We start from the raw sequence: 55823 nt of genomic DNA on the forward strand, positions 1-55823 counted from the left end.
GTCGCCATAGTAGCCTTCGAGCGTGAACGTCTGCCCCTTGGAGACGATGACCTTATCGCCCATGAGTCCACGATTCGCGGCGACACGGCTGACGCGATTCGTTGGAAAGCGCCCGCCAAACTCATAACCCTCATCGCGCATCTTGCGGGCGATCGCCATTGCGCCGTATCCCTCGCAGTAAAGATCGACCATGCGGCGCGTTGCCTCTGCCTTGTCGGGCACGAGTTCGAAGCGCATCAAGTCATAGTTGAACGTCACCCATTCCGGATCGGTATGCGGAGCGCCGACCAGTCCTTTTAGTTCCTTGTCGCCGTGACGAGCGCCCCGTTTCCACGCCTGGCATTTCTTCACATACGCGTCCTGAATCAGACCGCTCTTGCGCTTGCTTTCGCCATACGCGCGAGCCATATCGATGAGGACTTCCAGCAACGAAAACTCGTTCTCCGCGATGATTTCAGGCGTCCAGATTTTGCCGTTGACTGAGGTAACGACGCGAATGCCACGGTCGATAATATCGCCGAGCAAAGCCAGAGCCTGAAGCGGAGTCTGACGCGAAAAGCGATCCCACGCCTCGACGATTAACGTTGAACCGGGCCGGACGCTGCCGCCGTCCTTTATCTGTTCCATGAACAGCCCGAGCGCGCCCTTCAGATGGTCGCCCTTGAACGCGCTTCTGGCCGCGTCGAACAGGTGCAGCGAGGCATCGAGCACGAGATTGTTGTCCGCTGCCCACTTGGCGGCGTAGTCTTCCTGCCGCTGCTTGCTGGTACCGGCCGCCTGCGGTTTCGAGCTGAACCGGACGTACGAGTAGACTGGTCCATCGTAGACGATGGGGGCTGGATTCCGGGATCGGGTGACGCGCCTAAGCATCTGGTTTTCCTCAGTTGTTTCGACTGAAAACCAGTATAGACAATGGGACCGCATCCAAGCATGCCGTCGAAGGCCTCACGAAGTCCGCTGCATTGGAAGCCGCTGCCTCCGGCGTGCGCGTGAATGCCGTCGCGCCCGGCCCCATCGATACGGAGATGCTCACCCGGCTGACCGGCTCCAGCGAACGCAAGGCCGCCATGCTGTCGAGCGTTCCGCTCAAACGCGCCGGAACGCCCGAGGAAATCGCCGAGGCCATCGCTTTCGTCGGTTCGGGCAAGGCCAGCTATATGACCGGCGAAGTCCTGCGCGTCAACGGCGGCAGGACCGCATGAACCCGTCAGATGAGATGACAACACCATGTCCGCAAACCATACGCCCCAATTTGACGATCTACCCCCGGTCATGAAGGAAGTCCGGACGCGGCCGCTGTTCGTGGTCCGTCTTGGCGTCAAGCCAATCGTGACGGTCGGTCAGACACCGGGCGCCTTGCGCCGCGTCGGCATCGTTGAGTCCGGCACATTCGGGGGCGACCGGCTCACCGGTACCGTGCTCGACGGCAGTAACGACTGGCAGACCGTGCGCGGCGATACCGGCTCGATGCACGATGTGCGCCTCACGCTGCGCACCGACGACGGCGTCAACCTGCTGATGTCATACCACGGCGTCCGGCATGGTCCGGCCGACGTGATCCAACGCCTGGAACATGGAGAAGTCGTCGACCCCGCAAGTTACTACTTCCGCATCAACCCCATGTTCGAGGCGCCAGCCGGGCGCTACGAATGGCTTAACGGCATTCAGGCCATCGGCCTCGGCCACCGTTTCGCCTACGGCCCCGTGTACAGCGTATTTGAAGTGCTCTGATTCTCACTGGAGAACAACATGACCACAACCACCCCCGCACAGAACAAGGCACTGCTCCTCGAAGCCTTCGATACGCTCTTCAACCAGCGCGACTACGCTGTCGCCGAGCGTTTCTGGTCGGATTCCTATATCCAGCACAGCGCGCACATCGCGCCTGGACGTGAAGGACTGTTCGACCTGATCCGTACCCTGCCTGCCACCTTGCGTTACGAGAACCAGCTCGTGGTGGCGGAAGGGGATTACGTGATTGCGCATGGCCGGTTTTCCGGGAATGGCAGGCCAACCGCGTGGATTGCCGCCGATATCGTGCGTTTCGAGAATGGCAGGCTGGCCGAACACTGGGACGTGCTCCAGGACGAGGCTAGTGCGACGCAATCGGTCAGCGGCCTGCCCATGTTCGGGGAACGTTTTCCGTCCTGATTTGCGCAGGCAACCGGCAGCCATGCGCGCCCCATACCCGTCAGGCATGGCCGCGTGCCTACAAAGTCTTTTTCCTCTTGCCAGCCACTGCATAAATTACCCATCAGCAGGCACCGCCCGACGAGATTTCCAGGCGCGTGACCGGATTTCAAAAGCGGCACCCCATGCATTTCAAACATACCGGAAAACAACTGCTGAACTTACCTCTGAAAGGATCGCAATCATGAGCCGCCAGACGCACCAGACCGCACCGACGCAGTACGTCGACGCAAACGGTATCCGCTTCGCCTATCGCCGCTTCGGCAATCGCGCGGGGGTTCCGCTCGTCATGAACATCCACTTCACCGGCACCATGGATCACTGGGACCCCGCCGTAACTGACGGCCTGGCCGTCGGACGTGAGGTCATCCTGTTCAACAACGCCGGCATTTCGAGTAGTTCGGGCAGCGTTCCCGAATCGATCGAGGAAATGGCGGCCGACGCTGCCGCATTCATCCGTGCGCTCGGTCTCGAACAGGTCGATGTACTGGGATTCTCGATGGGTGGCCTGATTGCGCAGACGCTCGCCATTGCGGAGCCCACGCTGGTTCGCCGCCTGATCCTCGTCGGCACGGGCCCGCGCAGCGGAGAAGGTATGGCCTCGCTGACGCCCGAAGCGCAGGAAATCTTCGGCGCGAGCTATGCCGAACCGGACCATCTCTGGCTGCGTGTCCATTTCTCGCCGACCGGAACCAGCCAGACGGCCGGACGTGCGTTCCTCGAACGCTTCCGCCTTCGCACGGCGAACCGTGATCCAGCGGCCAACGAAGCCGTGGCACCGGCTCAGCTCGCGGCACTCGCGAAATGGGGCGCGCCGCAAGACAAACCATATGCCTACCTGTCTGCACTCAGCCAGCCAACTCTGGTCGTCAATGGTGACAACGACGTGATCATCTACACGGTCAATTCGCTGATTCTGCGCCAGCACATCCCGAATGCCCAACTGATCATCTACCCGGACGCCAATCACGGCTCGCTCTATCAATACCCCGAGCGTTTCGTGGAAGACGTTTCCAGGTTCCTTTCCTGAGTCGCCAGTTACACCGACATTTCATCCCGAATTCAACAGGAGTTAATCGTGGCTACTAATCTTCGCGGCAAAACTGCACTCGTCACGGGCGCTTCGCGCGGCATCGGCCGCGCAACCGCTCAGGCTCTGGCAGCAGCAGGCGCGCGCGTGATCGTGCACTTCGGCAGCGACGAGAAGGCGGCGAATTCCGTCGTCGAGGCGATCCGTGCGTCGGGTGGTTCTGCCGACAAGGTCGCGGCAGACCTGAGCGCGGCGAACGGCCCTCACGAACTGGCCCGTCAGGTACGCGGGCTGATTGGCGAGCGTCTCAACATTCTCGTTGCGAATGCCGGCATCTCGAAAGCCTCGTCAATCGCGGAAACGACTGTAGAGGACTTCGACCGGTTGTTCGCCGTCAATGTGCGCGCCCCATACTTCCTCGTCCAGCAACTGCTGCCCGTGCTGGGCGAGGGCAGTAGCGTAGTCCTGCTGTCCTCACTTGCAGCCCGCGCTTCGGTTGGCAATCTGTCAGCCTACGCCGCGAGTAAGGGAGCAATCGACACCCTGGTCAAGCATTTCGCCGCAGCGCTCGGCGAGCGCGGCATTCGCGTGAACGCCATCGCGCCGGGCGTTGTTGAAACTGACATGTCGAACTTCGCCAAAACCGATGCCGGGCGGGACTTCACCCTCGGCATGCAGGCCCTCAAGCGCGTGGCGCAACCCGACGACATCGCAGGCGCAGCCCTGTTCCTCGCATCCGATGCGGCACGCTGGGTGACGGGTGACACGCTGCGTGTCGATGGCGGCTCCAAGCTCTGATACCGGGGGAGACGGCCATGACCCATACAGCCTGCCCGACTGCCCCCGCGATAGACAGCGGGAGCACCCGTCGATGCACGCATGCCGCACTTGGCCACCGGGCCAGTTTCCGGGTCTCGGCTGGCGTGGTCGCTCATACCCTCTGGACCAGCGCGGCACCCGCCATGACGTACCGGCTCTACGCAAGCGAATGGCATCTCACCCCGACGACCACAGCCGAAATCTTCCTGTCTACCCGATCGCGGTTGTCAGCGTGCTCATCCTGTTCGGCGGCCTGTCGGACCAGATCGGCCGACGGGCGACGATGCTGCTCGGTCTGAATGCCTCTTTCCTCGGCGCACTGATCCTCGCGCTCGCGCACGATATCTCATGGCTTTTCCTGGCCCGGGCATTCATGGGTGTCGGCGTCGGCCTGACCGCCGGACCGTCGACGGCGGCGATGGTCGAATTCAACGAGGGTGGTGCGCCCCGGCGAGCCTCTGTGGTTGCCACAGCTGCCCAGGCCGCCGGCTTCGCAGCCGCGCTCATCGTCGGAGGCGCACTCACTTAATACGCGCCCTGGCCCTTGCACCTGGCTTTCTGGCTGTTGGCTCTCCTCATCGCGGCCTTGTTCACTGTCACGTGGTTCCTGCCCCTGCCGGCAGAGCGCGGTGCCGCAGGCGGCTGGACGCCCAGTTTGCCGTCCGCCTCTCGCGCGGGACACTGCGTCCGACAATGGTGACGGTGAACACGATCTGTTGTCCGGCACGGACGCGTTTGCTCGCGATGTTCTCGAAGGTCTGTCGCGTCCGGTCAAATCGCTGCCTTTCAAGTATTTCTACGATGCGCAAGGGTCGGCGCTGTTCGAAGCGATCTGCGCGACCCCCGAGTATTACCCGACGCGCACGGAAACGGCATGCTCAAGGACATTGCAGCGCAGCTCGCCTCAGAGATTCCTGACCACGCCACCCTGGTCGAATTCGGCAGCGGTGCGAGCACAAAAACCCGGATCATCCTCGATGCCGCCCGGCAGATCGGCACCTACGTGCCGATCGATATCAGTACAGCGGCACTGAAACAGGCTCGGCAACGCATCGCCGACGCCTACCCGGCGCTGGACGTCCGCCCAGTCGCAGGCGACCTCACTCGGGACATGGCACTGCCCGACATGCACGGGGACGAAACCATGATCGGCTTCTTCCCTGGATCGACAATAGGCAATTTCGAGCCCGACGACGCAATCGCCTTTCTGCGCTCGGTGAAGAAACTCCTGGGCAGTCAGGCAAAGCTCATTGTCGGCGTCGACATGGTCAAGGACACGCCGGCGCTCCTGTCTGCCTACAACGATGAAGGCGAGGTCACGGCACGTTTCAATCGGAACCTCCTGCTCCGCATCAATCGCGAGCTGGAAGGAAATTTCGAACTGGGCGCGTTTGCTCATTCAGCCATCTGGAACGATGATCTGAAGCGGATCGAGATGCATCTAGTCAGCCAGGCAAAACAGACGGTTCGCGTGTTGAATCATGATATTCATTTCGAGGCTGGCGAAAGCATGCACACCGAGACCTCGCACAAGTACACCACCGATTCGTTCGAAGACCTCGCGAGATCTGCTGGATGGGAAGTGACGCAATCCTGGGTGAGTACCGCGCCTCAGTTTGGCGTTTTTCTGCTCGAAGCCGTCGCCCGCTGGTGAGCGCAGCAATTTCAGTTCAGCCGGTTCGACGGCAAGCGCAATTGCGATGGTGTTAGCCGATCGAACGGCCGCTTTCACGCGGCGACCGGCCGGTCGAATGTGGGAGCAAGAGCGACGACGAACGACGGCTCTTGGCCGACTGGACTCATTCACAGATGCCGGCCGAAAGCGGCCGTCGACGATTTCGACGACCGCTTTACGGGACCTTCAGCGAACTGGTGGTCTCGGCCAAATCCGGCCGATCGTCGATTCCGCAGACTGGCGAGTTGAAAGACTGCTTTGCAGCTCAGACCTGACACCGGACACAGATCATACTTTCACCCAAAAGGAGAAAACGAAAAGTCGCGAATAATTCAACGACATTTAAGTCGCTACATCCCGACGGCGCGCCGGCGCACGCCCAACAATCCGTCATTCGTCGCCACTGGATTGTTGGGCGCTAATGGCTCATCGCGGCTGTAACGATCCGGGCTTCAAAGTCCCAACTCGCTCAGTCCCGGATGATCGTCCGGCCGACGGCCCAAGGGCCAGTGATACTTGCGCTCCGATTCCTTGATCGGCATGTCGTTGATGCACGCGTAGCGACGTTGCATGAGACCATCCTCGCCGAACTCCCAGTTCTCGTTGCCGTAGGAGCGGAACCAGTTGCCCGAGTCGTCGTGCCACTCGTAGGCGTAGCGCACGGCAATGCGATTGCCGCCGAACGTCCACAGTTCCTTGATCAGACGATACTCGTGTTCCTTCTTCCATTTGCGCTCGAGGAACGCCTGCGCTTCCGCGCGATTGTTCGCGAACTCTGCGCGATTGCGCCATTTCGTGTCGAGCGAATAGGCGAGCGCGACCTTGGCGGCGTCGCGCGAATTCCAACCGTCTTCCGCGAGACGGACTTTCTCGATAGCCGTCTCCAGCGTGAACGGGGGAAGCGGCGGGCGAATTGCTGCGGGTGAAGTCATTTCGGATCTCCTTGTGGGGTACAGCGCGTTGCTGGTGCTCGACGTGGAGCGCGGCCTCGTCATCGTGCAACCCGAGAGGGCAAGGCCGCCCGAAGCAAGCGCGGCACCGGTGCTCAGTAAGAATTTTCGTCTTTGCATCATTGGGTTCAGAACGGCTTGGTCGGCAGATACTTGCCGTTGAGCGTGATGACGGCACGCTCGCCGCCTTCCGGGTCCGGCACCTTCTGGATATCGAGTTTGAAGTTGATCGCGCTGATGATGCCGTCGCCGAATTTCTCGTGAACCAGCGCCTTCAACGTCGAGCCGTACACCTGCACCATTTCGTAGAAGCGGTAGACGGTGGGATCGGTCGGCACGCCACCCGGAATGCTGCCGCGCACGGGAATGGTTTGCAGCAGGCGAACGGCGGCGTCGTCGAGCCCGAGGCGTTCGGCGACGAGCTTCGCCGCATTCTCCGGCAGCGCATGCTGACCGAGTAGCGCGGCTGTCGTGTATGCGAGGCTCAAGCCCGTGCCTTCGTTGATGGCTTCGAAGGTGAGGTTCTTGCGCACCTTCGCGTCGATGATCGTTTCCGTCAATGCTTCGCGTGCGTTCGGTGTGACTTGCGATTGGGTCATGATGTTGCTCCTTGGGTAAAAATCAACCTGGTGAGATCGACAGTCGGTGCGACAAGCCGGGAATCAGAGCGCAGCCACGCACTCGGCGGGCGTCGCGGTGACATCGGGATGCGCAGCGAGCGGCACGAACTGGCGGGTCGCGGCGTCGAGCGCGTCGATCGAGCCGGATTCGATGTCGTAGACCCATCCGTGCAAATTCAGGCGGCCTTGCGCGAGTCCCAGTGCAACTGAGGGGTGGGTCTTGAGGTTGTCGAGCTGGGCGATGACGTTCTCGCGCACCATCGAGTCGACGCGCTCGCGCTCGCCCGCATGTTCACGCGCCTCGTTGACGAGCCTCGCCGAGTCGGCGTAGCGCAACCAGTTCGCGACAGCGGGCATATGGTCGAGGCACTTGCACGTCGCGACGGCCGTCATCGCGCCGCAGTCCGAGTGGCCGCATATCACCACATCCGTCACGCCGAGCGCAGCCACCGCATATTCGACCGTTGCCGACACACCGCCGGGCTCAGGACCGAACGAAGGCACGATGTTGCCGGCATTGCGGATCACGAACAGATCGCCCGGTTCGCGCTGCGTGACCAGTTCGGGAACCATGCGACTATCGGAACAGGAAATGAACAGTGTGCGCGGCGTCTGACTGGTGGCCAGCTTGCGGAACAACTCCCTGCGCGCGGGCATGATGTCCCGCTGAAACTTCAGAAAACCGTCGATGATCTCTTGCATGGTCTGCTCCATTCAATCTGGCGTTCGTTGCCGTGTCGCTCAGTGCGATGCGTTGAACAGAGAATGAACCTGTTCCGTCATAGTGTCCAAGACGGGTTTATGATGCTCACCATAGGCAACACCAATAGTTATTCGAGGACGAGGAATTCGCCATGCTGTTGCGTCATATCCGTTATTTCCTGGCTGTCGCGGAACACCGCAATTTCACGCGCGCCGCCGAGGCGCTGCACGTTTCGCAGCCCACGCTGTCGCAGCAGATACGGCAACTGGAAGAGACGCTGCGCACGCAGCTGCTAGACCGTTCGGGGCGGAACGTGCAACTTACGGATGCGGGCGCGGCGTGGTTGCGCTATGCGAAGCTCGCGCTACAGGATCTGGATGCGGGCGTGCGGGCGATACATGACGTCGGCGAACTGAGCCGCGGCAATCTGCGCCTTGCCGTGACGCCGACCTTCACGGCGTATCTCGTGGGGCCCGTGATCGATCGTTTTTATGGCCTGCATCCCGGCATCGCGATCGACATTCAGGAAATCACGCAGGATCAGATCGAAGCGCAGCTCGCCGATGACAGGCTCGACGCCGGCATCGCGTTCGAGCCCGTCCACACTGCGGAAATCGAAAGCGAGCCGTTGTTTCGCGAGACGCTGAGCCTCGTCGTCGGCGGCGGCCATGCGCGCGCGACGCGCCGCAAGCCGCTGTCCGCGCAGGACTTCGCCAACGAACGGCTGGTGCTGCTTAACAAGGCGTTCGCGACGCGGCGTTACATCGACGAATACTGCACGCAGAACCGGATTCTCCCGGAGGTTGCCATCGAGGTCAGTTCGATCAGTGCGATCGTCGAGATCGTGCGGCGTGGGCAGCTCGCAACCGTACTGCCCGACGGCATCGCGCGCGAGCATACCGAGCTGCACCCCGTGCTGCTCGACCCGCCGCTGCCGACGCGCACGGCCGTGCTGCTGCAACGCAAGGACGCGTATCGGACGGCAGCGAGCAAGGCCTTCGTCCAGGTGTTGATGGAATTGACGGAGAACTTCCGTCGCTAATGGAGATCGCGGCGCGCGACGCGCGAAGCGAAGAGATCGACACGTAACGCGCTCTCCGTTAGCTCCGACACCTACGCCGCTTCGCACAACTCGCGCCGGTGGTGTCGGCATCGCAAAGCTTCAGCTGAAGAGCATGACCGTACGGTGAGACGGTGAGGAGTGGGCGCTCGACTTCGGCCAGGAACTGGATTGTGATTTACGCGGCGTTGAAGACAGCCGGGGTTGGCACTAAGCAGCTCGAGCACCGGGCCTAGATTCGGCAATCGCGGGACGGAAGCTAGCAACGGCGCATTCCGAGAAGTCTGCAGTCTGGTCAGAAAACGGGCTTCTCAATCCATCACCAGAACTATTAGCTTCTCCTATAGAGAACATAGGATATCGGTCTTAGACCCTATAGCCGGATTGATGCATTCTTGCTCCGTCGTCACTGTTTCTTTGGAGAGAATCATGAAATCTCGCTTCCTTGCGGTACTCGTTATCGCTGCATCTGTCACCAGCCCCGTTTTCGCAGGCACTGACACATCCGGATTGACTCGCGCCCAGGTTCGCGCGGAACTCGCGCAACTGCGTGCTGTGGGCTACGACCAGTCTCGTGGAGAAGACCCCAACTACCCCGCCGAGATTCAGGCGGCCGAAGCACGCCTGGCCGCGCAACGCGGGGATGCGAGCTATGGCGGTGTCGCCGAGGCAGGCTCGTCGTCAGCGGGTGTTCCCAAGACTGCTCGTCACGTCGACAACGACGGCATGCAGCCAATCTATTTCGGCCAATAGCCGTCCAACGGCAGCGCGAATACTAGACGCCACGCGATCTGAAGTATCGCGCAAGTCCTGGCACGTCCGCGTGCTTCATTCTCGCCACATTCAGTCGTCACGATTCGCTCGCTAGTTTGCCTGGCGAACGAACCGAATCCGGGCAATCGCGTCGCCCATCGGATACAGACCGGTCTACATCATATGAAGGTCGGTACTTCACGGAGACTGTCATGAGCCACTCACATTACGAAGTCGCTGTCCTTCATCAAGCTCTGCAGTCGGACGAGTCAAACTTAGCCACATGGCGCTGGTACAGCGATCTGGTCGACCACCAACGACTCGCGCTACGCCTCAAAGAAGACCAGTGGGTCGTCGCGATTGACGGCAGCGACTTTGCGTGCGCCGAGGGCCTGTACGCGGCCGTGCGTTGGGCGCACATCATGACGCACTCTGGCGGTTACATCACCTTTGCGGCGTAAGCGAGCGAAGTCCGCCATGTACACGGGCTAATCGCCAGACCGAGCGATCAAGGACTCGCAGCACTGCTCTTATCCAACCTTCGGCCCGGTCTCGGGTCTTCATCCACCAACCACTGAGGTAATACCATGTCGACCAATACTGAAATCCGTCCGCCGCTCCCTCCTTTCACACGCGAATCCGCCGTCGAGAAAGTGCGCCTGGCCGAGGATGGCTGGAACACCCGCGACGCTGCCAAAGTGTCCCTCGCATATAGCCTGGACACTCGCTGGCGCAACCGTGCTGAATTCGCAAACGGCCGCAATGAAGCCCGAGGGTTCCTTGAGCGCAAATGGTCGAAGGAGCACGAGTATCGTCTCATCAAGGAGCTGTGGGCGTTCACTGGTAACAGGATCGCCGTGCGTTACGCCTACGAATGGCGTGACGACTCTGGTAACTGGTTCCGGTCCTATGGCAACGAGAACTGGGAGTTCCGCGAGGACGGTCTGATGGTGAATCGCTACGCTTGCATCAACGATTTGCCAATCAAGGAAGAAGAGCGGAAGTTCCATTGGCCGCTGGGCCGCCGTCCGGATGATCATCCCGGCTTGTCAGATCTCGGCCTCTAATAGCCAGGCTGATCGTATCGCTTCGATTGGATGCACTCGGGGAAGCAAAGGCAAAGGTGAGACAGCTTCTGCGACGGCCTCCCGAAGCTCGCAATGAGGGAGCAACCCTGCCCCCGCTTGGGGGTTCCTGGTCGTCTCGCTGTCCTTCTCACCTAGTCCGCCCTCAAACGATTGCTGCCCTTGCTTCTGGAATCCTCTGGGCGTCCTCTGGATACCGGCACGGGCCGAACGGCGTCCTGTTTGCATTGGAAACAGAGATTCCTGATGCGATGAGCTTCCGCAAGAACTAGTCTTCGGCAGCGGCATGCCTTGTTGGCGCAGGCCGTGCGAGTGGTTATCAGGCCGGATGACCGCTCATAGACCCAATTCGCTCTCTCAACTCGAATCCAGGGGATGACCGAGAAGGGGTCGAACAGCGACATCCGCATTCGACAGTGATCGGCCCAACAAGGGACCTTCGATCACGCTTGCACGGGGACGTTCGAGCGTCGGCTATACCCCGGGTAACGAGCGTTAACGTTGGATGATGAGCATCAACGGAAGGCAGCAATAGGGCCGACTTTTGGGCCGCCCTATTGGCTACCTTCAGAGCGCACGATACGGTTTGAACGCCTCTCGCAACTCAGGAAACATCCCGTCAGGTCGAGTTCAACGGTCGTCGCTATCGCGACCCGTAGACGCCGGCCGAGGTGGGTTGACGGTGTTGGCGGCACCCGTCAACACCCAGGCTCGCTGACTAGGCGCGAACCGAGGTGCCAGCAAACCGTCGTTGATTTCGCGCGTCACGGCAAAGCGACGGAACGAAGTCGCTGGTAAGAACAGGCGGGAATTGTCCGAGAACCCATCGCTGGCAGTATCGACGTCTCCCTCGCTTGCGGATATGACGCCGTCGCCATTGGTATCGACCCGTCTGACTTCGGCCACATAGGCGTCATACAGGCGCTGCGGGAACGGCGTGCCATGCTCGAACGATGCCAATCGCACATAGGTGTCCAGGTAGATTTCGTGAGCCAGCCCGCTCGGGATGAAGCGTTGGCGGTATTCCCGCTGGTTATCGACATCCGCATCGAAGCGGTCGGGGTCGCGCGGACCCGCACCACCGAGCGGAGCCGCATTGTTCGGATCGTCACCGTAGTCGATCGGACTGTTCTTCACGCCTGCGGGTCCCGAGCCCGGAATCAATGAGGACAGCGCGCCAAGTTTGCCCGCCTCAAAGGTACCGGGGATACCGCCGGTAAAAGGCAACTCGTAGGGTGGATGGGTCCAGTTGGTGGTGTAGTTGAATTCCCAGTAGCCGTGACAATCAGACTGCTGCATGCAGTTGACCGCCCCCATGCTTAGCTGGATCGGCACGATATTGGTCTGGCGGTCAGGGAAGTGGTCGTAAGCGTCGGGCAAGTGCGGTGCCTTGCCATCCATTGTGAACAGCCGGCCTGGGAGGTTGTTGTGGGTACCCATCGCCTGCAAGGCGGCCGCGTCCGCGCTTGTCATCGTGCCGAACTGGGCGTGTCCGTCGGGTCGGGGCGGTGCGATATCCGGCACGCGCAAATCGTGGATCATCCAGCCCTCGTACCAACCGCTTTCGTTGTTGATCACAAACAGATACGAGAGGTCGGTAAAGACATCGATGAAGGCGCGAACGTTGTTCGGATCAGTGGGCAGCCCAGGTTTCGGTTCAACCACGAGACGCACCGCACCGATGGTTGGCAAACCGCAGTCAGCGCCAGTTGCCGTCAGCATCGCCTTGTCGTTGATGCCCGGGAATCGTGCGGTGAACGGATTTGGTTCGAATCCTGTCGTGGACAGCAGGTAATACTGGAATAGCTGGCTCGGTTTGTCGGCCTCGGCGAAGGCCTGAATGGGCAAGTAGGAATGGGGCCGCTCGGCCATCCTTTCGAGAATGTCCTGCAGCGGATCCGGCAGGTTCGCGATGTCGCCGCGCTGGCGCACCAGCGCACCGTCGGCGGCGGCGTTCGGATTCGGGTGGCAAGGTGCCGGCGGCTGTTCCGCGCACGCCTCGCCTGCGGCCAACGCGGCGATGAACGCGGCAACGGACAGGCTGGCAGCACGAGAACCCAGTGGCCTGAAGCTGCGGGGCTTGAATAACGATTTCATGATTCCTCCTCGGGTTGACCCGCTTAGACGGACAGATCTGCAGTTAGCTAATGATGTGTGGCTTGACCTCCATTGAAAGTGACTGGCAGTGTGGCGATCGTCGGGGCAGCGGGTCGCCCGTCACGGAGCGTGACGCTGCCTCGCGGTAGGCAAGCCGCGATGCGATGTGGCTGGGTGAAATCGGCAAATCGGATGCCGAGAGATACGTGTGGAATAAACGGGTTGGAGGAAGAGATATTCCGGGCGCTGCTAAGAATGCGGCAACTGCGTCGTCATCGCATCCGGACTATTTGGCTATGTATGGGCGCGCTCCATGACCGAGCAAACTTATGAAGCAAGCGCATATGAAGCGCTTGGCCTATTAGCCGCAACATCCGGCAATGGCCGTTCGTGTCGCTGAACGCGGGATGTCGGATCATCGCTGTTCGAGAGGAAGCTGTCGTTGAGGCGACGGAGCTTCGACCGACGGTAGTGGCTCAATCTGAGCCGATCGAATCGGGCAGAATTCGACCAGCATGCGACGCTCACCACATGGATCGATGGGCATTCAAGTGGCGCAGGCTTCTCTATAACGGCCATCCAGTCGATTTGCCCAATTTTCATACTGGACTTCCGTAAAGCCGAAATGGCGTTGGCGCGTGCTGCGAGTACCCCATCACCATGACATCCAGCGCCCAACAGCGATCGCCTAGGGAGCCGGCCGTTGCAGATGCCAAACCGGGCAATGGCAGCGGCCCTGATTTAGCGAATCGAAAAGGCGCCGCAAAAGCGGAGGATGACTTTTCATATGCATTTTTATTGGTTTCCCTACTCTAAACCTACCTATAGATTGGGCGCTCATACGCTTTTAAAAAACTAACACACGCTCAATATGTTCAATAGACGTCTAATAGCGCTTACCGTACTCCCATTCATCCTGGATGCGTGCGGAGGAGGAGTCAGTACGAATAGTGCGGACAGCCAAAACCCGTTGGCGACACCGGACCAACTGGCAGCAGAGACCCTCGCGATCACTGCGGTTGCGGACCCTTCCGTCATTGCGGCAAAAGCCACCTTGAAAGCCAATTGGCTGGCAGCAGCTCGTGCAACCGGCGGGGTATCGAGTGAGGCGTTGACGAATATTGATCAGGCCGTGGATGAGGATGTTTTCTCTTTGGCGCTAGCGATTGCCGCGGGCGATGCCAGCGCCCCGAAGGTGATATCAATTCTGGCGGCCCCGCACAATTGGTACGGAATGAACGTGCCAGGATCGCGGACCACATTTGATAACCCGGACACCATATATCGCCGCATTCCGATTGACCCTGCGTCGAGCTACGTCTTGACGGGAAAGGTCCACGAGCAAAAGCCAGTCGATTTCAATTTCAGCGTCTACAGCGGCGCAAACGCAACGCTGTCCAATTTGCCGGGCGACCAGCTCGCCACCAACGCGGACGGCAGCTACGTCATTAACGCCAGCACGACCTCAACGGGGAATGGGAATGCCATCCCGCTCGTTTCGGGAGCCGCGTCGATCTTCATTCGAGATACGATCACCGAATGGGGCGTGCAACAGTTCAACAGCCTGGCGATACAACGGGTCCCGTCCGTCTCGGCGCAACCGCTATCCGCTCAAGCGATCGCTCAGACCCTTGCCGCGACGCTGCGGACTCCGGCTGCCGCCGTGTCCTTCGCTTCCTTCAATGCGCTGGGATATGCCCAGCCTGTCAACACGCTTCCAGCGCCATCACTTGGCGGCACGGGCGGACGCCTCGCAAACCAGGCGGCGACCTACTCCACTTTTCAGCTTGCCGATGATGAAGCACTGGTCGTGAACGTCAACCTCGGCGGGGCCAAATACTTCATCACCCCGGCTTATGGACGGTGGCAGATCACGACCGACTATATCAATCACACCCAGACGTTGAACAACGCGCAAGCGGTGGCGAACCCGGATGGCACCTACACGTTCGTGGTATCCCCGACAGACCCGGGCGTTAACAACTGGGTCGATACGGTAGGTCTGCATCAGGGCTTTCTCAACCTGCGCTGGCAAGGATTGCCGGCGACACCCACGCCACAGGGGCCTTCGGCGACAGCCCAGCTCGTGAAGATCAGCGACCTCCGGACCGTTCTCCCCGCGACAACGAAGTACGTCACGGCGGCAGAACGACAAGCTCAGTTGGCCGCGCGCGCCGCGAGTTATGCATCGCGATACGCACCTTGATGGCTTCGCGTTGGCGCCAGTGAGCCCTTGGCCGCAACGCGAAACGATGTACGGTGCCCCTTCTGTGGTAATGGCTGTTGCCATTATGTGCAGCAGCGAACAAAGATCCCTTTTTCCATCTCAGTTCCCTTCCAATTCTGTTCGTCGTTACGTTCTGGCCTCACCATACATGCCCTCGGGGCGAAGCTGTCTTACGCGACATGTCTTCGCGGAACCAGACCTGGTGCAACAGACCGCTCTCGGTATAGCTGCCGATCCGAGCACGCATGAGGACCTCCAAGGCAGGACTGTGATTAGGGAGCTTCTGGCTCGAGTCAGAAAACTCTGTGTCGCGCAGTAAGGGTTTTCCGCTTCTTGTGCTATGGCTTGTCGAGTCGATAGCACCCTGAAGATTGCTGCAGCGCACACTGAATTTCTCAAATGCAGCAGACCTTGTTGTCTCCGAACAGCGTTTTCGCCGATGCCGCAGACTTTGTTGCGCGCACCGATAGTGGGACCCACGAGGCTTCCCCACTCTCCTTGACATGCAAGCAATCTCTTGCCTATAGTAAATGCAACAGATCACTTGCCTATAGCCGTTCATGGCCGAGCTTCCCGACGACACAGACCTGCTGTTCAAAGCCCTCGCCGATCCGAGCCGGCGCAAGCTGCTGGACGTGCTGCACGCGCACGACGGCCAGACCCTGAACGACCTGTGCGAGCACCTCGACATGACGCGGCAAGGCGTCACGCAGCATCTGGGCCTGCTGGAAGCGGCGAACCTCGTCGTGACGGTACGCAGCGGGCGCGAAAAATTGCACTTCCTCAATCCGGTGCCGCTGCAGCAAATCTACGAGCGCTGGATTGCCAAGTTCGAAAAGCCGCGCCTGAAGGCGCTCTCTACCCTGAAACGACGCCTGGAGAAAGGCAATGACTAGATCCACATTCGTCTACGTGACCTATATCCGCACCACGCCGGAACAGTTGTGGTCGGCACTCACCGACGCGGAGTTCATCAAGCAGTACTGGTTCGGCATGCACTGCGATAGCGAATGGACGGCGGGCTCGTCGTGGAAACTCGTGTCGAGCGCGGGGGAGACTTTCGACGCGGGCGAGATCATCGAGGCTGTGCCGCCGCGGCGCCTCGTGATTCGCTGGCGGCATCAGAAGCGGCCCGAGTTGCAAGCCGAAGGCGATTCACGCTGCACTATGGAACTCGAACCGAGCGGAACGGCGGTCAAGCTGACGCTCACGCATACGATCGAGCGCGATCAGTCGAAGTTCATCGAAGCGGTGTCGGGCGGCTGGCCGAAGATCATGTCCAACCTCAAATCGCTGCTGGAAACCGGCTCCATCGCGTTGCAGGAGGCATATCCGGCCAATGGCGGCAGTCATGCCGGGAAGGCATGAAGCGGAGGGTACACTGAAGAGCAGCAGGTGTCGCGTGCTCACAGGTTCGATAGCCGACCGTCCGCGAAATCACGCTGATAGAATCGTCTGCCTACCCTCGCCCGTCTCAGGGAATCAGCATGGAAATCCAACCCTATCTGTTCTTCAATGGCCGTTGTGAGGAAGCCATTGCGTTCTATCGTTCGGCGCTCGGCGCGCAGGAGTTGCTGAAGCTGCGCGCGAAAGACGCGCCGCCCGATCCCGCTCGCCCGGTCGCGCCCGAACACGCCGACAAGATCATGCACGCGACGCTCGTCATCGGTAACACGCACGTGCTGATGTCGGATGGCGATTGCCGCGGCGGCGATACCGTGCACGCGGGCTTCAGCCTGTCGCTCACCGCCGACGACCAGGCATCCGGCGAGAAATATTTCAACGCGCTGGCGGACGGCGGACAGATCACGATGCCGTTCCAGCAGACCTTCTGGACCAGTGGCTTCGGCACGTTGATCGACCGCTTCGGCGTGCCGTGGATGGTCAACGTGCGGCACGAGGAGCCCGCGGCATAGCCTTTGGAGCGGGCCTCCACTGAGCCGCCTGCTGCGCGCGGTTCCGCGTCCCGTTCTATTGAGCGCACGAGCCCCGAGCGCATGGAACGGCGCATGCTGCTCCGAAAGCGAACCAGCCAGGAGAACCGTCGATGCAGGAAGTTCATCTCCACCGCGGCTTCACCATCACCGTGCTCGTCGAGGACGACCTGGCCGGCGGTTCGTCGATCACCACGCGAATCGATCGCACCGATACCGACGCTCGCGACCTCGAAGCCTGGACCGCTCCGCGTCATGCGCGCTCCGCGCTGCGCGGCAAACCCGCGATCGGCGAGGCCGTCGACAATGCCCAGCGCGCGATCGACTCAGCATTGGGCGACCCCGATCCGTTGGACGAATAGTTAGGCCATGCGCCCCGTCCGAGCGACGCTTACTGCGTCGCGGACGCCCCGCTCGCCGGCGTGCTGTGGACCGCCGCGGCGGCGCTCGCGGCGGGCGACGCGCTCGCTGCCGCGCCCGCCTCGCCGTTCGCGCGATTCGCCGCGTCGCTATCGCCCGGTGTGCCACGCGGGCTCGCCGAATTGCTCATGACACCGCTGCTCATCTGGCCCGTCGAGATGCGGCCGTTCTCGGCCGAGCGCTTGCAGCCGGATGCGCCCGCCATCAACGCAATGGCCGACAGCGCGATCAGCATGTTTGTCGCAACTTGTCGCATGATTCGCTCTCCCTGGGGATGACTCCAGTAGCGAAGCATTCGACATGCCCATCACAGCCCTGTGCGGCTGCATGCCCGCGCGCGTACGCGGACCAGGTCGAGAAAACGAGGTTCGGGACCTGCCATCGGGGCCGGCCGTTCAAGCCCCGTCGTCCTCTCCGACGACGCCGAACTCGGCCGTCGTTTTGACGTAGAACAGATGCAAACGCTCAGCGCGCAGACGATCGAACAGCCGATCGGCTTCGTCGCTCGTCACCGCCATCACGACGGACAACGGTTGATCGGCAAGCTCGAAGAAGTGCGCGGAGTGAATGCGATGATGATGGCCGATGCCTTCGCAAGCCGGAATCACGGTCGCGCCGCGCAGGCCGAGTTCGCTCGCGAGACGCACGAGCCAGTCGGCAAGCGGCTTGCCATGGTGGCTGCGCCCCTGCTGGGTGAAGAACGTGATCTGAAAGCCCTGCATGTCAGTGCCTCCCCAATGCGGGTCGGGCCGGATGAAGCGGCGCTTGCAGCTGATTCGGGCATACCGGCTCGCCACATCACGGCTCAGGAAGGTCATGACACCAGTTTAGATGTCGGGCCGCGCGAGTGCCAGGTCCAGGCTGGCCACTTGCAGCGCGGTCCCGGCTCACTGACCGTACACGTCGAAGTCGAAATACTTTTTCGCAATGCGGTTGTAAGTGCCATCCGCGCGGATATCGGCAATGGCTTTGTCGATCTTTTCCTGCAGATCGGTATCTTCTTTACGCAAACCAATCGCCGCGCCGCTGCCGAGCGTTTTCGCGTCGTAAAGCGGATTGCCGGCAAATCCGAAGTCCTTACCGCGCGGGGTGCGCAGAAAGCCGATATCGGCTTGCACCGCGTTCTGCAATGACGCGTCGATACGGCCGGCAAGCAAATCCGAATACACCAGATCCTGATCCTGATACGGCACGATCACCGCGCCGGCCGGCTCCCAATACGTCTTCGCGTAGGTTTCCTGAATCGAGCCCTGCTCGACGCCGATGCGCTTGCCCTTCAGCGCTTCCGGCGTCGGCACGATCGGCGAGCCCTTCTTCGCGACGAGACGCGTCGGAATGCGGAACACCTTCGACGAGAACCCGATCTGCGCCTGACGCGCGGGCGTCATCGACATCGTCGACAACACGCCGTCGAATTTGCGGCCTTTCAGCGCGGGAATCATGCCGTCGAACGAATTCTCGACCCACACGCATTTCGCGTTGAGCCGGCGGCAAATCTCATTGCCAAGATCGATATCGAAGCCGACGAGCTTGCCGTCGGCGGCTTTCGATTCGAACGGCGGATAGCTCGCGTCGACCCCGAACCGCACGGTCGACCATTCCTTGGCGATTGCGCTTCCGGACGATACGGCCAGCAGTGCAATCGTCAGGGTGGCCAGCATGGCTTTCATTGTTGCTCCTTATCGGTTTTTTGATGAATTCAAACAGGCGGCACACCGTTATACGCGGGCCGCGAGAAACCCGACATTCGACCGTGTTCCGGCGATCCGCACAAATTCATTAAAAAATCAATTCATGCGGGCGGCGCATAGCTTTGGATCGGGCTTCGGCGGGCAAACAGCCCTATCGTGGTCCTTTTTCAATAAACGAGCGTCGATCGGCATCGGGTTTGATTTGCCATAAATTGTCACTTAGAATTTTCCGCACGGCCTCCTTAGGAACCGATGACATGGCTTCGAACAACGGAAAACCGGTGTCGTCGTTCGTTCCTCGGGAAATGGCCGGCCTCTGGGTCGTCCTGTTCGTCATCTGGATGGTCGCGAATGCATCGCTCGCGATCGAACCCGCTCTCGTCGGTCTCGTCATTACCTTCGTCATCGCGCGTGTCTTCGTTTCGTCGAGCGAAGCATGGCAGCGCCTACGTCTAACGCCAGCGGCGCCGTATCACTTCGCCGCGTATAGCGTGACCTTCATCGTCGAGCTCGTACGCGCCAATCTGAATGTGATGGCGCTGGTGTACTCGCCGCGTATCGACATCAAGCCCGGCATCGTCAAGGTTCGCACTCGCCTCCAAACACCGCTCGGCCGTCTCGCGCTCGCCAATTCGATTGCGCTCACGCCGGGCTCGCTCGTGATGGACATTCGCGACGACATACTTTTCATTCACTGGCTCGACGTGAAGACGACTGATATCGACGAAGCGACCAGGACACTCGTCGCACCGTTCGAAAAGCATCTGGAGAAAGTCTTTGGCTGAGATCATGCTCCGGATCGCCGGCGTGCTGATCTTGTTCGCGATCCTGTTCGGCGTGATCCGTCTCGTGATCGGCAAGACACTCGTCGACCGCATCGTCGCGATCGACGTGCTGACGGTCATCTCGCTGTCGCTGATCGCGCTGTATGCGCAGTTCTCCGGTCGTTTCGTCTATATCGACGTGGCACTCGTGTATGCACTGCTGAGCTTTCTGGCGGTGCTGGCGATTGCGCGCTTTCTCGAAAGGGGGCTGTGAACGATGCTCGAACTGCTCCTGCTGCTGATGTGCGCGAGCATCCTCGTGAGCGGAGTGCTGGCCGTCTGCCTGAAGAATCTGCTCGCCGCGATGGTGAGCTCGGGACTCGCGAGCCTGTTCGCGGCGGTCGCCTTCCTGCTGCTCGCCGCGCCGGACGTCGCGATGGCCGAAGCCGCGATCGGCTCGGGACTCACGACCTTCGTCTTTCTGTACGCGATCCGCAAGACCGGCTATCAGAAGGGCTAGCGCATGTTCGAATTGACCGGCAGCGTGTTCATCTTGTTGGGCGCCGTCTTTCTGTTCTCTGCCGGCCTCGGGCTGCTGCGCATGCCGGATGCGTATACGCGCATTCAGGCCGGCACCAAGGCGTCGACGCTCGGCAACATGCTCGTGCTCATCGGCCTCGCGTTCTACCACCCGAGTTGGACCTTCCGCCTGATTCTGCTGATCTACTTCGTGCTCGTGACCAACCCGGTGTCCTCGCATGCGCTATCGCGCGCCGCCTGGCTGATCCGCACGCCGATGACCCCATCCACGATCACCGACGCGCTCGCCGACGAAGACGCACGCACCGCCGGGAAGGCCGAATCATGATGCGTCGCGTGTTCGCGCTGCTGACGGTGCTGCTGTTCGCGGTCGTGTTCTGGCGGATCGTCGGCGGCTATGCGGAGTTGCAGGGGCTGCGCCCGCTCGCGTGGTACCACGTCGTCAGAGGGCCGCTCGAACTCGGCGCGCCGAACATCGTGACCGGCATCCTGATCACGTTTCGCGGCTTCGACACGCTCGGCGAAGTCGCGGTGCTGTTCATGGTCGCGGCGAGCGTCGGCATGCTGCTGAAAGAGGAAAGCGCAACACCCACCGCTGCGCCGGACGAAGCTGCGCTTGCGCGCCGGCCCGCCGGCGAGATCGTACATACCGGCAAACAGGTGCTGCTGCCGATGATCTTCACCTTCGGCGGCTACGTGATCGTCAACGGCCATCTGTCGGCGGGCGGCGGCTTCCAGGGCGGCGCGATCGTCGCATCCGCGGTGATGCTGATGCTGCTCGCGCGGCCCCGCTCGACGCTGAACGTGGCGCTGCTGAGCGTCGTCGAGTCGCTCGCGGGCGTGCTCTACGTTTGCATCGGCATTCTGGGCCTCGTGCTCGCGGGCGGTTTTCTCGACGCGCGCTTTCTGCCGCGTGGCCAGTTCGGCGCGTTCTTCAGCGCCGGCGCGATCCCGCTGATTTCCACGCTGCTCGGTGTCAAGGTCGGCGCGGAGCTTAGCGTCATCATCGACCGGTTCAGAAGCTGAACGAAAAGGAGAGCGCATGAGCACCGGCATCCCGGTTTCGAAGATCCTGCTGATCACGGGTTTCTGCCTTTCCTTGATCGGCCTGTGGGGCATGCTGACCCACCGCAATATCCTGCGCATCATCATCGGCTTCGCGGTGATCGACACGGGCCTGCACATCGTGATGGTCGCGACCGGCTACATCACGGGCGGCACTGCGCCGATCATCGATGCGGCGCTCAGCAAATCCGCGGCCGCGCACCGCGCGATCGATCCCGTTCCATCGGCGCTCGTCGTCACAGCAATCGTGATCGGGCTATCGGTCACCGCCATCATGCTGTCGTTCGCAATCCGTCTCTACGCGGCCAAGAAGACGCTCGCCATCGACGCCTTCACCGAGTCGAAATGGTAGCCGCGCTGTTCCATCCGTTGCAGATCTTCATTCTCGGGCTCGGCGGCGGCTTCGTCATTCCGCTGCTGTATCGGCTCGGCAAGCCGTGGCTCACGCTCGGCTTCTTCATCGCGCTGTGCGGAATCGTGCTGGTCTCCGGGGTGTCGTTCTACGGCCTGCTCGACGGCGGCGATACGATCGAAGTGCTGACCGCGGGTGCGCTGCCGCCGGTGTCGATCAATCTGCGCTTCGGCTTGTGGGAAGGCTTCTTCACGTTCAGCGTCAACGTGGTCGCGCTGCTCGGCGCCTTGCATCTGTGGGACCGACTGCGCGGCAACTACGCGGCGTTGCTGCTGTACCTGATTCTGGTGATGGGCATCGACGGCATGGTGATGACCCGCGACCTGTTCAACCTGTTCGTGTTTCTCGAGATCGTGTCGATCGCGACATACGGCCTGTTCGGGCTCGAGCGCACGCCCGCCGCGCTCGCCGCCGCGTTCAAGTACATCCTCGCGACCGTGATCGCGTCGACCCTGTTCCTGCTCGGCGCGGTGCTGCTCTACCATGTAAGCGGCACGCTGAACATCGACGAATTGCTGTCGCTGCGCGAGCAGATCGGCGGCCCGATCGGCACGGCCGCGATTCTGCTCGTGTTCGCGAGTCTCGTGATCGAGCTGAAGCCGTTTCCCGCCAACGGCTGGGGGCTCGACGTCTACGAGACCGCGCCGAGCGGCGTCGCCGCGATGGTATCGGTCGGCGTGTCGGCGGGCGTGTTCTTCGCGCTGCTGAAACTGCTGCCGCTTTTCGACGGCCAGCTGACGCTTCTCGCCGTGTCGGGCGGCGTCACGTTTCTGTTCTCGAACCTGCTCGCGATCAAGCAGACGAAGCCGCAACGCGTGCTCGGCTATTCGTCGATCGGGCAAATGGCGCTATTGATGCTTTCGCTCGCGTTGCTGCGCCAGGTCGGCGCGGACGCATCGATCCCGCTCGTCGTCGGCGGCCTCTTCATCAACCATCTGTTCGCGAAGGCGGGGCTGTTCTGGCTGAACGGCGTGCTGCGGCGGCATGGCGACGACGCACGCGCGATCCTGTCGCGCAGCCCGTTGCTGATCGGCCTGCTCGGCCTCTTCCTGGTGGCGATCGCGGGACTGCCGCCGTTCCCCGGCTTCTGGGCGAAGTGGGAACTCGTAATGCGCCTGACCGCCGCCGGCAAGCCGTACTGGATCGTGCTGATCCTGAGCGGCTCGCTGCTCGAAGCGGGTTACATGTTCCACTGGTTCGTGCGCGCGCTGGCGCCGTCCGGTGTCGAGGCCAAAGCGCGCCCGAACCTCGCCGCGCTGCTGCCGCTGTTCGGCGTCGCCGTGCTGCTGATCGCGGCGGCCTATATGGCGGCCGTGTTCTCGGGCGTCGCGTCGGCGTGGATCTTCTCGCCGCTCGCGGCGGGCGCGCTGTTCTATGCGGCCGATCGTCTGCCAGGGCGCGTGAAAGGCGTGCTCGCGGTGATCGCGATTGGATTGATCGGCAGTCTGCTTTGCGAGGGCGCGGGCCGTATCGCCGGGCTGTTCGCCTGGCTGCTGCTCGCGGGCAGCCTCGTGATCGCCGCGGCGAGTCTCTATCGCGACGATGCGCGCCCCGGCTTCTATCCGATGCTCGTCGTGCTGTCGCTGTCGATTCCAGCGCTGCTGCGCTCGTCGACGTCGCTCGAATTCTTCTATAGCTGGGAAATCATCACGCTGTCGTCGTGTTTCCTGATCGCGAAGTGCCGGCGCGCGGGCCCGCACGTGCTGACCTTCCTGCTGTTTTCGCTGCTGGCGGCGTTCTTCCTGCTGGCGGGCTTCGCCAACGTCGCGGTGATCGACGACACCATCGCGCTATCGGCGCTGATCCATTCGGGACCGGAAGCGAACCACGCGTTCGTGCTGCTCGCGGCCGGCTTCCTGATCAAGGCGGGCGCGATCGGCGTGCACGTATGGCTGCCGGGCGCCTACACCGAAGCGGAAGACGACATGACCGCGATGCTCTCGGCGGTGGTCAGCAAGGTCGCGATGTTCGGCCTGCTGATCGGCACCTATCTGACGATACGCTCGGAGGTCGGCCTCGAACTCGCGCACGTGATGACTTGGATCGGCATGCTGACGACGCTATTCGGCGCGCTGATGGCATTGCGGCAGAACGACTTCAAACGCATGCTCGCGCTGTCGAGCATGAGCCAGACCGGCTATATCGTCACCGCGATCGGCCTGATGAGCCATCTCGGCTGGGTCACCGCGCTGTACCTGGTCGCCAATCACATGTTCGTGAAGGGCATCCTGTTCCTCGCGCTGGCGGGTGTGATCTTGCGCACCGGCACGCGCAACTTCGCCGATGTGGGCGGTCTCGCGCGCGAGATGCCGCTGACGTTCGCGATGGTCGTGATCGCGCTCGTGTCGATGTCGGGCCTGCCGCCGCTGATGGGCTTCGGCGGCAAATGGCTGTTGTTGAGCGCGATGATCGACAAGGGCTGGTTCGGGCTCGCCGTGTGCGGGCTGCTCGCGACCTGCGCCGGCTTTCTGTACATGCTGCGACTGTTGAACGGCGTTTTCCTGAAGCCGCGCCCGCCGCAGCGGCCACAGGTGCGCGAAGCGCCGGTGATGCTGCTGGTGCCGCAGTTCCTGTTCGTGGTCGGAATCGCGATCCTGTCGTTCTTTCCAAAGGTGTTGCTCGAACCGGTATCCGCCGCGATCGATCCGCAGTTCGCCGCGACACTGGTATGGGGCGGCATGTCGCTCGAAAGCATCTACGGGTTCTGGAATCCGACGCCGGTCGTGATCGTCGTGCTGATCGTCACCGCGATCGTGTTCGGACTCGGTGCGCTGTACTACCGCAGCCGCCGCGGCAACGCGCGCAACGCTCCGGACTTTTACCACTTCTATCGGCCCATGCTGAGCCGCACGGTGCCGCCGGTCGCGCAGATTTTCTGGCGCGGCCTATCGCATTTCGCGCTCGCGGCGGCGGCACGGATACGGCGCGTCTATACCGGCAACGGGCAGACCTACGCGCTCTACGTGCTGCTGTATTTTCTCGTGATCTATTTTGCTAGCACGGGATTGAGTTCAGCGGGGACGCCATAGCGGTGCGGGTGGTCCCGGCGCGGCGGCATGGGAGCCGCCGCGCATGAGGTTCCGCGCGATCCGGTCGTGCGCACCCCGTTGGCAACTCAACGATCAGCGAACGAAATATTCTTCCGCTACCCAGCCGTCCTTGGTCAGGCGCACGCCCTCGCGCAGCTGCATGGTGCCGGCGCCTTCGATCACACGCGCCACCATCGGGAACACTCGCTGGAACTCGGATGTCCTGGCAAAAGGCGCCGGGTCGATCTTATAGGTGTAGAGCACCGAGGTCCTGGTCTCGCCGTCGCGGGTCACGGGCGGCTCCCAGCCCACCACCTTGTCCAAAGACAGCGTAGCCACGCATAGATCGGCGTCGTGCGTGAGGGTCTTCCCGGGTGTCGCCACCACCACCGGATTGTGCAGGTAGAACTTCCTGCCTTCGTCGGTCAGCACATACTCGCGTCCCGGAGCCTCGATCCTGGCTCCGTCCTCGCCAGTGCGCTCGACCATCATCGCGGTGCTCTTGACGAGGCCCAGCTTTTCCATCACCGGCAATTGCACCGCATCGCGGGAATGCGTGACCACGGCGTCCTGATCGGCCACGTGGATGGGCCAATCGTATTTCGCCACGCACAGGTGGCCGCGGTCGGCGAGGTAGTGCGTGATGGTGTTGGTGAAGTTCTCCGCGGAAGGTTCGGTCTTGTTCTGGCAACCACCCAACAAGAACGCCGCCGTCAGGGAACACGCAATGGCAGTGCCGCGCACCGCATTCGAAAAATGCATCATCGTGGATAGTTCAAGTATTCAGAAGGATCAATTCACGCAGCTACCGCTCGTGGGCTGCGTTGCGGGAGCGTGGTAGCCATCGCTCAAGGTATTCAGGAAACAGATCACGTCCTGCACGTCCTGATCCGACAGTTGCGGCGCCGAATGGACAGCACGCGGCTGCGCACCGTTCAACGCGGTGGTGCCGCCCGCGTCGGTCTGGCCCTGCCCCAGCGGCAGTTCCTCGTCGATATTGCCCTGGTAGGCGGCCGGCAGATCGTTGAACATATTCACCGTCGCGCCCGCTGCATAGGTGGGTTGCAGCGCATAGCTGGGGTTGCTGGTCAGTTTGGTCGAATCGCCACCCGTGGACGGATACCAGTACTCAGGGTTGGTGTCGCGTGTGTTGTAGAAGCGAACCACCTGCTCGAGCGAGTGGAACACGCCGTTGTGGAAGAACGCGTTGCGCGCGGCGACGTTGCGCAGCGTCGGCACCTTGAAGCGGCCGCAATACGGATCCGGGTTGTTCACGCCCGTAAAGGGGTCCGGGCCGGCGCCGCTGGTGGCCGAAAGCGGTGTGTGGCTGTCATAGCTGCCGTTATTGATCGGGCCGCACAGTCCCATGTCGTAGTAGCTCGCGTTCAGGTTGGCCGCGATGGGGTTCGGATTGTCCGGGATCGACGCGTCGTTGCGCGGCGCGCCGATCGCCTGATAGGTGAAGTCGGTCCCCAGCGCGTTCGAGCCGTTGAAGTTCGCGCCCATGAAATGACAGGCCACGCAGCCGGCTCCGTGATCGGTATCGTTGAACAGGTTCATTCCGCGAATTTCGGCTGGCGTCAATGTTCCGCCGATCTTGTTGTTCGCATACAGGTCGAATTTGCTGGAATACGGCGCAAAGCTCGGGTCCTCATTTTGGAAGGCCTGCAGCGCGAGTCCGATGTCCTGGAACGCCGTGTCCGTATCGCCGAACACGGCCGGGCCATACACCGCCGTGAACTTTGCGGCATATGCGGAGTTCTTCACCGCCTGCACCACCGCGTCCTTGGAGGCGTTGTTCATCTCGATGGGATTGAGGAGGGGCAGCGCTACCTGATCGGCCAGCGTCTTGCCGCGGCCGTCCCACATGAACCCGCCGCCCGGCGCGTTCGCCGTGATGCCGTCCGGGTTCGAAGCATTGTCGTCGTAGGCCGGCGTCATAGCCTTGTAGCGTAGCGAAGGAACCGCGCGCTGGCCTTCCGATACGCCATCGGAACCGAGCTGCACAGCCAGGCTGTTGGGCGGGCCGTAGGCGAACGCCGGATCGTGGCAGGACGCGCATGCCTGGTTCTTGCCGCCAGACAGGTTCTTGTCGAAGAACATTTGCTCACCGATCTGGGCCGCCGCGCTCAGTGTGCTCGTAGGCGCCGACCCCGGGGACCCCGTCGAGCCCGTGCCGGCGTCAGTCGAGGACGACTGCGACGAGCCCCCGCCCCCGCAAGCGGCCAATGTTGACAAGATGACATACAGCGCCCCCGCATAAACCTTGCGCATCGCTACTCCCCGGCTTTGTTCGATAAAACGGCCGGCGGGGGAGCGGCCGAACCATTCCCCCGCGCAGGCTACTGCTTGATGAATGGCACGCTTGCGCGTGCTTGCCCTTTAGTACTTTTTATTACTTCGCTGCCCACAGGTTCTTCTGGGTCGCGTCGGGACCGACTTGCGCCGGATCGTTGACGTCACCCGTCTGGAACCTCTGCGTGTAACCGGCCGGAATCACATAGGCGTGGTTCATCGGACGAACCGCGTCGTAGTGCGTATCGGCGCTGCCAGCGTATTCAGGCAGGTTGGCGATGTTCTGCGCAATGTACGATTCCGTGTACTTCGAACGGTTGGCATACGAAGTCGGAACACCTGGGTCGGCCAGCTGGAACATGTCCTGCAGCGTGCGCACGAACGAGAAGTGGCTATACGTATCGCTGTCGGCGACGCCCTTCGGCGCGGTGCCGACGTCTTGCTGGTTGGTCATCAGCACAAAGATCGAGTTGCCGTGACCCTTGTTGCCGTTGCCGTACTTCGCCTGGACCGGAGTCCAGGTGCCGTCCGCGTTCTGCATCTGCGTAGCCTTGCCACCCACGTCCCAGCCGCAGCACGAGCTGCCGGCGCCGTTGGACGCGCCATTGCCTTCGTCGAACATGACCACGATGGCAACGTTGCGCTGCTTGTTCTGCCACAGCGGCGAAGCCTTGATCTTCTGCACCACCGCGTTGGTGTAGAAGTCGGCGCGGGTCAACAGCGAGTGAGCCGGAACGGTACCCGAGGCGGTCGTGCTGTCCTTACAGGTGCCGTCGCTGCCGGTGCCGTGCAAGTCATCACACTGGTCGGGCATGATGAAGTTCAGCGTACCGACGTCGCCCTTGGCCAGGTCGGTGCTGAACTGGTCGACGTTGTAGCCGGTCGGAACCTTGTAGAGCGTCGTGCTGGTCAGGTCGGCCGCGTTGGTGTAGTACTGGGTACCGAAGATCGTGCGGTTGTTCGCGTAGAACTCCGGCTGGTTACGCACGTTCTGATAGGCCATGCCCGGATGGTGCTTGGTCTTGTAGAGCGAGCCGGGCATGGCGAACGGCGTGCCCGTCACGGTGATGCCGCCGTCGGTCTGGTTATAGGCCTGCGATATACCCGTGTCACCGAGGCTGTCGGCGCGCGGATCCTGACCCGGGTTCATGGATTCGCTGTAGGTACGCCACGTCAGGCCCGCGTTCGAAATCTGCGTGAACAGGTTCGGCGCGTTCATGATGTTGTGGTTGGCAACGGAGCCGGTGCCATCCGTCGAGCACGCCTGGTTGGCGGCTGCCGTGTAATTGGACAGCAGCGATCCAACGGCCACGGTGGCGCCGCCGGCGGTAGTACCGATGATCGGGTCGTTCGGCGTCAGCGCAACGTGGGCCGGCAGCGGTTGGCCGTCGGAAGCGGTGCCGCCGGCGAAAGGCTTGTCCGTCGGGGCGGTGGTGCCGGTGGCGGCGCAACCCCACCAGTTGTCGTCGCCGATACCGAAGTCGTCGGCGCCGCCCAAGGCGGTGTAGTTCGGCTCGGACGGGCTGCCGGTCGCGAAGTAGGTCGAGAAGTAGTTGCCGTTGGTGATCATCGAGTTGACCGCCGGCATGTACGCCGAACCCTTGACGCGGTTCGTGCTGCTGTTCTCCAGCATGATCACGAAGATGTTGTCGTAACGCGGAATCGCTTCGACGTTGAACGCAGCCTGCTGGGCTTGTGCGAAGGTGATCGCCTTACGCGCATCCGTCGGGATGGTCTCGCCAGCGGTGATGCCCGAAACGCTTGCCAAGGTGGGATCGCCTCCGGCAACGGCCAGCGCGTCAGGGTACTTGTCGCCACGATCGAGCTTCGTGGTCGCGTACGTGTAGCGGTTGATCAGTGCATTTTGTTCGAACAGCACGGCATACTGCTCGGCGCCGGACAGAGTGTTGACGTCGGCCAGGACGTCGGCGGCAGGAACCGTCACCGACGCGTTGTTGAACGCCGGGCCCGACAGACGAGTCGACAGATTGGCCTTCTCCGCCGCGTACTTGGTGCCGTTGGCTTCGACGAGCCGCTGCACTTCGCTCGACAACGGGCTGATCACCACCTTGCCGGCGCCCTGGTCGGCGATCTGGTCGGCCGAAGCGCGCAGGATCAGGTGGCTCGCGACCTTCGCGCCCGATGCCGTGTTGGTGGCCGAGGTCGTGATGTCAGCGACGAGCGGACCCGAGGCGGTCGTGGTCAACGAGAAATGGCCGTTGGCGTCGGTTTTCGCCGAGGCTTCGCCGTTGTCGAGCACACCGTTGCCATTGGCATCGACGAACACGGTGGCACCGGAGTAGTAGCCGGCCTTCAGGTTCGGGTTACCGGTCGCGCTGCCCGGTACGAAGGCAGCTGCGGCGACCACGCCCGAGTAGGTCGTGCTGGCGTTGTTGTTGGGAGCGGGGCTGTCCGAATTTCCGCCGCAAGCTGCGAGCACGCAGGCAGCGGCAACGGACGTTAGACAAAGCGCTGGACGCATTTTGTGATGCGATGACATTTGGAGGACCCTGTGTGAGTTGTTTCGGCAACCGCTTCTTTTATGGGGGGCAACACTTAGTAAAACGAGCGAATAATATGAAGGGATTGTGTAAAAAGTATGTCTGCCCACGATAAGGATTAGCGTGACAACCCGACTTGGTTCAGTTCGCGACGTCTTGCGAAAAGCCGCAATGCACGGGCAAGCGGTAAAAATGTTCCCGACTCCGCGCTACTGTTGATAAACACTCGAATGCTTCGCGTGCGTGGTGCAGCATCGTGTGTGTGGCAGGCTGGGCTTAGGGTTCGGCCGCGGCGCGGATGGCATCATCCGCCTCGCGTGAGCCGAACCAATGCACAAAGGTTTGAAAAAAACGATGCCTTTTCAGGCAAAGACGCCCTCGCAGGAAGACGGACGACCAGCGCGATAAGAGTAACGAAAAGAAATATTTCGCTTTTCTTACTATCGATGAATTACGTTATCGACGAGTACAAATAAGCCAAATACCAGCGCCAATAACGACGCCGGGCGATTCAAGTAATGACTCACTCGCTCGTAGAATCGACCGTCAATTGCGAACCGCTATCTCGCGCCGGACGCTGCACGACACGAACGAGCCCGCTGCCACCGCCGCCGCAGAAGAACAGATCCGCGCCGTTCGATTCGAGTCCGGAGATTCCAGCGCCGGCCGGCATCTCGACGCTCTCGAGCACCTCGCCGCTGCGTGGATCGATATGCCGCAGTTCGCTCTCGTCACCTTCCCACGTGCCATGCCATAGCTCGCCGTCGACCCACGTAATGCCGGTCACGAAGCGATTCGATTCGATCGTGCGCAACACCGCGCCAGTATCCGGATCGACCTGATAGATTTTCCGCTCGGGATACTGACCGACCCACAGCGAACCCTCGGCCCAAGTCAGGCCGGAGTGGCCGCCGTCGCCGGGCGCCGCGATCGTCGACAGCACACGGCCGCTCTGCGGATCGATCTTCTGGATGCGGCCATTCGCGATCTGGAACAGGTGCTTGCCGTCGAAGGCCGTGCCCGCGTCGGCGGCAACCATGATCGAGCGCAGCGTCTCGCCGCTCGCCGGATCGATCGCGTCGAGCCGTTCGCCGGTCGCGATCCACACCAGCCGGCCATCGTAAGTGACCCCGTGCACTTTATCGACGCCCGTAAAGGGCCCATATTCGCGGACGATTCTGGCGGCAGAGTGGTTCATGATGACCATCCTAATCACGAAGGGAACGGGGAAGGGAGTAACAAAGCCGTCGCGAATCCGGCGAGCGGCGGCGTCATCCATCGGCGCGCGCGCCCCTCGCCCACCGGCTGCACTTTGCCGGCCGCGGCTAACGTGTCGAGCGAGCGCTGCACGGTGCGCTGACTCGCGCCGAGCACGAGCGCAAGCGCGGAACTCGACCAGGATTCGCCATCCGAGAGAAACGCGAGCAGCGCCGCATGCTCGCCTTCGACTGGCGGCGCCAGCACGACGACCTCGCGCGCTTGCCGCGGCGCGAGCGCGAAGCCGCGCGTCGTCGCGCTGACGCTCGCGAGCGTGCCGAGCGCCGCACGCAGCCGGCCGATCTCGACGCGCAACCGCGCGCGATGTGATTCGTCGGCGCGTTTGGCGCGAAACGCGCGTGCGACGAGCGCGTCGCGCGGCACGTCGTCGGGCCATGCCTCGCCTAGCATGCGAGCAAGCGCGAACAACACAGGTCGGCTCGCGAGCGCAACCGCCGCGTTGGCGTCGCGGATCGCGTAGCGGCAAGCGTCGACGATGAGCGGACCACCATCCTGGTTCGAGGTCAGCAGCTTTTCGATCTCATCGAGGAGGATCGGTTCTTCTTCGCCCCTCGCGATCATGCGCGCCGCCGGCTTGCTCAGTGCAGCCGAAGCGTTTTCGACTTCCGCGATCAACGCCGGAATGCCGGCCTCGTGTGCCGCGCGTGCTGCCCGCGCCAGCGCGGCACGAGCGGCGCCGCTGCGCAAACGCCGCAGCGCGACTCCCGCGACCACCAGCTCATGCGCGGCCCGCAACGCGGGCGGAAACGGCCGGGGATCGAGCACGGCAAGCTTGCGCTCCGCTTCGTCGAGACGGCCGATCAGCAGCAGACGCCGCGCCGCCAGATACCGCGCATGCGCGGCATTCACGCGATCGCCGTGCGCGTCGAGCGTGGCGGTCGCGGCGTCGAGTGTTCTGGCGGGCCATGCGAGATCGCGCGACGCGAACGCGATCTCCGCTTCGGCGACCACGCAGCGGGCACGCGACACCGCATGCTGCGCGCCGAATGCGCGCGCGGCGGCGCGCACCAGCGCCTTTGCGCGCGCGAAATCGCCGAGCTGCGCCATCGCGATGCCGCGCAGCGCGAGCGCCGGCGCGTCGTCGCGCAACGCGACGCGGTCGAGCGCGCCGAGCGGATCGCCGGCCGCGAGCGCGCGCGCCGCCGCCGCAATCAGCGCGTCCACGGCGTGCGAGTCCGCGCGTAGCACGTCAATGCATCAAGCGAATCCCGCCACACTTGTCACTCCCACCCGATCGATGCCCGGTCCTAATCTAGCACGACCATCAACCGTCACCGACGCCTTCGGGCAAGAGCTCGCACGGCGCGGCACGACCCACGGAGGAACCCACGATGACCACGCATCCGATCGGAACCCGCGAACAGTGGCTCGACGCGCGACGCGCGCTGCTCGACGCGGAAAAAGCCCACACGCGACACGGCGACGAACTCGCGCGGCAACGTCAGGCGCTGCCGTGGGTGAAGGTCGATAAGGCCTACCGCTTCGATACCGACGAAGGCACCGCATCGCTCGCCGAGCTGTTCAGAGGACGTTCGCAGCTGCTCGTCTACCACTTCATGTTCGGGCCCGACTACAAGGCGGGCTGCCCATCGTGCTCGTCGATCGCGGACGGTTTCGGCGGCTTCGCTGTGCATCTCGCGCATCACGACGTGATGCTGATGGCGGTGTCGCGCGCGCCGCTCGAGAAGTTGCAGGCATACAAGCGACGCATGGGTTGGACGTTTCCCTGGGCATCGTCGGCAAGCGGCGATTTCAATTTCGACTTCAATGTCTCGTTCACCGAGGCACAGCAGCGCGCCGGCGATATCGAGTACAACTACGCACGCAACTCTCACGCGATGGACGTGAGTCCCGCGCCCGAACCCGTCGCGCAATTCGCGGCGACCTGCGGCACTGACGCGGCCACCTATTCGCGCGACCGGCCCGGCATGAGCGCGTTCGTGCTCGAAGACGGCGTCGTCTATCACACGTATTCAACCTACGCGCGCGGCGTCGATGCGCTGTGGGGCATGTACCAGTGGCTCGATCGCGCGCCGAAGGGACGCAACGAGACAGGCATCTGGTGGCGCCGTCACGACGAGTACGAGCGGTGATGGGCCCGCTCGTACGCGCTGCCTGCACGAACGGGCAGCACTTCACCACGTGGCGCGCGATGCGCTCATCGCAGCGGGTGTTCGTCGGCGTCTGCGCGTTGGTGTTCATCGCGAGCGTCGCGGCGACACTGGCGCACAACGCGTCGATGTCGGCGATGGGCGCGCTGCCGATGCCAGGCGGCTGGTCGATGTCGACGCTGTGGATGCCGACCTGCGGGCGCACGTGGGCCCGCACCGCGGCATCGTTCATCGGCATGTGGATCGTGATGATGGCGGCGATGATGCTGCCGTCGTTGATGCCGATGCTGCTGCGCTATCGCGAAGCGGTCGGCGCGCGGGCGAGCGCGGGGCGACTGGCGCTGCTGACGGTGCTGGTGAGCGGCGCGTACGCGGTCGTATGGACTGCGCTCGGCATGGCCGTGTTTGCGGTCGGTGCGTCGCTCGCGGCGCTCGAGTTGCGGTGGCTAGCGCTCGCGCGGTCCGTGCCGTTAGCGGCCGGCGTGGTGGTCCTGCTCGCCGGCGCATTGCAGTTCAGCACGTGGAAAGCCCGCCGCCTCGCCTGCTGTCGCGCGACACCGAGCCTCGCCGCCGACGCGGCAAGCGCCTGGCGCTACGGGCTGCGCATCGGGGTGGACTGTGCCGGTTCCTGCGCGGGATTGACGGCGATTCTGCTGGTCGCCGGCATGACGGATTTGCGCCTGATGGCCGCCGTGACGGCCGCCATCACCGCCGAGCGGGTCGCACCGGACGGCGCGCGCGTCGCACGGACGATCGGCGCCATAGCCATCGGCGTCGCTGGCTGGCTGCTTGTCCAAGCCGCTTCAGGCGGCTAATAGACGCGCCTATCCATCGTCGATCGCTTCGCAAATCGATGATCGACAGCCTTGCTGCCCCAATATTGTTTTAGTTACCGAAACAGTGAGTTCAGGAATTAGGTATTTACCCTAGTTCCGGCTCCCCCTAGACTGTCATCACTGCTGCAAACAAACGGTTTCGCAGCCTAACAAGACAAAACCTGGAGGTAGTAAAAATGAAATCACTCGTTCAAGCTGTCGTTATCGCCGCTACTCTCGCTGCTCCGGTTGCCGTTTTCGCTCAATCGAACCAGCCGCTGACCCGCGCGCAAGTTCGTGAAGAGCTGGTTCAGATCGAGAAGGCCGGTTACAACCCGGCGCGTTCGAACCCGAACGAATATCCGTCGAACATTCAGGCTGCCGAAGCTCGCGTCGCGGCGCAAAACAGCGCGGTCGGCGGCGTGACCAGCGGTTCGTCGCAACAGGGCCGCGCAGCGCAGTAAGCCGCGTTCCCGTTAGAAAGTTGCTGTTGATGTAGCTGTACCTGCCGGAGCGCTTTGCCATAGCTCTTGCAGCTTCCCCTGCTGGCCCGCCATCGCGATCGAATGCGATGGTGGGCCAGTTCCGTTTTAGCGGAGCCCGGCTAGTGTCGCGTCAGACCGCGCCCGGGTTGATATACGCGGTCTTCACCGACGTATAGAACTCGCGGGCGTAGGCGCCCTGCTCGCGCGGACCATAGCTCGATCCCTTCCTGCCGCCGAACGGCACGTGATAATCGACCCCCGCCGTCGCGGTGTTGACCATCACCATGCCCGCCTGCACATGGCGGCGGAAATGACTCGCGTACTTCAGCGAGGTCGTGCAGATGCCGGCCGACAGACCGAACTCGGTGTCGTTAGCGACCGCGAGCGCTTCCTGGTAGTCCTTGACCTTGATCACCGACGCGACCGGCCCGAACACCTCTTCGCGGTTGATGCGCATCGCCGCGGTCGTCTCCGTGACCAGCGCCGGCGCGAGGAAGTTGCCCGGCGTCGCGCCCTTGACGCGCTCGCCGCCGAACACCGTGCCGCCCTCCTCGCGCGCGATCGCCAGATAGCGCTCGTCCTGCTCGAGCTGCTTGTCGTCGACGACCGGGCCGATCTGCGTGCCGTCCGCGAGCGCATCGCCGACCTTCAGCGCGCGCATGCGCGCCTTCATGCCGTCGATGAAGCGGTCATAGATCCCCTCGGTCACGATCAGCCGGCTCGATGCCGTGCAACGCTGGCCCGTCGAGTAGAACGCGCCGTTGATGCAGGCTTCGACCGCGACGTCGAGATCGGCGTCGTCGAGCACGACCATCGGGTTCTTGCCGCCCATTTCGAGCTGGAATTTCTTGCCCGACTCGAAGCACTTCGCGCCGATCGCGCGACCCGTCGAGACGGAACCGGTAAAGCTGATCGCATCCACGTGCGGCGACGACACCAGCGCCTCGCCGACCACCGAGCCGCGGCCCATCACGAGGTTGATCACGCCCGCCGGCGCGCCCGCCTCGGCGATGATCTTGACCAGCTCCCACGTGCTGCCGGGCACCAGATCGGCCGGCTTGATGACGACCGTGTTGCCGTACGCGAGCGCCGGTGCGATTTTCCACGCCGGAATCGCGATCGGAAAATTCCACGGCGTAATCAGGCCCACCACGCCGACCGGTTCGCGCGTCATTTCGACTGTCATGCCCGGCCGCACCGACGGCACGATTTCGCCGCCGACACGCAGCGCTTCGCCCGCGAAGAACTTGAAGATCTGGCCGGCGCGGCCCACTTCGCCGATCGCCTCGGGCAGCGTCTTGCCCTCTTCACGCGCGAGCAGCTTGCCGAGCTCCGCCTTGCGCGCGAGGATCGCGCTGCCCGCCTGGTCGAGCACGTCGAAGCGCTGCTGCGGCGTGGACAGCGACCACGTCGCGAAGGCCTTGCGCGCGGCGCTGATCGCGCGGTGCGTCTGCTCGGCGTCGGCTTGCGCGAATTCGCCGATCACGTCGTCCAGATTCGACGGATTGACATTGCGCGACACGCTCGCGCCGTCGACCCACTGTCCGTCGATGTAGTTTGCAAATTGACTCATGTCCTGATTCTCCTTTCGAAAATTGCAGCGACAATCCGGTTATTCAGCAACCAGCAGGCCGCGAACCGCAAGGTTGCGATACAGAGCGCGCACGCCGAACGTCCACGGTTCGATTTCGGTGGACAGACGCACCGTGTTGGTCAGCGCGCCGAGCTGCGGCGTCGAAATCGTCACACGGTCGCCGAGGTGATGCGTGAAACCGGCGCCGGGCGCGTCGCGGTCCTTGATCGGCGAGAACATCGTGCCGAGGAACAGCATGAAGCCGTCCGGGTACTGGTGATGACGGCCACAGGTCTGCGCGACGAGGTCGGCCGGGTCGCGGCTGATCTCGCTCATGTGGCTTACGCCGTCGAGCACGAAGTCGTCGTCGGTGCCTTCGACGCGCAGCGACACGCTCGCGCTGCGCACCGAGTCGAGCGAGAAGGTGTCGTCGAACAGCCGCACGAACGGGCCGATTGCGCACGAGCCGTTGTTGTCCTTGCACTTGCCGAGCAACAGCGCCGAGCGCCCTTCGATGTCGCGCAGGTTCACGTCGTTGCCGAGCGTCGCGCCGACGACACCGCCGCGGCTATTCACCGCGAGCACGATCTCCGGCTCCGGGTTGTTCCACACCGACGCGGCGAGCAGACCGACGTCCGCGCCGAAGCCGACCGCCGACATCGGCTGCGATTTCGAAAATACCTCCGCGTCCGGACCGATGCCGACTTCCATGTATTGCGACCACGCATCGCGGCGCTCGAGCTCGGCCTTCAGCTTCATCGCGGCTTCCGAGCCCGGCTTGATCTTCGACAGGTCGGTGCCGATCGTCGATGCGATCGTCTCGCGCACTTCCTTCGCCTTCGCCGGATCGCCGCCGGCCTGCTCCTCGATCACGCGCTCGATCAGGCTCACCGCGAACGTGACGCCGCAGGCCTTGATCGCCTGCACGTCGCACGGCGCGAGCAGGCGCACGGCGGGGGCGCCCGCGCCCGGCAGGTTTGCGTCGATCAGTTGCGCAACCGGCCCGAGCGGCACGCCCGGCGCGCTGCGCGCAAATTGCGCGGCATCGTCGCGCTCGAACAGATCGGCGGTGGTCGGCACGCTCGCGGTGATGTCGAACACCTCGCCGCCGCGCACGACGACCACGCACGGTCCTTCATGCTGCTCGGACTTGCGCCACACGCGGCCGATCAGCAGCGCGTCGTTCAGATCGCCGGGAAGAAAGCTGGAAGAGGAAGTTGCGGACATGGGATGGGCTCTTTCGGGTAAGTGGAGAAACGGGCAAGGCCGGGCGTCGCGTTGTATGCGAAGCCCGGCCTTGTCACCTGCAGGTCAATGCGAATGCCGTGGATTGCCGCGCTCGGCAATCACCTTCAGATAAAGCGTCGCCGGTTCCAGGCAGCCGCCGGTCGAAAGCTGGCCGACCGTCTTGCGGTACAGCTCCTGCCACGGCGTTTGCGCGGCCGGAATCTCGAACTGCACGGTTTCGCGGCGTCGCGCGAGTTCCGCTTCGTCGACCAGAACGTTGACGCTGCGCGAATTCAGATCGACACGGATGCGGTCATTCGTGCGCAACAGCGCGAGGCCGCCGCCCACCGCCGCTTCCGGCGACATGTTCAGAATCGACGGGCTCGCGGACGTGCCGCTCTGCCGGCCGTCGCCCAGCGTGGGCAGCGACGTGATGCCCTGGCGCACCAGCGCAGCCGGCGGCGCCATGTTGACGACCTCGGCACTGCCCGGATAGCCGACCGTGCCCGTGCCGCGAATCACGAGGATGCAATGCTCGTCGATTTCGAGGGCCGGGTCGTTGATGCGCGCGTGATAGTCCTCCGGGCCGTCGAACACGATCGCGCGTGCTTCGAAGGTGTTTTCCGCACCTGGCTCGCTCAGATAGGTCTTGCGGAACGCATCGCCGACTACCGACATCTTCATGATCGCGCTGTCGAAGAAGTTGCCCGACAGCACCATGAAGCCCGCGCCGTGCTTCAGCGGATCGTCGGTCGTCTTGATGACCTCGCGATCCGGCGCCGGCGCGGCGGCCGCGATTTCGCCCATCGTGCGGCCCGACACCGTCAGACATTCCTCGTGCACGAGGCCGGCTTTCGCGAGCTCGTGCATCACGGCCGGCACGCCGCCCGCGCGATGGAAGCTCTCGCCGAGATACTCACCCGCGGGCATGCAGTTGACGATCAGCGGCACCTGCTCGCCGACGCGCTGCCAGTCGTCGAGACTCAGCTCGACGCCCATGTGCCGCGCGATCGCGATCAGATGCGGCGGGCAGTTGGTCGACGCGCCGAGCGCCGATGCGACGACGATCGCGTTTTCGAACGCTTCTTTCGTCATGATCTTCGACGGCCGCACGTCGTCGCGCACGAGATCGACGATGCGCTTGCCGGTCGCGTAGGCCATCTGGCCGCGCTCGCGGTAAGCGGCCGGAATGCTCGCGCAGCCGGGCAGCGACATGCCGAGCGCTTCGGCGAGGCTGTTCATCGACAGCGCGGTGCCCATCGTGTTGCAGTGACCGATCGACGGCGACGATGCGGTGGTCAGCTCCATGAAGCCTTCATAGTCGATCTCGCCGGCCGCGAGCAGATTGCGCGCATGCCAGATCACGGTGCCCGAGCCGACGCGCTTGCCGTCGTGCCAGCCGTCGAGCATCGGACCGCCGGACAGCACGATCGCCGGCATGTCGACGGTGGCCGCGGCCATCAGGCACGCGGGCGTGGTCTTGTCGCAGCCGGTGGTCAGCACGACGCCGTCGAGCGGAAAGCCGTGCAGGATTTCGACGAGCCCCAGATACGCGAGGTTGCGGTCCAGCGCGGCGGTCGGCCGGCGGCTCTGCTCGGCGAGCGGATGCACCGGAAACTCCATCGGAATGCCACCCGCGTCGCGAATGCCGGCTTTCGTGCGCGCCGCGAGTTCGATGTGATGGCGATTGCACGGCGCGAGATCACTGCCCGTCTGCGCGATGCCGATGATCGGCCGGCCCGACTGCAGCTCTTCGCGCGTCAGACCGTAGTTCATGAAACGCTCGACGTACAGTGCCGTCATATCCGCATGCGAGGGATCGTCGAACCATTCCTGGCTGCGCAGCCGGCGCGGGGTGGATGCTGACATGATGCGTATCTCTCTGTCTGGGTGAGGGTTGCTTATCGTGCTTACGCGTGCTCTGCGTGTTTCTGCGCCCGCGCCGTCTCGCGGCCCGGCACGCTGTCTTCATTCGACGTGGCCCGCGTCAGCATCGTGCGCGGCACGAGCAGGATCAGCACGCAGCTGACCAGCAGACACGCACCGAGTGCGTAGGTGCCGTTGTTGATGTCGCCGGTCAGGTTTTTGGCCACGGCGGTGATCATCGAACCGGTAAAGCCGGACAGATTGCCGATCGCGTTGATCATCGCGATGCCGGCCGCCGCCGCGGCGCCCGACAGCAGCTGTCCCGGGAACGTCCAGTAAATCGGCATCAATGCGAGGATGCCGGCGGTCGCGATCGTCAGAAACGTGATCGCCCACACCACATGATGCGCCAAAGCCGCGCTCATGATCAGACCGAGTCCGCCGATCAGCGCCGGAATCGCCGCATGCAGACGCCGCTCGCCGGTTTTCTTCGAATGCGCGGCGTTCGCGAGCGTCGCGATGATCGCCACGCCATACGGGATCGCGGTCAACAGGCCGATGTGCAGCGGGTCCTGCACGCCGGTCGCCTTGATGATCGACGGCAGCCAGAACGCGAGGCCGTAGAAGCCGGTATTGAACGTGAGCAAAATCGCGACCAGCAGCCAGACACGCGGATCGCGCACCGCCGAGCCGAAGCGCGCGGTCTTGTGCGCGCTCTCGCGCTGCAGATTCGCCGCGAGCAGGCTCTTTTCCTGCGGCGTGAGCCAGCGCGCGCGCTCGATGCCGTCGTCGAGCGAAAAGTACACGACGAACGCGGTCAGCAGCGACGGCACGCCCTCGATCAGCAGCATCCATTGCCAGCCCTGATAGCCGAGCAGGCCCGCCGTATGGTCCATCAGCCAGCCCGACACGACGCCGCCGAGCATCAGGCTGACCGGCATCGCGATCAGAAAGCCCGACATCACGCGGCTTTGACGCTGTGCCGGAAACCAGAAGTTCAGGTACAGAATCACGCCGGGGAAGAAGCCGGCCTCGCAGAGCCCGAGCAGGAAGCGCAGGATGTAGAACATCGTCGCGGTTTCGACGTGCGCGAGCTGCGCGAGCGGCTGGACGAACGCGAGCGCCATCGACACGAGCCCCCACGTGAACATGATCCGCGCGATCCAGAAACGCGCGCCGTAGCGATGCAGGAACACATTGCTGGGCACTTCGAAGATGAAATAGCCCCAGAAAAACACGCTCGCGCCGATCGCGTACATCGTGTCGGACAGGCCGAGATCGTCGAGCATCTGCAGCTTCGCGAAGCCGACGTTTACGCGATCGAGATACGCAACCACATAGCACAGCAACAGTATCGGCAGCAGCCGGCGCACGACCTTGCGATAGGTCCTTTCCTCGAACTCGTCGACGCGCGCGGCAGGCGCGGCGATGGCGGACGGTACAGCGGTCATTCGTTTCTCCATCAGCGTGTTTTTGTGGGGAAATGCGGTTGCCGGTAAAGTTACCGGTAACATTTCTGGCTGTGGATGTTACGCCCGGCTTACCGTCCGGACAACCAAGGGATATCCCTGATCTGTCTGGTTAAGGGTAGTTGGGCGCGTTCGCGTCATGCGAATTCAGCGACGCGCCCTTTTACGCGCTATCGCGCGAAATCACCGTGAAATCGATCTTCACCGCCTTCCTGCGATGCACGTCGCCCGCTTCGCGATCGGCGAGCGCCGCGAGCAGCGTCTCGCCGGCGCGCAGGCCGATGCCGTAAGCATCGACCGATACCGTCGTGATGCTCGGCTGACAGCACCACGACACCTCGAAATTGCCGAAGCCGGCAACCGCGATGTCGCCCGGCACCGACAGCCCGCGCCGATGGCACTCCATGATCGCGCCGAACGCCGACATGTCGCTCACGCACATCACGGCTTCGGTATCGGGCCAAGTGTCCAGCAAGGCGCTGATCGCCGGCGCGCCGTGGCTCATCGTGATCGGCGAATCGCCGAGCCGGATCACGCGCGGCTCGCCGAGGCCCAGCGCCTTGACTTCGGCGACGTAGCCGCGCATCCGGTCGTGCCCGCGCCGGTCGCGCTCGCTGGCGCCCGCGATAAAGCCGATCCGGCGATAACCGCGCTCGTGCAGATGCCGAACCATCGCGCGCGCCGCCGCCGAGTTCGAAAAGCCGACGACCGTATCGATCGGATCGCTGGGCAAATCCCACATTTCGACGACCGGAATGCCGGCGCGCTGCAACAGCATGCGCGTCGCGTCGGTGTGCCGGCCGCCCGTCAATGCGACGCAGCGCGGCTGGTGGCGCAGCATCGAGCGCACCAGCAGTTCTTCCTGTTCCAGCAGGTAGTCCGTATCGCCGAGCAGCAGCTGCAGACCATGCGGATTCAGTGCGGCATTCAGGCCGCGCACGGTGTCGGAGAAGTTCGAGCTCGACAGCGACGGCACCAGCACCGCGACGAACTCCGAGCGGCCCGACGACAGCGCGCCCGCTGCCGCATCGGCGACGTAACCGAGTTCGTCGATGACTTTCTGCACGCGTTCGCGGGTCGCTTGCGACACGTTGCGGCCTGCGAGCACGCGCGACACGGTCATCTTCGAGACGCCCGCGCGTTCGGCAACATCGGACATGCGGGGCGGGACTGGCGGCCTGGACGTCATGATAGGAATCGGGGCGGATGCGCGGAAGTCATGGAACGCACATGATAACGGGCCACTCCTTGCGGAGCGACCAGGCAACGTCAGGGTTGCGTATTGCGGCTCGTCCTGTCGCTGTGTTTTGTCGCTTTAACGCTCGAATCCCACCGAGCAGCGAGCCTGAACCTGCCCCGCCACCGGTGCGCGGAAAGAGAACAGCCCGCCCGCCTGCGGCTGATGCTGCCGCTCGACGGCAGTCAGCCCCTTCCATGCGGTCGACACATAGACGGTTTGCAGATCCTCGCCACCGAACGCGAGTTTCGTCACGTTCGCGCACGGCAACGGCACCTGATCGACCAGTTCGCCCGCCGGCGAGTAACGCTCGATCCGCCAGCCGCCGAACAGCGCGATCCACACGAAGCCGTCGGCATCGACCGCCATGCCGTCGGGATGACCGTCGCCCGAGATCGCGGCGAAGATGCGCTTGCCCGACAGCGTGCCGTCCGCGGCGACGTCGAACGCATAGACCACGCGGCGCACCGTGTCGTTGTGATACAGCGTGCGGCCGTCCGGGCTCATCGCCGGGCCGTTCGTGATCACGTAGTCGTCGTCCTGCGCGATCGCCGCGCCTCGCTCGTTCACGCGATACAGCGTGCCGCTCGGCGCCTCTTCGGCGTCGTCCATCGAGCCGAACCACAAGCGCCCTTGGGCATCGACGAAACCGTCGTTCAGGCGGTTGCCCGGCAGATGCGGTTCGACGTCGACGAGCTTGCTGAACTCCCCGCTCGCCGGATCGAAGCGATGCAGGCCGCCCGGCAGCCCGCATACGAACGTGCCGTCAGCGAGCGGCGCCAGAAAACCGGGCTGATCGGGCGCCTGCCACGTTCGCTGCTCGCCGCTCGCGACGCACAGCCGATGAATCCGGCGCCCCTTGATATCGACGAAATACACGGCGTTCTCGGCGGCCTGCCACAGCGGCCCTTCGGCCAGCTCGGCGCCGACCGCCCATACGCACACAGGTACCGGCATGCTCATTCTCCGTACCACCCTGCGTCGACGAAGTAATCGCGGCCGGAGCACCGCGACGCGTCGTCGGACGCGAGGAACAGCGCCATGCGCGCGACGTGCTCGGGCTCGATGCGCAGTTGCAGACACTGACTCGCGACGACCTTCGCTTCGCTCTCCGCCGATTGCCACAGCTGCATTTGCCGGGGAGTCTTCACCGCACCCGGGATGATGCAGTTCACGCGGATGCCCGCGCCGCCGAGATCGCGCGCGAGACCCCGTGTGAGCCCTTCGATGCCGGCTTTCGCGGTCATATAGATCGCGAGGTTCGGCAACGCGAGATGCCACGACACCGAGCCCAGATTCAGGATCACGCCGCGCCCCGCGCGACGCATGCCGTTCGCGGCGGCCTGCGCGCAGAAGAACTGGTGGCGCAGATTCACCGCGATACGGTCGTCCCAGTAGCTCGCGGTGAGCTCGCCGATTTCGTGCCGGTCGTCATTGCCGGCGTTGTTGACTAGCACGTCGATCGGCCCCGCCTCTTCGACGATTGCCGCAAACGTGCTTTCGATTGCGTCGACATTTTTCAGGTCGCAGCGGCGGAACAGCGGCGGATGCTTCGCGTGGCGAAGCGTTTCCTGCAACGCGAGCGAATCGTGCTCGGCGACGTCGAGGAAGAACACGCGCGCGCCTTGCTGCGCGAAAGCCTCGACGATCGCGGCGCCGATCCCGCTGCCGCCGCCGGTGACGACGATGGTTTTGTCCGCCAGGCTTGGATAGGTTGCGTACGACATCAGATTTTCCACTTGTAACGAGTAGGACCACACACGGGGCGGCACTCGCCGTCCCGACCCGCCGCTTAGGCCACGATCTCGACTTCGCTCAGCATGCGCCAGTTGCGCTCGAGCGTTCTCGTCGCGGAGCCCGCGACCGCGACCGTGCCGCTCAGATGAATGTCGCGGCTCGAACTGCCGACGAGCAGATCGAAATCACCGGGCTCGACGATACGCTCGCCGCGCGCGTCGGTGAAGTTCAGCATGTCGACCGGCAGCTTCACGCGCACACGCGCCGAGGCACCGGCCGCGAGCGGCACGCGCGCGAACGCCTTCAGTTCGCGCACCGGCCGCGCGACCGACGCGTGGCGGTCCCGCACGTAGATCTGCACGATCTCGGTGCCGTCGCGGGCACCGATGTTGTCGAGCGTGAAGCTCAGCTCGATCGTACCGTCTTCGATCGGCACCTCGCTGTGCGCGAGCGCGAGATCGCCGTAACGGAACTGCGTATAGCCGAGACCGAAACCGAACGGATAGCGGCATCCGAAATGGTAGGCAATCGGCGTTCCAGCGCTCTTCAGACGATGGTTATATACGTACGGCACGGCGCCCGCGCTCTTCGGCACCGACAGCGGCAGACGGCCGCTGAAATTGGCGCGGCCCACCAGCAGATCGGCCAGCGCTTCGGCGCCGCGCTCGCCCGGCGCGAACGCCATGATCTGCGCGGCGATGCGCTCTTCGAGGCCGCCGAGATTGTACGGACGGCCGCCCGTCATCACGACGACGGTTGGCGTGCCGCTGTCGACCACCGCCTGCAGCAACGCCTGCTGCACGCCCGGCAGGTCGAGGCTGTCGGTATCGGAGCCTTCGCCGACCGTGCCGGACTGGAACAGGCCCGCCAGATCGCCGACGAACACCAGCGCGACGCCCGCTTGCCGCGCGGCTTCGACCGCCGCCGCGATGCCGTCGGTGTCCTTGCTGATCAGCTCGTCGCAATGCGCGTCGCCGGTCAGATCGAGCGACACGTCGCCCGGGAACACCGGCGCGCCCGCGCGGCGTTCCTTGATGATGTCGCAGCCCTGCGCGTGAATCACGCGCTCGTTGCCGAGCAACGCGCGCAGCGAGCGCAGCGGCGTCGCGATCGACGCAGTGGACTGCTCGCCGCTGTTGATCAGATGCACCGGGAAGCTGTAGCCGGCGAGGAGCGCGAGCGGATCGTCGGCGGTCGGGCCGATCACCGCGATTTTGTCGGCGCCGTTCGGGGCGAGCGGCAGCACGTCGCCCTGATTGCGCAGCAGCACCGCCGATTCGAGCGCGACCTGATACGCGGTATCGCCCGCTGTGGCGCTCTTCACGTCGACGCGTTCGGGATCGACATATGGATTCTCGAACAGGCCAAGCTGGAATTTCACGCGCAGCACGCGCGAGACGGCAGTGTCGATCGTCGCTTCGGTGATCTCGTCGCGCTCGAGCGCTTCCTTCAGATGCACCGCGCACTCATGGCCCGGCAGCTCGACGTCGAGGCCGGAGTTGAATGCGAGGGCCGCGGCCGACGCGCTGTCGCGCGCCACCGCATGGTGGCTGTAAAGCAGGTCCACGCCCGCGTAATCCGCGACGACGAGACCGTCGAAGCCCCACTTCTCGCGCAGCGTGTCGTGCAGCAGCGCGCGATCGCCATGGCAGGGCACGCCGTCGACGTCGTGATACGCGGGCATCACCGAGCCCGCGTTCGCGAGCTTCACGGCCATTTCGAACGGCAGCATGAACACGTCGTTGAGCTCACGCGGACCGACATGCACCGGCGCATGATTACGGCCGCCTTCGCTCGCCGAATGACCGACGAAATGCTTGAGCGTCGCGAGCAGATCGCGCTGTTCGCCTTGCAGGCCCTTCACGTAGTGGCATGCGAGCACGCCGACCAGATACGGGTCTTCGCCGAGCGTCTCCTCGGTGCGGCCCCAGCGCGGATCGCGCGACACGTCGAGCACCGGCGCGAGCCCCTGGTGACAACCGATCGAACGCGCCTGCTCGCCGATGATCGTGCCCACTTCGCCGACCAGCCGCGGATTCCACGTCGCCGCATAGTTCAACGGCGACGGGAACAGCGTCGCGTCCTTGATCATCAGGCCGACGAGGCACTCCTCGTGCGCCATCACCGGAATGCCGAGACGCGTGTCTTCGACCATCTTGCGCTGCAGTTCGTTGAGCGCTCGCACGCCCTCCTTCGGATCGACCGTATGCGTGCCGAGCGGACGCGTGATCTGGCCGAGGCCGTACTGCAGGATCTCGTCGACCGTGATCTGGTTGGCACTCTGCGCGAAATCGATGCTACGCGCCTTGTGATGGCCATCGGCCGACAGCACCAGCCAAGCGGCATGAAGCTGCGCGATCTTTTCGTCGAGTGTCATGCGCGCGAGCAGATCGGCCACGCGCTCTTCCACGGCTGCGGCGGGATTGCGGTAGAGCGGCACCTCACTTTGGCGAAGCAACATCGAAAACTCCTTTTATTTATCCTGGTGTACGAAGCGCAAGAAGCGCCGACAAATCCGTTGTTTCTGACAAGCGTGCGGCAGGGCGTTGCTTCGGCCGGGAGCCATCCCGTTCCATTTCAGATATCTTTCCGTACTTCGCAGTCCTGCTAATCAATCAAACGCGGCCGCGACTCGAAATTCGCGGTGTTTGATCGGCTGCGGGTCGTTCGTTGCGTCTAGCGATGCGGTGCTGTGCGCCCGCGCTTGCCGGCGTCGTGCAAGCAAGCGCGGTCACAAGCGGATCAGTGCAGACGCGGCAGCGCGAAATCGTTGTCGTCGAATACGTGGCATGCATGCGGTGCGAACGCCAGCTCGACGCGTTCGTCGTGATTGACGCCACCGTCGCCGGGTAGTTTGGCGATCATCGTGTTGCCCTCGCGCACGCCACCGTCCACGTGCACGTAGCTGTGCTCGCCCATCCGTTCGACCAGACGCACGGCGCAGCGAATCGTCTGCACGCCGGGCTGCGCCGACGGCAAGGCGAGGTGCTCCGGCCGGACGCCGAGCGTGACCTGCGAGCCGACGCGCTGCCTGCGGCCGTCGACCTCGGCGCGCACGCGCTCGCCCGTGGTCAGCTCGACCTGAATGCCCTTTTCGTCGACCGCGAGGACCGTGGCCGGCATGAAGTTCATCTTCGGCGAACCGATGAAGCCCGCGACGAAGCGGCTCTTCGGCCGGTGATACAGATCGAGCGGCGCGCCGATCTGCGCGATGCTGCCGTGTTTTTCCATGTCTGCGCCGGCGTGCAGCAGCACGATCTTGTCGGCGAGCGCCATCGCTTCGATCTGGTCGTGCGTGACATACACCGCGCTCGCGCGGTTGAACTCGCGATGCAAACGGGCGATTTCGGTCCGCGTCTGCACCCGCAGCGCGGCATCGAGATTCGACAGCGGCTCGTCGAACAGGAACACGCCCGGCTCGCGCACGATCGCGCGGCCGATCGCGACGCGCTGGCGCTGACCGCCGGACAGCGCAGCGGGGCGGCGCTCGAGGTAGCTGTCGAGTTGCAGCGCGGCAGCGGCGCTGCGCACCTTCTTGTCGATGATGGCCTTATCGACTTTCGCCTGACGCAGACCGAATGCCATGTTCTCGTACACGCTCATATGCGGATACAGCGCGTAGTTCTGGAACACCATCGCAACCTGGCGCTTCGCGGGTTCGACGTTGTTCATGAGTTCACCGTCGATGCGCAGTTCGCCGTCGGTGATCGATTCGAGGCCGGCAATCATGCGCAGCAGCGTGGACTTGCCGCAGCCCGACGGCCCGAGGAACACGCAGAATTCATCCTTGCCGACTTCGAGGTTGGCGTCGCGGATCACCGAGTTACCGCTCGTATAGGACTTCTGTACGTTAGTGAGAGAGATGCTTGCCATGTCGTCTTTGCGAAGTTCGGTGTGCGAGCCACTGCGGCCCACACGATTCGAGGTTGTGTGCGATGCGGATCAGCCCTTGAGCGAGCCAGCCATCATCCCCTTGATCACGCGCTCCTGACCGAACGCATAGGCAACGATCAGCGGCAGCGAAGTGAGTACGAGGACGGACAACATCGACGGAATGTTCGACGCGTATTGCCCCATGAAGTCCCAAATCGCGAGCGGCAGCGTACGGTGCTCGGCTGTCGAGGTGAGCATGTACGCGAAGATGAACTCGTTCCACAGACCAATGCCGTTGAAGATCGTCACAGTGGCGAGCCCCGGTGCCGAAAGCGGGAAGAAAATCCGCCAGAAGATGCGGAACGGACTGCAGCCGTCGAGCTGCGCCGCTTCTTCGAGCTCGCGCGGAATCTGGCGCATGAACTCGGTCAGGATGAAGATCGACACCGGCAGACTGAGCGCCACATACGGGCCGAGCAGCGCGAACGCGGTGTCGTAGAGACCGAGGTTGCGCGTGAGCAGATAGATCGGCACGAGCGTCGCATGCAGCGGCACGATCATGCCGGCGACCACCAGACCGAACAGCGTCTTGTTCAGTGAGAAGCGCAAGCGCGCAAACACGTAGGCCGCCATAGCACTGATGATGACGATCAGCAGCACCGACACGCCCACAGTGAACACGCTGTTACGGAAATAAGTGAAGAACGGCCCCTGCAGCACAGCCGCGTAATTGCCCCAATACAGGTGGCTCGGCGGCGCCCACACGGACGTCGCGAAAGTCTCCTCCTGGCTCTTCAGGCTCGACGCGACCATGAAGAGAAACGGAATCGTCGTGACGGCCAGCCAGATCAGTGCCAGCAAAGGAATCCCGACGCGGGGGAAGCGTAGTTTCTTGTTCATGGTTCAGACCTCGGTTGCATAACGGCGGGTGAAGTACATCGACACCGCCGCCACCGTGATGACGATAAGGAACATCGCCGAGCCGATGGTGCTGCCGTAGCCGAGTTGGAACGAACTAAACACCGTGCGATACATGTAGGTGGCCATCACCTCGGACGAACCTTCGGGGCCGCCTCCGGTCATGACGAAGACGAGATCGAAGTAACGCAGCGAGCCGAGCACGGACAGCAGCACCGCCGTGCGCACCGTGCCTTGCAGATGCGGCAGCTTGATGCGCCAGAAAATGGTCCACTCGGATGCGCCGTCGAGCAGCGCAGCCTCGTTGACCTCGGCCGGCATCGACGAGAGCCCGGCGAGGAACAGAATCATGTAGAAAGGCGCGTTCTGCCAGATGATCACGGCAATCGTCGCACCCAGCGAAAAATGCGGGTCGCCCAGCCAGTCCTTCGCGAGGCCATCGAGCCCGAATGCCTGCAGCGCGACGTTGACCGGACCGAAATTCGGATCGTAGATCTGCTTGAACAGCACGCCGATCGCCACGCTCGACATCAGCAGCGGCAGGAAATACAGAACCTTCAGCAAGCGCGAGCCGCGGCCGGCCTTTTCCAGCAGCACGGCTAGCGCGAGCGCGATCGGAAGCTGGATGACGATCGAGGCGACAGCAAGAATCACGTTGTTCCGCAGCGATTGCCAGAACACCATGTCGTGCGCGAGCCGCTCCCAGTTCGCGAGTCCGATATAACGGGCAGTGTTGCCGAGGCCGTTCCAGTCGAGCAGCGACAGCCGCAGGCTGGAGACGAGCGGATAAAGCAGGAACACGGCCAGCAGCAGCAGCGACGGCGCAAGAAACACCACCGTGACGAGCGTTTGCGATGAGAATCTCAACCGGCGTTCGGGAGTAGCGGTAATTGCAATATTCACGGGCTTGTATGCCGACCGGCACCTCGCGGTGCCGGCCGGACTTTTCTTTAAGACTGGAGATGATTAACCGCCCTTCTTCGAAGCGGCTTCCATTTGCTGCGCAGCAGCTTCAGGCGTCAGCGACAGGCCGAACAGTGCCTGCGTCGTGTCCTTGTGCAGCTCACCGAGGGCCGGCGGCAGTGCCTGGTCGTACCAGAGCTGCACGCTCGGAGCCGCGGCAAGCAGTTTCTGCAGACGCTGCGTGAACGGATCGTCAATCTTGACGTTATTGACCGGCGGGAGCTTGTGGTCATCCGACGCGCGAGCCTGCATCGCCTGTTCGTCGGTCAATGCCTGGATCAGCTTGAACGCTGCGTCCGGCGACTTGCACTCGGCTGAGATGCTGAGGAAGCCATCGCCGACCGTGCCGATCAGGTCACGCGGATCGCCCTTGCCACCCGGCACGCTCGGGAACGGGAAGAAGTCGAGATCCTTCGAGAACGCCGGATTTTCGTTGGCGATCGTCGAAGCTTCCCAGGCACCCATCAGCTCCATGGCAGCCTTGCCCGTGTACAGCAGACGGCGCGAAGCGCCCGAGTCGTAATCAAGACCGTTGATGCCCGGTGCGAACGCGCCAGCCTTCACCAGTTCCTGAATGCGCTTGCCGGCTTCGACGAAGGCCGGATCTTCGAAGCCCTTGCCCTTGCCTTCGATCGCGTCCTTCACGACTTGCGGACCGCCGATACGGTCGACGAGGTACATGTAGTACATCGATCCGGTCCACTTGTTCTTGTTCGCGAGCGAGAACGCCGCGACGTTGTGCGACTTCAGCACCTCGACGACGTGCATCAGTTCATCCCACGTCTTCGGCGGCGTGATGCCGTACTTCTTCAAGACTTCCTTGTTGTAGAAGATCACCGCGGCCGCCGCGTTTTCAGCAGCGACACCGTAGGTCTTGCCGTCGAACGTCGTGACATCCCACGACGATTGCATGAAACGGTTGCGATACGACGGATCCTTGCTCAGGTACGGCGTCAGGTCGGCGATCTGGCCGGACTTCACGTACTCGTGCAGGCCGCCGCCGCCCCAGTTCTCGAACACGCACGGCGGCTGATTCGCGCCGAAAGCGACCTTCAGCTTCGTCTTGTACGCTTCGTTCAGCACGTGCGAATTCTCGACCTTGTAGCCCGGAACCGCCTTTTCGAATCGATCCGACGCGTCGCGAATGATCTTGCTCGACGACGCATTGGTCTGCTGGTCCCATACCGTGATCGTCTTGGAGTCCGCCGCTACGGCGTTCGAAACAACTGCAGACAACGAAAACAGCAGCGCCGTCGCGCCGATGATGGACCGCGCTTTAAACAACGCCGGGTACGCCATGTGTGTGTCCCCTCTTCTGGATTTTTAAGAAACCGCTGAAACGTTAACGTTAGCCTTAACGTTAGTGAATGTTAGGTCGATGCGGTAAGTAAGGCTATGCGGGATTTTACCTGGTCTCGGTCGGGCTGCGACGCAAACACCTGTATAAGATTGATTGATTGTGGGAAAGCGGAAATAAAAAGGGTTCTGCTAGAATAGCGACTACATAAACGGTATCGCTAACGCGATTAGCGAGTCGACCCATCCAATGACCTCTCGCACAGCTCCGACCCGCATGGCAAGACAAACCCCCACGCTTGAGCACGTCGCCAAGCTTGCCGGGGTGTCCCAGATGACCGCATCGCGCGCTCTGAACGGCCGTCCTGGCGTGTCGCGCGAAACCCGTGACGAAGTACTGAGAATCGCGTCGGACATCGGTTACGTCGTCAACCGCACCGCGCAGAAACTGTCGGGGGGCCGCAATGGCATCATCGGCATCATCACGCCGACGCTCGACACGCAATTCTCCAGCGAACTGATTCTCGGCGCGGGCCGCGCGGCGCGTGGCGCCGGCTGCGAGATGCTGGTCTACACGGTGTTCGACGAAGATCGTCATACGCATCACGACCTGCTCGGGCTGATCCAGCAATTCTCCGACGGCATCCTCGCGATTCTTCCGCGCGAGTCGCTGTGCCTCGAGGCGCTCGCCACCGCGAAGGTGCCGGTCGTCGTCGTCGATCAGCGCGGCACGCTGACGGGCTTCCCGTCGGTGTCGGTCGACAACTACGGCGGCGCCTGTCTCGCGGTCGAACACCTAGCGGAGCTCGGTCACAAGCGCATCGCGTTTCTGGCCGGCGACGAAACGATCGAAGGTGTGCGCGACCGGCAACGCGGTTATCACGACACGCTGGCTCGCCTCGGCCTGCCGCGTGAAGACTCGCTGGTCGCCGCGGGCGACCTGTCGCAAATGATGGCGTTCGACGTCACGTTCGACCTGCTGAACCTCGCCGAGCCCCCCACCGCGATCTTCACGGCCAACGACCAGAGCGCGTTCGGCGTAATCGCCGCAATTCGCGAAGCCGGCCTGCGCGTGCCGGACGACATCTCGGTGATCGGCTTCGACGACATCCCGATGTCCGAGCAGTTTCACCCCGCGCTCACCACGATCCGTCAACCGTTCCAGCAAATGGCGCGCTCGGCGGTCAACACGCTGCTCGCGCAAATCGCCGGGATCGACGCCGCTTCGCAGCGCATCACGCTGCCGGCGGAACTGGTGGTGCGCGATTCCACCGGCCCTGTGCGCACCAAGCAGCGCCGCGGCCGTCACCAGATCGTTTCGACGTAAGTCGAAGCGCGCACCTTCGCATCCGAAGTCACGAGCGCGCCGCCATGCGTGCGCGCGGTCGCGACGATCAGGCGTTGATGCAAGCTGAGCGATGGCGGCAGCGTGGCCGCGCGAAACGCGATTTCCGTGTCGACCGGAATCATCCGCACGCCGTCTAGCGACAGAAACGTCGACATCCAGCTGCGCGCGTCCATCGACAGCCCGAGACTGCCGACCTTCACGAACTCCGCGATTTCGAACGCGCTGATCGCCGAGATCAGGATCTCGCCGCCGGCGAGCTCCCGATCGATCGCATCGTGCGCGGCCTGGCTCAGCGCTTTCTGCCTGCCGAGCCAGCACACGAGCGCAAGCGTGTCGAGCGTGATCATTACTCTTCCTGGTCGGCCGTGACAGGCTGCAACGCGTGCTTCAGATTGAAGTGCGTAATCGACGCGCGCAGCAGCTCGAGCGGATTTTCCTGCTTGCTGCGATACGGCCGAATTTCGATGGTGGGTTGCCCGCGGTCGGTGACGACCACGGTTTCGCCCAATGCCTCGACCTGGCGGAACAGCTCGCAGGCCCGGGACTTGAAGATGGCTTTAGATACTCGTTTTTCCATGACGCTCTCCACCCAGCAAAATTCCAACGGTTATTTTTTGCGCCGGGCCGGCGCGCCCGCATGCGAACGCGCGCGATGCGTGGCCCGACATTCTTTTTCAACCTTGCTCTCAGGCACTACTTTCCAACCTACTGCCAGGAGCTCCCTCGAACTCCCGTCCAACCCGCGGCGACGATTACCGTGACCGCGACACCGCCCGCACCGGTCGCGCCAATCCGTGCGCGCAACCGCTGCGCTTTCAGCTAATCAATACGTTTTAAGCAGACCGTTTCGGCCACACAAGGGTCGTGCCGGATAGCACCGCGGCGCGTCTCGGGTTTCAATGTCTGCTCCGTGTTTTAGCTCTTCGAATAGATGCAAACGTCTTGAACGTTACCCTTAACGTTAGCGGATGTTAATGGCACACATTCGCCGCCGCCATGCGGAGTTAACCTAAGCTCCGAACCACTATCCGGGACCACCCGACCCGACCCTCAAAGCCACGCCCAGCAAGGAGGAAGCTCCGCGCAAGGCATAGACAGCAAATCGTAATATTTGATGCGAACCGACTAACGAGATCCCTGCTTGCGTCTCACTCTTCGTCATCCGATGCCGGGGGCCTCGATGAAGGCTCCGCATCGAAATGTACGATCCACGAATGCAGCGATTCGCGCGGCTTCTTCAACCTTTCTCGCTGCTGCGGTCCTCGTTCGATAGCCGATTGCCCCCGGTCCGCGGCAGCCGCCGTTTCACCGGGCGTCTGCGCATACCGCTGCCCGGACGAGCCGCTAGCCGCGGCCTCGCCATCGTCCTTCGCTACATTTTTCTCCATCGCGCTATCCGCCATCGGTGTGCTAGTGCTCGCTCGCCGGCATCGGCCTGTCAAACGACCGCGCCTACGTCCTCGCCGACTTTGGGTCGCGACAGGCTCACCGCGGCGCCGTTCGCATCGAACAGCGTGACCGACGACGACGCCACCTTGATCCCGACGCGCGCGCCGACCGCATGCTGCGCGTCCTTCTTGTCGAGCTTCAGCGTGATCGCGTGCGCGATGCCATCGAGTCGCGCATGCAGCAGCGATACATCGCCGAGATGCTCGACCAGTTCGACTCGCGCGGCGAGACCTTCGTCGAGCGAGCCGATGCCCAGATGCTCGGCACGCACCCCGAGCGTCAGCTCGCCGCTCAGCGACTGCGACGACCGGCCGGGCAGCACGATGCGCTGGCTCGCGCCCGCGAGCGCCACGACGGTTTGGGTATCGCTTTGCGACACCAGCGTCGCGGCCAGCATGTTCATCTGCGGCGAGCCGATGAAGCCGCCGACGAAGCGGTTCGCCGGTCGCTCATACAGTTCGAGCGGCGCGCCGGTCTGCTCGATGTGGCCTTTGTTGAACACGACGATCTGCTGGCCGAGCGTCATCGCCTCGACCTGATCGTGCGTGACGTAAATCATCGTCGTGCCGAGTTCGCGATGCAGCTTCGCGAGTTCGATACGCATCTGCACGCGCAGCGCCGCATCGAGATTCGACAGCGGCTCGTCGAACAGGAACACGCGCGGCTTGCGCACGATCGCCCGTCCGATCGCGACGCGCTGGCGCTGGCCGCCCGACAGTGCCTTCGGTTTGCGCTCGAGCAGATGCGTGATCTGCAGGATCTCGGCGGCACGGCCCACCGCCTCGCGCACTTCATTCTTCGACTTGCCCGACAGCTTCAGCGAAAAGCCCATGTTTTCCGCGACCGTCATGTGCGGGTAGAGCGCGTAGCTCTGGAACACCATCGAGATGCCGCGGTCCGTAGGCTGCAGATCGTTGACGCGTACGCCGTCGATCAGAATGTCGCCGCCCGTTATCGACTCTAACCCCGCGATCATGCGCAGCATCGTCGACTTGCCGCAGCCCGACGGTCCCACGAAAACCGTGAACTGCCCGTCCGGGATGTGCAGATCGATGCCCTGGATCACCTGCGGTCCTTCGCCATACGTCTTCGAGACGTTGCGCAATACGAGTTCGCCCATTTGATGCCTCCTCCTCCTCAGTCCTTGTACTTGCAGACCCCGCGTGACGCTATCCCACTGCCCCACTACTGTCGCGCCACGCGAGGTTCGGTGCGCCCGCCGCCGGGCGTGCGCGTCAGCGCACGGCTGCGACGCCGGCGTGTTGCGCGATCACGTCGCGATACCACAACGCGCTGTCCTTCAGCGTGCGCTCCTGGCTCGCATAGTCGACGTAGACCATGCCGAAGCGCTTGTCGTAACCCGACGCCCATTCGAAGTTGTCCATCAGGCTCCACGCGAAATAGCCGGCCACGTCGACGCCCTTTTTCACCGCGTCCGACAACGCGGCCAGATGCAGGTCGTAGAAGCGCACGCGCTCGGCGTCATGCACGCGTCCGTTAGCCAGCACGTCCTTCGCCGCGCAGCCGTTCTCGGTGATGTAGATCGGCGGCAGCTTGTAGTCGGCGTTGATGCGCGTCAGCAATTCGGTGAGGCCTTGCGGATAGACTTCCCAATCCATGTCCGTGAAGCCGAGCACGCCCGGCGGACGCTTCTCGCCCGATGCGCTCGCGAAGATGCGGGTGTAATAGTTGATGCCGAGGAAGTCCATCGGCGTGCCGATCACGTCGAAATCGCCGCTCAGAATTGCCTCTTGCGGACCGTTCGCGCCGTACCATTCCAGCGCCTCGGCCGGATACTCGCCCTTGAACAGCGGGTCCATGTACCAGCGCACGAACTTCGCGTATTCGAGCGACGCGGCGGCCTGGTCTTCAGGCGAATCCGTCGCGCCATGCGCCGGCGACTGGTTCAGCACGATGCCGAGCGGCGCCTTTACGCCATCGGCACGCAACGCCTGCAACGCGAGACCGTGCGACAGCAGCAGATGGTGCGCGACGTGCGCGGCTTTCTTCAGATCGGCGTTGCCCGGCGCGAAATAGCCAGTCGCGTTGCCGAGCCATGCGGTGCACCACGGCTCGTTGTGCGTCGCGATCGATGCAACGCGATCGCCGAGCACGCTGCCGATCTTGCGTGCGTAGTCCGCGAAACGATAGGCGGTGTCGCGGCTTTCCCAGCCGTTTTGCGTGTGCTGCAGCGACGACGGCAGGTCCCAGTGATAAAGCGTCGCGAACGGCTGGATATCGCGCTCGAGCAAACCGTCGACGAGGCGCTCGTAGAACGCTAGACCCTTTTCGTTGAATGCGCCGCGGCCAGTCGGCTG

Annotated in this window: 55 protein-coding genes and 3 pseudogenes (2 of these 58 cut by a window edge); 29 read left to right on the forward strand and 29 right to left on the reverse strand. The window is 63.1% G+C overall.

The features are described 5' to 3' along the window. Positions 1–870, reverse strand: partial view of a recombinase family protein gene (locus tag QFZ94_RS36990; protein WP_429462953.1) — the start only. The gene continues 870 nt to the left of window position 1, outside the view; the window shows 870 of its 1740 coding nt (coding positions 1–870); the start codon lies at positions 868–870; its stop codon lies beyond the left edge, outside the window. Between the two features lie 50 nt (positions 871–920). Here QFZ94_RS36990 and QFZ94_RS36995 point away from each other — a divergent pair. From QFZ94_RS36995 to egtD, 7 genes and pseudogenes are all read left to right on the forward strand, one after another. Next, a pseudogene (locus tag QFZ94_RS36995) lies at positions 921–1202 on the forward strand (SDR family NAD(P)-dependent oxidoreductase); the annotation flags it as partial. A 25-nt stretch (positions 1203–1227) separates the two neighbouring features. Next, positions 1228–1731, forward strand: coding sequence for a DUF3237 domain-containing protein (locus QFZ94_RS37000; RefSeq protein WP_429462954.1), 504 nt, complete (start codon positions 1228–1230; stop codon positions 1729–1731). Positions 1732–1749: 18 nt separating this feature from the next. Beyond that, positions 1750–2151 carry a nuclear transport factor 2 family protein gene (locus tag QFZ94_RS37005; protein ID WP_368585076.1) on the forward strand — a complete coding sequence of 134 codons (402 nt, stop codon included), beginning with the start codon at positions 1750–1752 and terminating at the stop codon, positions 2149–2151. Positions 2152–2374: 223 nt separating this feature from the next. Further along, positions 2375–3220: an alpha/beta fold hydrolase gene (locus tag QFZ94_RS37010; protein ID WP_429463652.1), complete on the forward strand. Its 846-nt coding sequence runs from the start codon at positions 2375–2377 to the stop codon at positions 3218–3220. A gap of 48 nt (positions 3221–3268) precedes the next feature. Continuing rightward, positions 3269–4018 carry an SDR family NAD(P)-dependent oxidoreductase gene (locus tag QFZ94_RS37015; protein WP_368585077.1) on the forward strand — a complete coding sequence of 250 codons (750 nt, stop codon included), beginning with the start codon at positions 3269–3271 and terminating at the stop codon, positions 4016–4018. Between the two features lie 190 nt (positions 4019–4208). Further along, positions 4209–4568, forward strand: coding sequence for an MFS transporter (locus tag QFZ94_RS37020; RefSeq protein ID WP_429462955.1), 360 nt, complete (start codon positions 4209–4211; stop codon positions 4566–4568). 100 nt (positions 4569–4668) lie between these two features. Then, a pseudogene (gene egtD / locus QFZ94_RS37025) lies at positions 4669–5693 on the forward strand (L-histidine N(alpha)-methyltransferase). 473 nt (positions 5694–6166) lie between these two features. Here the strand turns inward: egtD and QFZ94_RS37030 are convergent. From QFZ94_RS37030 to QFZ94_RS37040, 3 genes are all read right to left on the reverse strand, one after another. Continuing rightward, positions 6167–6646, reverse strand: coding sequence for a DUF1348 family protein (locus tag QFZ94_RS37030; protein WP_429462956.1), 480 nt, complete (start codon positions 6644–6646; stop codon positions 6167–6169). Positions 6647–6792: 146 nt separating this feature from the next. Then, complete coding sequence (gene cynS, locus QFZ94_RS37035; RefSeq protein ID WP_429462957.1) at positions 6793–7263, reverse strand: cyanase; 471 nt, start codon at positions 7261–7263, stop codon at positions 6793–6795. A 63-nt stretch (positions 7264–7326) separates the two neighbouring features. Beyond that, positions 7327–7986, reverse strand: a complete 660-nt coding sequence (locus QFZ94_RS37040) for a carbonic anhydrase (RefSeq protein WP_036661880.1) — start codon at positions 7984–7986, stop codon at positions 7327–7329. A 152-nt stretch (positions 7987–8138) separates the two neighbouring features. Between QFZ94_RS37040 and cynR the strand changes: the two genes are divergently transcribed. The 5 genes and pseudogenes from cynR to QFZ94_RS37065 all read left to right on the forward strand — a co-directional run. Then, positions 8139–9029: a transcriptional regulator CynR gene (gene cynR, locus QFZ94_RS37045; protein ID WP_368585081.1), complete on the forward strand. Its 891-nt coding sequence runs from the start codon at positions 8139–8141 to the stop codon at positions 9027–9029. A gap of 447 nt (positions 9030–9476) precedes the next feature. Continuing rightward, positions 9477–9800 (forward strand): DUF4148 domain-containing protein, encoded by a 324-nt coding sequence (locus QFZ94_RS37050; protein ID WP_368585082.1) that lies wholly within the window; start codon positions 9477–9479, stop codon positions 9798–9800. Positions 9801–10012: 212 nt separating this feature from the next. Next, positions 10013–10261, forward strand: a complete 249-nt coding sequence (locus tag QFZ94_RS37055) for a hypothetical protein (RefSeq protein ID WP_342964143.1) — start codon at positions 10013–10015, stop codon at positions 10259–10261. Between the two features lie 126 nt (positions 10262–10387). Next, a complete protein-coding gene (locus QFZ94_RS37060) occupies positions 10388–10867 on the forward strand; it encodes a DUF1348 family protein (protein WP_018437280.1) in 480 nt (159 codons plus the stop codon). A 227-nt stretch (positions 10868–11094) separates the two neighbouring features. Then, positions 11095–11201, forward strand: a pseudogene (locus QFZ94_RS37065) (IS5/IS1182 family transposase); the annotation flags it as partial. Positions 11202–11515: 314 nt separating this feature from the next. Here QFZ94_RS37065 and QFZ94_RS37070 read toward each other — a convergent pair. Next, complete coding sequence (locus tag QFZ94_RS37070) at positions 11516–12982, reverse strand: hypothetical protein (protein ID WP_410852763.1); 1467 nt, start codon at positions 12980–12982, stop codon at positions 11516–11518. Between the two features lie 970 nt (positions 12983–13952). On the opposite strand from QFZ94_RS37070, the gene QFZ94_RS37075 reads away from it, so the two are divergent. From QFZ94_RS37075 to QFZ94_RS37095, 5 genes are all read left to right on the forward strand, one after another. Continuing rightward, a complete protein-coding gene (locus QFZ94_RS37075) occupies positions 13953–15188 on the forward strand; it encodes a hypothetical protein (protein WP_429462958.1) in 1236 nt (411 codons plus the stop codon). 581 nt (positions 15189–15769) lie between these two features. Next, on the forward strand, positions 15770–16105 hold the full coding sequence (locus QFZ94_RS37080; protein ID WP_410852761.1) for an ArsR/SmtB family transcription factor: 336 nt from the start codon (positions 15770–15772) through the stop codon (positions 16103–16105). Continuing rightward, the gene (locus tag QFZ94_RS37085; RefSeq protein ID WP_152852848.1) at positions 16098–16577 is read left to right on the forward strand and encodes an SRPBCC family protein; all 480 of its coding nucleotides are present in this window, start codon (positions 16098–16100) and stop codon (positions 16575–16577) included. The genes QFZ94_RS37080 and QFZ94_RS37085 overlap by 8 nt, the downstream gene beginning before the upstream one ends. A gap of 119 nt (positions 16578–16696) precedes the next feature. Further along, complete coding sequence (locus tag QFZ94_RS37090; protein ID WP_429462959.1) at positions 16697–17125, forward strand: VOC family protein; 429 nt, start codon at positions 16697–16699, stop codon at positions 17123–17125. Positions 17126–17256: 131 nt separating this feature from the next. Beyond that, the gene (locus QFZ94_RS37095; RefSeq protein ID WP_429462960.1) at positions 17257–17505 is read left to right on the forward strand and encodes a hypothetical protein; all 249 of its coding nucleotides are present in this window, start codon (positions 17257–17259) and stop codon (positions 17503–17505) included. 29 nt (positions 17506–17534) lie between these two features. On the opposite strand, the gene QFZ94_RS37100 is transcribed toward QFZ94_RS37095, so the two are convergent. The 3 genes from QFZ94_RS37100 to QFZ94_RS37110 form a co-directional block, all read right to left on the reverse strand. Beyond that, on the reverse strand, positions 17535–17819 hold the full coding sequence (locus QFZ94_RS37100) for a hypothetical protein (RefSeq protein WP_429462961.1): 285 nt from the start codon (positions 17817–17819) through the stop codon (positions 17535–17537). 139 nt (positions 17820–17958) lie between these two features. Continuing rightward, the gene (locus QFZ94_RS37105) at positions 17959–18285 is read right to left on the reverse strand and encodes a DUF190 domain-containing protein (RefSeq protein ID WP_429463654.1); all 327 of its coding nucleotides are present in this window, start codon (positions 18283–18285) and stop codon (positions 17959–17961) included. Positions 18286–18450: 165 nt separating this feature from the next. Next, the gene (locus QFZ94_RS37110) at positions 18451–19233 is read right to left on the reverse strand and encodes an ABC transporter substrate-binding protein (RefSeq protein ID WP_429462962.1); all 783 of its coding nucleotides are present in this window, start codon (positions 19231–19233) and stop codon (positions 18451–18453) included. On the opposite strand from QFZ94_RS37110, the gene QFZ94_RS37115 reads away from it, so the two are divergent. From QFZ94_RS37115 to QFZ94_RS37150, 8 genes are read left to right on the forward strand one after another with little or no spacing between them, the layout of a single operon-like run. After that, positions 19223–19465, forward strand: coding sequence for a hypothetical protein (locus tag QFZ94_RS37115; protein ID WP_429462963.1), 243 nt, complete (start codon positions 19223–19225; stop codon positions 19463–19465). The two genes, QFZ94_RS37110 and QFZ94_RS37115, sit on opposite strands and share 11 nt — an antisense overlap. 46 nt (positions 19466–19511) lie before the next feature. Then, complete coding sequence (locus QFZ94_RS37120) at positions 19512–20039, forward strand: Na+/H+ antiporter subunit E (RefSeq protein ID WP_429462964.1); 528 nt, start codon at positions 19512–19514, stop codon at positions 20037–20039. Further along, the gene (locus QFZ94_RS37125) at positions 20032–20292 is read left to right on the forward strand and encodes a monovalent cation/H+ antiporter complex subunit F (RefSeq protein ID WP_176378568.1); all 261 of its coding nucleotides are present in this window, start codon (positions 20032–20034) and stop codon (positions 20290–20292) included. Before QFZ94_RS37120 ends, QFZ94_RS37125 begins: the two co-directional genes overlap by 8 nt. Positions 20293–20295: 3 nt before the next feature. Then, the gene (locus QFZ94_RS37130; protein WP_018433708.1) at positions 20296–20538 is read left to right on the forward strand and encodes a hydrogenase subunit MbhD domain-containing protein; all 243 of its coding nucleotides are present in this window, start codon (positions 20296–20298) and stop codon (positions 20536–20538) included. A 3-nt stretch (positions 20539–20541) separates the two neighbouring features. Next, on the forward strand, positions 20542–20886 hold the full coding sequence (gene mnhG, locus QFZ94_RS37135; RefSeq protein ID WP_410852757.1) for a monovalent cation/H(+) antiporter subunit G: 345 nt from the start codon (positions 20542–20544) through the stop codon (positions 20884–20886). Beyond that, complete coding sequence (locus tag QFZ94_RS37140) at positions 20883–21584, forward strand: Na(+)/H(+) antiporter subunit B (RefSeq protein WP_429462965.1); 702 nt, start codon at positions 20883–20885, stop codon at positions 21582–21584. Before mnhG ends, QFZ94_RS37140 begins: the two co-directional genes overlap by 4 nt. Before the next feature lie 16 nt (positions 21585–21600). Further along, positions 21601–21975: a sodium:proton antiporter gene (locus QFZ94_RS37145; RefSeq protein WP_410852755.1), complete on the forward strand. Its 375-nt coding sequence runs from the start codon at positions 21601–21603 to the stop codon at positions 21973–21975. Then, complete coding sequence (locus QFZ94_RS37150; RefSeq protein WP_429462966.1) at positions 21969–25064, forward strand: proton-conducting transporter membrane subunit; 3096 nt, start codon at positions 21969–21971, stop codon at positions 25062–25064. Before QFZ94_RS37145 ends, QFZ94_RS37150 begins: the two co-directional genes overlap by 7 nt. Before the next feature lie 93 nt (positions 25065–25157). Here the strand turns inward: QFZ94_RS37150 and QFZ94_RS37155 are convergent, their stop codons facing one another. The 5 genes from QFZ94_RS37155 to QFZ94_RS37175 form a co-directional block, all read right to left on the reverse strand. Beyond that, the gene (locus tag QFZ94_RS37155) at positions 25158–25829 is read right to left on the reverse strand and encodes a hypothetical protein (protein ID WP_368582657.1); all 672 of its coding nucleotides are present in this window, start codon (positions 25827–25829) and stop codon (positions 25158–25160) included. 27 nt (positions 25830–25856) lie between these two features. Beyond that, positions 25857–27338 (reverse strand): cytochrome-c peroxidase, encoded by a 1482-nt coding sequence (locus QFZ94_RS37160; protein ID WP_429462967.1) that lies wholly within the window; start codon positions 27336–27338, stop codon positions 25857–25859. Positions 27339–27459: 121 nt separating this feature from the next. Further along, positions 27460–29859: an alkaline phosphatase family protein gene (locus QFZ94_RS37165; protein ID WP_429462968.1), complete on the reverse strand. Its 2400-nt coding sequence runs from the start codon at positions 29857–29859 to the stop codon at positions 27460–27462. Positions 29860–30383: 524 nt separating this feature from the next. Next, positions 30384–31058: a glutamine cyclotransferase gene (locus QFZ94_RS37170; protein ID WP_429462969.1), complete on the reverse strand. Its 675-nt coding sequence runs from the start codon at positions 31056–31058 to the stop codon at positions 30384–30386. Positions 31059–31072: 14 nt separating this feature from the next. Continuing rightward, positions 31073–32302 carry a helix-turn-helix domain-containing protein gene (locus QFZ94_RS37175; protein ID WP_429462970.1) on the reverse strand — a complete coding sequence of 410 codons (1230 nt, stop codon included), beginning with the start codon at positions 32300–32302 and terminating at the stop codon, positions 31073–31075. A 167-nt stretch (positions 32303–32469) separates the two neighbouring features. Here QFZ94_RS37175 and QFZ94_RS37180 point away from each other — a divergent pair, with 167 nt between their 5' ends. From QFZ94_RS37180 to QFZ94_RS37190, 3 genes are all read left to right on the forward strand, one after another. Further along, entirely contained in the window at positions 32470–33231 is a 762-nt protein-coding gene (locus QFZ94_RS37180; RefSeq protein ID WP_429462971.1) for a DUF899 domain-containing protein, read from the forward strand. Continuing rightward, entirely contained in the window at positions 33231–34064 is an 834-nt protein-coding gene (locus QFZ94_RS37185) for a DUF2182 domain-containing protein (protein ID WP_429462972.1), read from the forward strand. The genes QFZ94_RS37180 and QFZ94_RS37185 overlap by 1 nt, the downstream gene beginning before the upstream one ends. 197 nt (positions 34065–34261) lie before the next feature. After that, positions 34262–34528 (forward strand): DUF4148 domain-containing protein, encoded by a 267-nt coding sequence (locus QFZ94_RS37190; protein WP_176111596.1) that lies wholly within the window; start codon positions 34262–34264, stop codon positions 34526–34528. 151 nt (positions 34529–34679) lie between these two features. On the opposite strand, the gene QFZ94_RS37195 is transcribed toward QFZ94_RS37190, so the two are convergent. From QFZ94_RS37195 to QFZ94_RS37250, 12 genes are all read right to left on the reverse strand, one after another. Beyond that, entirely contained in the window at positions 34680–36122 is a 1443-nt protein-coding gene (locus QFZ94_RS37195; RefSeq protein WP_429462973.1) for an aldehyde dehydrogenase family protein, read from the reverse strand. A 39-nt stretch (positions 36123–36161) separates the two neighbouring features. Next, the gene (locus tag QFZ94_RS37200; RefSeq protein ID WP_429462974.1) at positions 36162–37349 is read right to left on the reverse strand and encodes a fumarylacetoacetate hydrolase family protein; all 1188 of its coding nucleotides are present in this window, start codon (positions 37347–37349) and stop codon (positions 36162–36164) included. Positions 37350–37433: 84 nt separating this feature from the next. Then, the gene (locus QFZ94_RS37205) at positions 37434–39218 is read right to left on the reverse strand and encodes an IlvD/Edd family dehydratase (RefSeq protein ID WP_368582648.1); all 1785 of its coding nucleotides are present in this window, start codon (positions 39216–39218) and stop codon (positions 37434–37436) included. A gap of 41 nt (positions 39219–39259) precedes the next feature. Continuing rightward, a complete protein-coding gene (locus tag QFZ94_RS37210) occupies positions 39260–40666 on the reverse strand; it encodes an MFS transporter (RefSeq protein ID WP_368582647.1) in 1407 nt (468 codons plus the stop codon). 181 nt (positions 40667–40847) lie between these two features. After that, entirely contained in the window at positions 40848–41843 is a 996-nt protein-coding gene (locus QFZ94_RS37215; RefSeq protein ID WP_429462975.1) for a LacI family DNA-binding transcriptional regulator, read from the reverse strand. A gap of 156 nt (positions 41844–41999) precedes the next feature. Then, positions 42000–42884, reverse strand: a complete 885-nt coding sequence (locus tag QFZ94_RS37220; protein WP_368582645.1) for an SMP-30/gluconolactonase/LRE family protein — start codon at positions 42882–42884, stop codon at positions 42000–42002. Continuing rightward, positions 42881–43648 (reverse strand): SDR family NAD(P)-dependent oxidoreductase, encoded by a 768-nt coding sequence (locus QFZ94_RS37225; RefSeq protein ID WP_410851604.1) that lies wholly within the window; start codon positions 43646–43648, stop codon positions 42881–42883. The genes QFZ94_RS37220 and QFZ94_RS37225 overlap by 4 nt, the downstream gene beginning before the upstream one ends. Positions 43649–43713: 65 nt before the next feature. Then, a complete protein-coding gene (locus tag QFZ94_RS37230) occupies positions 43714–46119 on the reverse strand; it encodes a glycoside hydrolase family 3 N-terminal domain-containing protein (RefSeq protein ID WP_429462976.1) in 2406 nt (801 codons plus the stop codon). Positions 46120–46400: 281 nt separating this feature from the next. After that, positions 46401–47531, reverse strand: a complete 1131-nt coding sequence (locus QFZ94_RS37235; RefSeq protein WP_368582642.1) for an ABC transporter ATP-binding protein — start codon at positions 47529–47531, stop codon at positions 46401–46403. 69 nt (positions 47532–47600) lie between these two features. Further along, the gene (locus tag QFZ94_RS37240; protein ID WP_176111587.1) at positions 47601–48431 is read right to left on the reverse strand and encodes a carbohydrate ABC transporter permease; all 831 of its coding nucleotides are present in this window, start codon (positions 48429–48431) and stop codon (positions 47601–47603) included. 3 nt (positions 48432–48434) lie between these two features. Further along, the gene (locus QFZ94_RS37245; RefSeq protein WP_217710295.1) at positions 48435–49316 is read right to left on the reverse strand and encodes a carbohydrate ABC transporter permease; all 882 of its coding nucleotides are present in this window, start codon (positions 49314–49316) and stop codon (positions 48435–48437) included. A gap of 99 nt (positions 49317–49415) precedes the next feature. Further along, a complete protein-coding gene (locus tag QFZ94_RS37250; RefSeq protein ID WP_429462977.1) occupies positions 49416–50711 on the reverse strand; it encodes an extracellular solute-binding protein in 1296 nt (431 codons plus the stop codon). 274 nt (positions 50712–50985) lie between these two features. Here QFZ94_RS37250 and QFZ94_RS37255 point away from each other — a divergent pair, with 274 nt between their 5' ends. Beyond that, complete coding sequence (locus tag QFZ94_RS37255; protein WP_176111585.1) at positions 50986–52035, forward strand: LacI family DNA-binding transcriptional regulator; 1050 nt, start codon at positions 50986–50988, stop codon at positions 52033–52035. On the opposite strand, the gene QFZ94_RS37260 is transcribed toward QFZ94_RS37255, so the two are convergent. The 4 genes from QFZ94_RS37260 to QFZ94_RS37275 form a co-directional block, all read right to left on the reverse strand. Beyond that, on the reverse strand, positions 52014–52403 hold the full coding sequence (locus tag QFZ94_RS37260) for a type II toxin-antitoxin system VapC family toxin (RefSeq protein ID WP_018433686.1): 390 nt from the start codon (positions 52401–52403) through the stop codon (positions 52014–52016). The genes QFZ94_RS37255 and QFZ94_RS37260 overlap by 22 nt on opposite strands. Continuing rightward, positions 52403–52633, reverse strand: a complete 231-nt coding sequence (locus tag QFZ94_RS37265) for a type II toxin-antitoxin system Phd/YefM family antitoxin (RefSeq protein ID WP_013093946.1) — start codon at positions 52631–52633, stop codon at positions 52403–52405. Before QFZ94_RS37265 ends, QFZ94_RS37260 begins: the two co-directional genes overlap by 1 nt. Before the next feature lie 861 nt (positions 52634–53494). After that, a complete protein-coding gene (locus QFZ94_RS37270; protein WP_429462978.1) occupies positions 53495–54625 on the reverse strand; it encodes an ABC transporter ATP-binding protein in 1131 nt (376 codons plus the stop codon). A 115-nt stretch (positions 54626–54740) separates the two neighbouring features. Continuing rightward, a protein-coding gene (locus QFZ94_RS37275; protein WP_429462979.1) for a GH1 family beta-glucosidase crosses the window boundary here: on the reverse strand, positions 54741–55823 show its 3' portion. Its footprint extends 255 nt past the window's final position; 1083 of the gene's 1338 nt are visible here — the last part of the coding sequence; its start codon lies off the right edge, out of view — the gene reads right to left on this strand; its stop codon occupies positions 54741–54743.

Source organism: Paraburkholderia sp. JPY465 (assembly GCF_050436725.1).
In the GTDB taxonomy this organism is placed as follows: Bacteria; Pseudomonadota; Gammaproteobacteria; order Burkholderiales; family Burkholderiaceae; genus Paraburkholderia; species Paraburkholderia youngii.

Excerpts from the sequence above, each read along its gene's own strand:
- QFZ94_RS37000 (WP_429462954.1), top strand. The coding sequence starts at position 1,228 with ATGTCCGCAAACCATACGCCCCAATTTGACGATCTACCCCCGGTCATG.
- QFZ94_RS37005 (WP_368585076.1), top strand. The coding sequence starts at position 1,750 with ATGACCACAACCACCCCCGCACAGAACAAGGCACTGCTCCTCGAAGCC.
- QFZ94_RS37010 (WP_429463652.1), top strand. The coding sequence starts at position 2,375 with ATGAGCCGCCAGACGCACCAGACCGCACCGACGCAGTACGTCGACGCA.
- QFZ94_RS37020 (WP_429462955.1), top strand. The coding sequence starts at position 4,209 with ATGGCATCTCACCCCGACGACCACAGCCGAAATCTTCCTGTCTACCCG.
- QFZ94_RS37030 (WP_429462956.1), bottom strand. The coding sequence starts at position 6,646 with ATGACTTCACCCGCAGCAATTCGCCCGCCGCTTCCCCCGTTCACGCTG.
- cynS (WP_429462957.1), bottom strand. The coding sequence starts at position 7,263 with ATGACCCAATCGCAAGTCACACCGAACGCACGCGAAGCATTGACGGAA.
- QFZ94_RS37040 (WP_036661880.1), bottom strand. The coding sequence starts at position 7,986 with ATGCAAGAGATCATCGACGGTTTTCTGAAGTTTCAGCGGGACATCATG.
- cynR (WP_368585081.1), top strand. The coding sequence starts at position 8,139 with ATGCTGTTGCGTCATATCCGTTATTTCCTGGCTGTCGCGGAACACCGC.
- QFZ94_RS37050 (WP_368585082.1), top strand. The coding sequence starts at position 9,477 with ATGAAATCTCGCTTCCTTGCGGTACTCGTTATCGCTGCATCTGTCACC.
- QFZ94_RS37055 (WP_342964143.1), top strand. The coding sequence starts at position 10,013 with ATGAGCCACTCACATTACGAAGTCGCTGTCCTTCATCAAGCTCTGCAG.
- QFZ94_RS37060 (WP_018437280.1), top strand. The coding sequence starts at position 10,388 with ATGTCGACCAATACTGAAATCCGTCCGCCGCTCCCTCCTTTCACACGC.
- QFZ94_RS37070 (WP_410852763.1), bottom strand. The coding sequence starts at position 12,982 with ATGAAATCGTTATTCAAGCCCCGCAGCTTCAGGCCACTGGGTTCTCGT.
- QFZ94_RS37080 (WP_410852761.1), top strand. The coding sequence starts at position 15,770 with ATGGCCGAGCTTCCCGACGACACAGACCTGCTGTTCAAAGCCCTCGCC.
- QFZ94_RS37085 (WP_152852848.1), top strand. The coding sequence starts at position 16,098 with ATGACTAGATCCACATTCGTCTACGTGACCTATATCCGCACCACGCCG.
- QFZ94_RS37090 (WP_429462959.1), top strand. The coding sequence starts at position 16,697 with ATGGAAATCCAACCCTATCTGTTCTTCAATGGCCGTTGTGAGGAAGCC.
- QFZ94_RS37095 (WP_429462960.1), top strand. The coding sequence starts at position 17,257 with ATGCAGGAAGTTCATCTCCACCGCGGCTTCACCATCACCGTGCTCGTC.
- QFZ94_RS37100 (WP_429462961.1), bottom strand. The coding sequence starts at position 17,819 with ATGCGACAAGTTGCGACAAACATGCTGATCGCGCTGTCGGCCATTGCG.
- QFZ94_RS37105 (WP_429463654.1), bottom strand. The coding sequence starts at position 18,285 with ATGCAGGGCTTTCAGATCACGTTCTTCACCCAGCAGGGGCGCAGCCAC.
- QFZ94_RS37115 (WP_429462963.1), top strand. The coding sequence starts at position 19,223 with ATGGCTTTCATTGTTGCTCCTTATCGGTTTTTTGATGAATTCAAACAG.
- QFZ94_RS37110 (WP_429462962.1), bottom strand. The coding sequence starts at position 19,233 with ATGAAAGCCATGCTGGCCACCCTGACGATTGCACTGCTGGCCGTATCG.
- QFZ94_RS37120 (WP_429462964.1), top strand. The coding sequence starts at position 19,512 with ATGGCTTCGAACAACGGAAAACCGGTGTCGTCGTTCGTTCCTCGGGAA.
- QFZ94_RS37130 (WP_018433708.1), top strand. The coding sequence starts at position 20,296 with ATGCTCGAACTGCTCCTGCTGCTGATGTGCGCGAGCATCCTCGTGAGC.
- mnhG (WP_410852757.1), top strand. The coding sequence starts at position 20,542 with ATGTTCGAATTGACCGGCAGCGTGTTCATCTTGTTGGGCGCCGTCTTT.
- QFZ94_RS37140 (WP_429462965.1), top strand. The coding sequence starts at position 20,883 with ATGATGCGTCGCGTGTTCGCGCTGCTGACGGTGCTGCTGTTCGCGGTC.
- QFZ94_RS37145 (WP_410852755.1), top strand. The coding sequence starts at position 21,601 with ATGAGCACCGGCATCCCGGTTTCGAAGATCCTGCTGATCACGGGTTTC.
- QFZ94_RS37150 (WP_429462966.1), top strand. The coding sequence starts at position 21,969 with ATGGTAGCCGCGCTGTTCCATCCGTTGCAGATCTTCATTCTCGGGCTC.
- QFZ94_RS37155 (WP_368582657.1), bottom strand. The coding sequence starts at position 25,829 with ATGATGCATTTTTCGAATGCGGTGCGCGGCACTGCCATTGCGTGTTCC.
- QFZ94_RS37160 (WP_429462967.1), bottom strand. The coding sequence starts at position 27,338 with ATGCGCAAGGTTTATGCGGGGGCGCTGTATGTCATCTTGTCAACATTG.
- QFZ94_RS37165 (WP_429462968.1), bottom strand. The coding sequence starts at position 29,859 with ATGTCATCGCATCACAAAATGCGTCCAGCGCTTTGTCTAACGTCCGTT.
- QFZ94_RS37170 (WP_429462969.1), bottom strand. The coding sequence starts at position 31,058 with ATGAACCACTCTGCCGCCAGAATCGTCCGCGAATATGGGCCCTTTACG.
- QFZ94_RS37180 (WP_429462971.1), top strand. The coding sequence starts at position 32,470 with ATGACCACGCATCCGATCGGAACCCGCGAACAGTGGCTCGACGCGCGA.
- QFZ94_RS37185 (WP_429462972.1), top strand. The coding sequence starts at position 33,231 with ATGGGCCCGCTCGTACGCGCTGCCTGCACGAACGGGCAGCACTTCACC.
- QFZ94_RS37190 (WP_176111596.1), top strand. The coding sequence starts at position 34,262 with ATGAAATCACTCGTTCAAGCTGTCGTTATCGCCGCTACTCTCGCTGCT.
- QFZ94_RS37195 (WP_429462973.1), bottom strand. The coding sequence starts at position 36,122 with ATGAGTCAATTTGCAAACTACATCGACGGACAGTGGGTCGACGGCGCG.
- QFZ94_RS37200 (WP_429462974.1), bottom strand. The coding sequence starts at position 37,349 with ATGTCCGCAACTTCCTCTTCCAGCTTTCTTCCCGGCGATCTGAACGAC.
- QFZ94_RS37205 (WP_368582648.1), bottom strand. The coding sequence starts at position 39,218 with ATGTCAGCATCCACCCCGCGCCGGCTGCGCAGCCAGGAATGGTTCGAC.
- QFZ94_RS37210 (WP_368582647.1), bottom strand. The coding sequence starts at position 40,666 with ATGACCGCTGTACCGTCCGCCATCGCCGCGCCTGCCGCGCGCGTCGAC.
- QFZ94_RS37215 (WP_429462975.1), bottom strand. The coding sequence starts at position 41,843 with ATGTCCGATGTTGCCGAACGCGCGGGCGTCTCGAAGATGACCGTGTCG.
- QFZ94_RS37220 (WP_368582645.1), bottom strand. The coding sequence starts at position 42,884 with ATGAGCATGCCGGTACCTGTGTGCGTATGGGCGGTCGGCGCCGAGCTG.
- QFZ94_RS37225 (WP_410851604.1), bottom strand. The coding sequence starts at position 43,648 with ATGTCGTACGCAACCTATCCAAGCCTGGCGGACAAAACCATCGTCGTC.
- QFZ94_RS37230 (WP_429462976.1), bottom strand. The coding sequence starts at position 46,119 with ATGTTGCTTCGCCAAAGTGAGGTGCCGCTCTACCGCAATCCCGCCGCA.
- QFZ94_RS37235 (WP_368582642.1), bottom strand. The coding sequence starts at position 47,531 with ATGGCAAGCATCTCTCTCACTAACGTACAGAAGTCCTATACGAGCGGT.
- QFZ94_RS37240 (WP_176111587.1), bottom strand. The coding sequence starts at position 48,431 with ATGAACAAGAAACTACGCTTCCCCCGCGTCGGGATTCCTTTGCTGGCA.
- QFZ94_RS37250 (WP_429462977.1), bottom strand. The coding sequence starts at position 50,711 with ATGGCGTACCCGGCGTTGTTTAAAGCGCGGTCCATCATCGGCGCGACG.
- QFZ94_RS37255 (WP_176111585.1), top strand. The coding sequence starts at position 50,986 with ATGGCAAGACAAACCCCCACGCTTGAGCACGTCGCCAAGCTTGCCGGG.
- QFZ94_RS37260 (WP_018433686.1), bottom strand. The coding sequence starts at position 52,403 with ATGATCACGCTCGACACGCTTGCGCTCGTGTGCTGGCTCGGCAGGCAG.
- QFZ94_RS37265 (WP_013093946.1), bottom strand. The coding sequence starts at position 52,633 with ATGGAAAAACGAGTATCTAAAGCCATCTTCAAGTCCCGGGCCTGCGAG.
- QFZ94_RS37270 (WP_429462978.1), bottom strand. The coding sequence starts at position 54,625 with ATGGGCGAACTCGTATTGCGCAACGTCTCGAAGACGTATGGCGAAGGA.